50 protein-coding genes and 2 riboswitches (1 of these 52 running past the window's edge) are annotated in these 57,671 nt (G+C 36.3%); of the genes, 16 read left to right on the forward strand and 34 right to left on the reverse strand.

Features of this window, described 5'->3' with window-relative positions; genetic code table 11:
- Positions 1–122 precede the first annotated feature (122 nt).
- The 5 genes from M3600_RS16135 to M3600_RS16155 form a co-directional block, all read right to left on the reverse strand.
- Complete coding sequence (locus M3600_RS16135; protein ID WP_251646691.1) at positions 123–452, reverse strand: hypothetical protein; 330 nt, start codon at positions 450–452, stop codon at positions 123–125.
- A gap of 111 nt (positions 453–563) precedes the next feature.
- The gene (locus tag M3600_RS16140) at positions 564–713 is read right to left on the reverse strand and encodes a hypothetical protein (protein WP_251646693.1); all 150 of its coding nucleotides are present in this window, start codon (positions 711–713) and stop codon (positions 564–566) included.
- 103 nt (positions 714–816) lie between these two features.
- Positions 817–1,800 (reverse strand): NAD(P)-dependent alcohol dehydrogenase, encoded by a 984-nt coding sequence (locus M3600_RS16145; RefSeq protein WP_233314918.1) that lies wholly within the window; start codon positions 1,798–1,800, stop codon positions 817–819.
- Positions 1,801–2,574: 774 nt separating this feature from the next.
- Complete coding sequence (locus M3600_RS16150) at positions 2,575–3,036, reverse strand: YrhA family protein (RefSeq protein ID WP_233314917.1); 462 nt, start codon at positions 3,034–3,036, stop codon at positions 2,575–2,577.
- 412 nt (positions 3,037–3,448) lie between these two features.
- Positions 3,449–4,216: an SDR family NAD(P)-dependent oxidoreductase gene (locus M3600_RS16155; RefSeq protein ID WP_251646695.1), complete on the reverse strand. Its 768-nt coding sequence runs from the start codon at positions 4,214–4,216 to the stop codon at positions 3,449–3,451.
- Positions 4,217–5,150: 934 nt separating this feature from the next.
- On the opposite strand from M3600_RS16155, the gene M3600_RS16160 reads away from it, so the two are divergent.
- Positions 5,151–7,805 carry a YhgE/Pip domain-containing protein gene (locus M3600_RS16160; protein WP_251646697.1) on the forward strand — a complete coding sequence of 885 codons (2,655 nt, stop codon included), beginning with the start codon at positions 5,151–5,153 and terminating at the stop codon, positions 7,803–7,805.
- 523 nt (positions 7,806–8,328) lie between these two features.
- On the opposite strand, the gene M3600_RS16165 is transcribed toward M3600_RS16160, so the two are convergent.
- The 7 genes from M3600_RS16165 to purB form a co-directional block, all read right to left on the reverse strand.
- Positions 8,329–9,657, reverse strand: a complete 1,329-nt coding sequence (locus M3600_RS16165; protein ID WP_251646699.1) for an LLM class flavin-dependent oxidoreductase — start codon at positions 9,655–9,657, stop codon at positions 8,329–8,331.
- A gap of 180 nt (positions 9,658–9,837) precedes the next feature.
- Positions 9,838–10,977 (reverse strand): amidohydrolase, encoded by a 1,140-nt coding sequence (locus M3600_RS16170; protein ID WP_396953820.1) that lies wholly within the window; start codon positions 10,975–10,977, stop codon positions 9,838–9,840.
- A 5-nt stretch (positions 10,978–10,982) separates the two neighbouring features.
- Positions 10,983–11,723, reverse strand: a complete 741-nt coding sequence (locus M3600_RS16175; protein ID WP_233314912.1) for an amino acid ABC transporter ATP-binding protein — start codon at positions 11,721–11,723, stop codon at positions 10,983–10,985.
- A 12-nt stretch (positions 11,724–11,735) separates the two neighbouring features.
- A complete protein-coding gene (locus M3600_RS16180) occupies positions 11,736–12,413 on the reverse strand; it encodes an amino acid ABC transporter permease (protein WP_233314911.1) in 678 nt (225 codons plus the stop codon).
- A 14-nt stretch (positions 12,414–12,427) separates the two neighbouring features.
- Complete coding sequence (locus M3600_RS16185) at positions 12,428–13,213, reverse strand: transporter substrate-binding domain-containing protein (RefSeq protein WP_233315618.1); 786 nt, start codon at positions 13,211–13,213, stop codon at positions 12,428–12,430.
- A gap of 5 nt (positions 13,214–13,218) precedes the next feature.
- Positions 13,219–13,731 (reverse strand): GNAT family N-acetyltransferase, encoded by a 513-nt coding sequence (locus M3600_RS16190; RefSeq protein WP_285854802.1) that lies wholly within the window; start codon positions 13,729–13,731, stop codon positions 13,219–13,221.
- Positions 13,724–15,088 carry an adenylosuccinate lyase gene (gene purB, locus M3600_RS16195; protein WP_233314910.1) on the reverse strand — a complete coding sequence of 455 codons (1,365 nt, stop codon included), beginning with the start codon at positions 15,086–15,088 and terminating at the stop codon, positions 13,724–13,726. The genes M3600_RS16190 and purB overlap by 8 nt, the downstream gene beginning before the upstream one ends.
- Before the next feature lie 575 nt (positions 15,089–15,663).
- On the opposite strand from purB, the gene M3600_RS16200 reads away from it, so the two are divergent.
- The 6 genes from M3600_RS16200 to M3600_RS16225 all read left to right on the forward strand — a co-directional run bounded on the left by M3600_RS16200 (position 15,664) and on the right by M3600_RS16225 (position 20,712).
- Positions 15,664–16,224: a cysteine hydrolase family protein gene (locus tag M3600_RS16200; RefSeq protein ID WP_251646701.1), complete on the forward strand. Its 561-nt coding sequence runs from the start codon at positions 15,664–15,666 to the stop codon at positions 16,222–16,224.
- Positions 16,225–16,287: 63 nt separating this feature from the next.
- Positions 16,288–16,470: a DUF1272 domain-containing protein gene (locus tag M3600_RS16205; RefSeq protein WP_233314908.1), complete on the forward strand. Its 183-nt coding sequence runs from the start codon at positions 16,288–16,290 to the stop codon at positions 16,468–16,470.
- Between the two features lie 303 nt (positions 16,471–16,773).
- The gene (locus M3600_RS16210) at positions 16,774–17,448 is read left to right on the forward strand and encodes a VOC family protein (RefSeq protein WP_251646703.1); all 675 of its coding nucleotides are present in this window, start codon (positions 16,774–16,776) and stop codon (positions 17,446–17,448) included.
- A 130-nt stretch (positions 17,449–17,578) separates the two neighbouring features.
- Entirely contained in the window at positions 17,579–17,923 is a 345-nt protein-coding gene (locus M3600_RS16215; protein WP_233314906.1) for a hypothetical protein, read from the forward strand.
- Between the two features lie 332 nt (positions 17,924–18,255).
- Positions 18,256–18,342: riboswitch (cyclic di-GMP riboswitch) on the forward strand.
- Positions 18,343–18,560: 218 nt separating this feature from the next.
- Complete coding sequence (locus M3600_RS16220; RefSeq protein ID WP_251646705.1) at positions 18,561–19,325, forward strand: MSCRAMM family adhesin SdrC; 765 nt, start codon at positions 18,561–18,563, stop codon at positions 19,323–19,325.
- A 196-nt stretch (positions 19,326–19,521) separates the two neighbouring features.
- Entirely contained in the window at positions 19,522–20,712 is a 1,191-nt protein-coding gene (locus M3600_RS16225) for a chromate transporter (protein WP_251646707.1), read from the forward strand.
- Positions 20,713–20,778: 66 nt separating this feature from the next.
- Here the strand turns inward: M3600_RS16225 and M3600_RS16230 are convergent, their stop codons facing one another.
- The 4 genes from M3600_RS16230 to M3600_RS16245 all read right to left on the reverse strand — a co-directional run bounded on the left by M3600_RS16230 (position 20,779) and on the right by M3600_RS16245 (position 25,691).
- Entirely contained in the window at positions 20,779–22,218 is a 1,440-nt protein-coding gene (locus M3600_RS16230) for a glycoside hydrolase family 5 protein (protein WP_251646709.1), read from the reverse strand.
- Positions 22,219–22,722: 504 nt separating this feature from the next.
- Positions 22,723–23,532: a methyltransferase domain-containing protein gene (locus M3600_RS16235; RefSeq protein WP_237943149.1), complete on the reverse strand. Its 810-nt coding sequence runs from the start codon at positions 23,530–23,532 to the stop codon at positions 22,723–22,725.
- Between the two features lie 859 nt (positions 23,533–24,391).
- The gene (locus M3600_RS16240) at positions 24,392–24,697 is read right to left on the reverse strand and encodes a hypothetical protein (RefSeq protein ID WP_233314902.1); all 306 of its coding nucleotides are present in this window, start codon (positions 24,695–24,697) and stop codon (positions 24,392–24,394) included.
- A gap of 778 nt (positions 24,698–25,475) precedes the next feature.
- A complete protein-coding gene (locus M3600_RS16245; RefSeq protein WP_237943152.1) occupies positions 25,476–25,691 on the reverse strand; it encodes a hypothetical protein in 216 nt (71 codons plus the stop codon).
- 658 nt (positions 25,692–26,349) lie between these two features.
- On the opposite strand from M3600_RS16245, the gene M3600_RS16250 reads away from it, so the two are divergent.
- On the forward strand, positions 26,350–26,652 hold the full coding sequence (locus tag M3600_RS16250) for a hypothetical protein (RefSeq protein WP_251646711.1): 303 nt from the start codon (positions 26,350–26,352) through the stop codon (positions 26,650–26,652).
- A 210-nt stretch (positions 26,653–26,862) separates the two neighbouring features.
- On the opposite strand, the gene cydC is transcribed toward M3600_RS16250, so the two are convergent.
- From cydC to M3600_RS16270, 4 genes are read right to left on the reverse strand one after another with little or no spacing between them, the layout of a single operon-like run.
- The gene (cydC, locus tag M3600_RS16255; protein ID WP_251646713.1) at positions 26,863–28,581 is read right to left on the reverse strand and encodes a thiol reductant ABC exporter subunit CydC; all 1,719 of its coding nucleotides are present in this window, start codon (positions 28,579–28,581) and stop codon (positions 26,863–26,865) included.
- Positions 28,578–30,311 carry a thiol reductant ABC exporter subunit CydD gene (gene cydD / locus M3600_RS16260; protein ID WP_251646715.1) on the reverse strand — a complete coding sequence of 578 codons (1,734 nt, stop codon included), beginning with the start codon at positions 30,309–30,311 and terminating at the stop codon, positions 28,578–28,580. Before cydD ends, cydC begins: the two co-directional genes overlap by 4 nt.
- A 28-nt stretch (positions 30,312–30,339) precedes the next feature.
- Positions 30,340–31,353: a cytochrome d ubiquinol oxidase subunit II gene (locus tag M3600_RS16265; RefSeq protein ID WP_127739823.1), complete on the reverse strand. Its 1,014-nt coding sequence runs from the start codon at positions 31,351–31,353 to the stop codon at positions 30,340–30,342.
- Positions 31,350–32,702 carry a cytochrome ubiquinol oxidase subunit I gene (locus tag M3600_RS16270; RefSeq protein WP_233314897.1) on the reverse strand — a complete coding sequence of 451 codons (1,353 nt, stop codon included), beginning with the start codon at positions 32,700–32,702 and terminating at the stop codon, positions 31,350–31,352. Before M3600_RS16270 ends, M3600_RS16265 begins: the two co-directional genes overlap by 4 nt.
- Positions 32,703–33,139: 437 nt before the next feature.
- Between M3600_RS16270 and M3600_RS16275 the strand changes: the two genes are divergently transcribed.
- Entirely contained in the window at positions 33,140–33,598 is a 459-nt protein-coding gene (locus tag M3600_RS16275; protein ID WP_251646717.1) for a DUF2262 domain-containing protein, read from the forward strand.
- Positions 33,599–33,766: 168 nt separating this feature from the next.
- On the opposite strand, the gene M3600_RS16280 is transcribed toward M3600_RS16275, so the two are convergent.
- From M3600_RS16280 to M3600_RS16310, 7 genes are all read right to left on the reverse strand, one after another.
- Complete coding sequence (locus M3600_RS16280; RefSeq protein WP_233314895.1) at positions 33,767–35,206, reverse strand: glycoside hydrolase family 1 protein; 1,440 nt, start codon at positions 35,204–35,206, stop codon at positions 33,767–33,769.
- Between the two features lie 63 nt (positions 35,207–35,269).
- Positions 35,270–37,135 (reverse strand): beta-glucoside-specific PTS transporter subunit IIABC, encoded by a 1,866-nt coding sequence (locus tag M3600_RS16285; protein ID WP_251646719.1) that lies wholly within the window; start codon positions 37,133–37,135, stop codon positions 35,270–35,272.
- 126 nt (positions 37,136–37,261) lie between these two features.
- Entirely contained in the window at positions 37,262–38,104 is an 843-nt protein-coding gene (licT, locus tag M3600_RS16290) for a BglG family transcription antiterminator LicT (protein ID WP_237943160.1), read from the reverse strand.
- Positions 38,105–38,285: 181 nt separating this feature from the next.
- A complete protein-coding gene (locus M3600_RS16295; RefSeq protein WP_251646720.1) occupies positions 38,286–39,131 on the reverse strand; it encodes a hypothetical protein in 846 nt (281 codons plus the stop codon).
- Between the two features lie 68 nt (positions 39,132–39,199).
- The gene (locus M3600_RS16300) at positions 39,200–39,664 is read right to left on the reverse strand and encodes a hypothetical protein (RefSeq protein ID WP_251646722.1); all 465 of its coding nucleotides are present in this window, start codon (positions 39,662–39,664) and stop codon (positions 39,200–39,202) included.
- A gap of 224 nt (positions 39,665–39,888) precedes the next feature.
- Positions 39,889–40,878, reverse strand: coding sequence for an aromatic ring-hydroxylating dioxygenase subunit alpha (locus tag M3600_RS16305; protein ID WP_233314890.1), 990 nt, complete (start codon positions 40,876–40,878; stop codon positions 39,889–39,891).
- Between the two features lie 22 nt (positions 40,879–40,900).
- A complete protein-coding gene (locus M3600_RS16310) occupies positions 40,901–42,244 on the reverse strand; it encodes a nucleobase:cation symporter-2 family protein (protein ID WP_233314889.1) in 1,344 nt (447 codons plus the stop codon).
- 154 nt (positions 42,245–42,398) lie between these two features.
- A riboswitch (purine riboswitch) is annotated at positions 42,399–42,500 on the reverse strand.
- 168 nt (positions 42,501–42,668) lie between these two features.
- Between M3600_RS16310 and guaD the strand changes: the two genes are divergently transcribed.
- A complete protein-coding gene (guaD, locus tag M3600_RS16315; protein WP_233315616.1) occupies positions 42,669–44,033 on the forward strand; it encodes a guanine deaminase in 1,365 nt (454 codons plus the stop codon).
- A 168-nt stretch (positions 44,034–44,201) separates the two neighbouring features.
- Here guaD and M3600_RS16320 read toward each other — a convergent pair whose 3' ends face one another.
- From M3600_RS16320 to M3600_RS16330, 3 genes are read right to left on the reverse strand one after another with little or no spacing between them, the layout of a single operon-like run.
- Positions 44,202–45,389 (reverse strand): amidohydrolase, encoded by a 1,188-nt coding sequence (locus M3600_RS16320; protein WP_251646724.1) that lies wholly within the window; start codon positions 45,387–45,389, stop codon positions 44,202–44,204.
- Between the two features lie 30 nt (positions 45,390–45,419).
- Positions 45,420–45,752 (reverse strand): hypothetical protein, encoded by a 333-nt coding sequence (locus M3600_RS16325; protein ID WP_233314887.1) that lies wholly within the window; start codon positions 45,750–45,752, stop codon positions 45,420–45,422.
- Between the two features lie 25 nt (positions 45,753–45,777).
- Entirely contained in the window at positions 45,778–47,112 is a 1,335-nt protein-coding gene (locus M3600_RS16330) for an LLM class flavin-dependent oxidoreductase (RefSeq protein ID WP_233315615.1), read from the reverse strand.
- A gap of 291 nt (positions 47,113–47,403) precedes the next feature.
- On the opposite strand from M3600_RS16330, the gene M3600_RS16335 reads away from it, so the two are divergent.
- The 6 genes from M3600_RS16335 (at position 47,404) to M3600_RS16360 (ending at position 53,988) form a co-directional block, all read left to right on the forward strand.
- A complete protein-coding gene (locus tag M3600_RS16335; RefSeq protein ID WP_251646726.1) occupies positions 47,404–48,954 on the forward strand; it encodes an ABC transporter substrate-binding protein in 1,551 nt (516 codons plus the stop codon).
- A gap of 84 nt (positions 48,955–49,038) precedes the next feature.
- Complete coding sequence (locus tag M3600_RS16340; RefSeq protein ID WP_233314885.1) at positions 49,039–49,992, forward strand: ABC transporter permease; 954 nt, start codon at positions 49,039–49,041, stop codon at positions 49,990–49,992.
- Positions 49,993–50,006: 14 nt separating this feature from the next.
- Entirely contained in the window at positions 50,007–50,909 is a 903-nt protein-coding gene (locus M3600_RS16345; protein ID WP_251646728.1) for an ABC transporter permease, read from the forward strand.
- A complete protein-coding gene (locus M3600_RS16350; protein ID WP_251646730.1) occupies positions 50,906–51,913 on the forward strand; it encodes an ABC transporter ATP-binding protein in 1,008 nt (335 codons plus the stop codon). Before M3600_RS16345 ends, M3600_RS16350 begins: the two co-directional genes overlap by 4 nt.
- Positions 51,903–52,895 carry an ABC transporter ATP-binding protein gene (locus tag M3600_RS16355; protein ID WP_251646732.1) on the forward strand — a complete coding sequence of 331 codons (993 nt, stop codon included), beginning with the start codon at positions 51,903–51,905 and terminating at the stop codon, positions 52,893–52,895. Before M3600_RS16350 ends, M3600_RS16355 begins: the two co-directional genes overlap by 11 nt.
- A gap of 202 nt (positions 52,896–53,097) precedes the next feature.
- Positions 53,098–53,988 carry a sulfite exporter TauE/SafE family protein gene (locus M3600_RS16360; protein WP_233314881.1) on the forward strand — a complete coding sequence of 297 codons (891 nt, stop codon included), beginning with the start codon at positions 53,098–53,100 and terminating at the stop codon, positions 53,986–53,988.
- A 161-nt stretch (positions 53,989–54,149) separates the two neighbouring features.
- Here the strand turns inward: M3600_RS16360 and M3600_RS16365 are convergent, their stop codons facing one another.
- The 4 genes from M3600_RS16365 to M3600_RS16380 all read right to left on the reverse strand — a co-directional run.
- Complete coding sequence (locus M3600_RS16365) at positions 54,150–54,908, reverse strand: NAD-dependent epimerase/dehydratase family protein (protein WP_233314880.1); 759 nt, start codon at positions 54,906–54,908, stop codon at positions 54,150–54,152.
- A 146-nt stretch (positions 54,909–55,054) separates the two neighbouring features.
- The gene (locus M3600_RS16370) at positions 55,055–56,620 is read right to left on the reverse strand and encodes a glycoside hydrolase family 43 protein (protein ID WP_251646734.1); all 1,566 of its coding nucleotides are present in this window, start codon (positions 56,618–56,620) and stop codon (positions 55,055–55,057) included.
- Positions 56,577–57,038 carry a hypothetical protein gene (locus M3600_RS16375; RefSeq protein ID WP_233314878.1) on the reverse strand — a complete coding sequence of 154 codons (462 nt, stop codon included), beginning with the start codon at positions 57,036–57,038 and terminating at the stop codon, positions 56,577–56,579. Before M3600_RS16375 ends, M3600_RS16370 begins: the two co-directional genes overlap by 44 nt.
- Before the next feature lie 14 nt (positions 57,039–57,052).
- On the reverse strand, positions 57,053–57,671 hold the 3' portion of the coding sequence (locus M3600_RS16380) for a pectinesterase family protein (protein WP_251646736.1). Its footprint extends 305 nt past the window's final position; 619 of the gene's 924 nt are visible here — the last part of the coding sequence; its start codon lies beyond the right edge, outside the window; its stop codon occupies positions 57,053–57,055.

The following is a 57,671-nucleotide window of genomic DNA, read 5'->3' on the forward strand; positions in this document are numbered from 1 at the left end:
ACATCGAGTAGAGATTATTCATTTAAATGAAGACAGTTGGAGAATGAAACATCGAAAAACGATATTTGGTGAGAAAAGTGTTTCAAATTAGTCAGCAGAAATTGTGTCATTCTACTTGACGGTCACATTTCTATATCTATCTCTTTAGAAAATAGCTTAACAAAGTCATTTGTATTTAAATAATGGTTAGAAAAAAAAGAAATTAAACATATATCATACCCTTTTACTCCAAAGGTAGATGTATCATCCATATGAAAAGTAATACTATCCTCTTTATAAAAGCAGGGTCCAAATCTTATGTTATCTTGGTTTGAAACAATAAAATGATGGTAAGGGATGAGATATTCATTAACTAGATGTTTAAACTGCTTTGAATCTGTAACCTTAACAGTAAAAAATAATATATCAAAATAAACCTCTGTAAAATCCTTGAGGCCTTCATCATAAGTCATCCTACGAGCACGTTGTTGAGGGATAAATATATGGGAATATTCTAAACCCAATCTGTCGCACTAGAATAATCATCATCATAACATTCAAATGTTACGTACAAAGGAAATTGGTTAAGCTGAGTGAAAACTAAAATGAATAACTCTTTTTATATCCTCGTTTGAGTATGAAAGCTGCCATACATTTTTAGGTTTTGGGTTTACAATAAATTCTTCTATGTCCACATAATAAGGTTTGATTCCAAAATACATTTGTTTGTTCATATTAACTCTCCCAGAAACAAATTAACGTCATACTCCTGCTTATCTTTAAAGTATAAACTAAATCTCTATATAAAAAAACGTTCATCTGATAGGATGAACGTTTTCAGGTTTGAATATTATCTACCACACTAACAATTATCTTTCCCTTTGCATGTCCTTCACCAAGGTAGCGTATAGCTTCTTTCACTTGATTTAGATTATACCGTCTATCAATTACAGGTAGTAAATTACCTTCCATATAAAGTTTTGTTAAAGCATCTTGATCCTTCTTATTTGGTTTATGTACAAGAACTTTCAGCGTCTTATTTTCTGTTTTTGCAAACAAAGGCCCTAGACATAATAATTGGATGATTAGTGATAACGACCCTCCAACCATAACATATGTACCATTAGGATTTAATACTCGCTTGCAATTAAATATGGACCGCGTACCAACAACATCGAGAATTAAATCATACGACTTATCCAATTGGGTAAAGTCTTCTTTCTTATAATCAATGACATAATTTGCCCCTAATGACTTTAGCATATTAAGCTTTTGGGTGCTATCCACACAGGTTACCTCAGCACCATGTAATTTTGCCAGCTGCAAGGCGAACGTGCCCACTCCCCCACCGGCACCATTAATTAAAACAGTTTGCCTTTTTGTATTCTGGCGGCCAATACGTAATCCTTGCAAGGCGAGCACAGCTGCTTGCGGAATGGCGGCCGCTTGATCAAATGTCATACTAGCTGGTTTTATGGACATTGCATCTTCATGTACACACACATACTCTGCGAAACCGCCCCAGCCACACCAAGATATGTCCCCAAATACTTCATCTCCTGCTACAAGGTGCTTTACATGACTGCCAACCGCTTCGACCCTGCCAGATATGTCCGCTCCCAGTATCCTGTGTTTCGGTTTTATCATTCCCCCCAAACGGGTTAAAAACGGTTTACCTCTTAATAGATCCCAGTCCCACGAATTTACGGATACAGCATGAACTTTAACCAGTACTTCATTATTCTGAGGATACGGAATGTCTATTTCATTGAGTTCAAGCTCATCTGTCGTTCCATATTTTTCATATATTATCGCCTTCATGAAGAAATCTCCTTTTAAGAATTTATTCGTACAAAACAATTCTTTATATGCCATTAGAGAGTTTATGAACATGAAGTATAAAATATATGTCTTGTTGAAATAAAAGGGATTTCAACATCTATTGCATTAACACAAGAAAAAATTTTCTTTATTTAATACCCGAATGCTACCACTATAGTACCTTAATAAAATGGCGCTGTTTCAGTTAATTGTTTATAAAACGATGAACAGTGGCAGGGGGGGAACTTGTTTTTTCTTTTTCTGTTCTAATAACACAGTAACAGGTATTAGTTATGACCAATGTATATGAACTTTTTCAAACTACACATGCTATGAAATGTACTCGAGGCCATACCTTAACTTTCCCCTCATTTTCGCCAATACATGAAGGATTATAATTGATTTTGTATTTTTTGTTGGAGTGGTTAAATATACAAGGCTTTACCTCCTACGATTTTCTTTTAGTATCCTTCTTCCTTAAACTACCGAGTTAGCATAATAGTTAGTTTCACGCTAATCTTTTGTTTCAAATACCAAACCACATCACCTGCTTCCTTTTTACTTTTTTGATACTTAATATTGATTTCCCTTGCAATGGAAAAATTACTTCTTGCTCTTTCCAGATAGCTGGTGAGTTTAATTCGAAAATTATATTAAAAATCACTTGTTGCAAAAAATGCAATCAAGTGATTTTTTCCTTTCTATTTGTAATATTATAGGGTTTGGTACTATATGTTGATGCGGAAGTTTATCCTTATAAATCTAAAATTCTCATCACAATAGAGTGGTTTCAAGAGCATTACTTAACATAGTATCAAAACTTTCAAATGACTCCATTAAAGTTCCTGAAGGCTTATCAAGTTCAACATATAAACCTTCTTTTTGATCATAACAATACCATGCTGTATCAGAATCACCAAAAAATATATACTGTTTTTGCCAATCATTTTCATGCCAAAGCTCATTAGTTTCAATAAACCCATGGATGTCTTCTTTTACTTCTCTATCAAGTAAGTTTTCATCAACACCATATATTACTAAACCATTAAAATCTAATCCGTTTATGTTCTTTAGAAATTCAATATACGAGCTAGGTAATACAACATCGCCTAATTCATCCTTAATTTTATGATTCATTTTAATAATTTCAGCATCTGCTACTGGACTTCTAAGTGAAGAACCATACTTTTCTTCTATTTTTCTAATATCGTCCAAAAATTTCGTCCATTGGAACATATCTACTCTTCCCTTCTTTCAAAAGGTTTTGGCGGGTGTATCTCATCTTTATACATAGGTCAATTTATTGTAATACTTTGTTTTGGTGATAAGCCTTTATTCAAAGAGTTTTGTTCATTAGTAACCGATTTATGAAAAGTATCATTATTTATCAGTACTAAGTTAGCAAAATCATTTGTTCCTCCATCATCTAAAGGTAAATTGTGATGTACTTGCCAATCCTTTATATAACAGTGCCTGTTACGTAGTTTTCTAACTAACATTCTGTCACTATCCAGTCCGACTGTTCCATAAGAAATGGTCTTGCATATATTACAGGAATGCTGCCATATTTGTGACATAAGAAAGTAATACAAAATAAGGAGTAGAAATACATCTACTCCTTTTGCTTGCTTTTTCAATATTTATTATTTTAAACGTTATATAAACCACCATCAATAGTATAGGAAGATGAAGTAACGTAAGAAGATTCATCTGATAGTAAAAATGCAATTACATTTGCCACTTCTTCAGGTTCACCATATCGTTTCATCGGAACAGCATCATTATATGCATGTTTTGCAGCTTCAGCATCTTCTGAAACATTGGATTCAATATTACGCATCATTTGAGTATTAATGACACCTGGGTTAACAGTATTCACACGGACATTATAGGTTGCTGCTTCTAGGGCTGCTACTTTATTAATACCCACTACAGCATGTTTGGATGAATTATATAATACCATACTTGGTGCTCCAGTAAACCCAGCTACAGATGATGTATTAACAATAGAGCCAGCATTCTGTTGTTTCATCACAGGCAAAACATGTTTAAGACCAAATAACACACCTTTAACATTAATACCATAGACAAAATCAAAATCTTTTTCTGTTATTTCTTCAATTAGTTTAGCTGGTCCTTCAACTCCTGCATTATTAACAAAACCATCAATTCGACCAAATTTAGCAATTGTTTGGTCTACATAATTTTTAACATTCTCTTCATTCGATACGTCAGTTTGTACAACTAAACTATTATTTTCCGTTAATTGAAGCTCTGCTTGTACCGATTCAATTGCTTCATTGTTTAAATCAACTAGTACTACCTTTGCCCCACCATTCGCTACTTTTTTCACTACTTCTTTCCCTATACCGCCTGCTGCTCCTGTTACAATAATAACTTTGTCTTTAAAATTCATGTTTAAATCCCCTTTTTATATATTTTGAATTGCGATATCTCAAATTAATAATAACATAGGTTATTTTAAATAACCAATAATTCAACTCAGATATTTATCATTATCAAAATTCATAATGTTAATTATTGATGTTTGTGTTTTCTTTTTCGAGTTAATGTGTTGAATCTACATAAAGATTTTTATTACCTTTGAATATTAAAAGATCCAAGAAATAAAAAACTAGGATTGTTACATAAGAAAAGGAGCTGCCGCAGCAGCTCCTTTTAAATATCACCAATATTTCCTTTTTTCACAGGTCTTATAAAAACTCCTAATTTGACTATAAGTTTAAACATCCAATAAAAGATAAATAAAAGCCCAAACGAGATAACTGAAAACAGCATTCCACCATGATAAACTGGAATATCTGCAGGAAAACCAAAATAATAATCTCCAAAGCTATTTTCAAATCGATAACCTAGGCTGGGACTACAGCAAAAATTATAGTTGATATAAAACTAACTATTGATAATTTTACTTTTTTAGCATTAAATTTATTTTAAATTAAAAATGCTACTATTGCTAAACCGTTTATTAACAATCCAATAATCAAATCAATCACGCTAAAATCTCCTCGTTTTTTGCCACCAATTTATACTTTCTAAATTATTATAGAAAAAATACCCATTATTAACATAATTTTATATTAAACTATATTCCTACCATTTTCTATTTAATACAAGTCTTCCCCCCCCTCTTATTACAGGTAAAATTTCTTGAATTAACCCACTAAATGCAGTCTTATTATATGGTTTCTAATACATATGTACTGGTCCTATTTTATTATTATTTCAAAAAATTGATTGACATCATATAAAATTTAACAAAGAATGAAATGGTAGAGTAATCCATATAATAAATATTCATGCATAATGAACAAAGGGTGATTAAGCCATTGAGAAACATATTTACTATTTACAAAAATGATTGGATACGAATTTTCCAAGCTCCTGTTGCTTTATTTTTAATCATTGCATTAATGATATTGCCTTCCCTCTATGCTTGGTTTAACTTGAAGGCTTCTTGGGATCCATATTCCAACACAAGCGGAATTAAGATTGCTATAACCAATGAGGATGAAGGGGCTGTTATTCGTGATAAGGAAGTTCATATTGGGGATGAGATTGTTGCAACCTTAAAAGCGAATGATAAGCTTGGCTGGACATTTGTCAGCAAAAAAGAAGCTGATGAAGGGGTCAAAAAAGGTACTTATTACGCAAGTCTCTATATACCGGAAGACTTTTCTGAGAAAATAGGTACGGTGTTAGAGGATAAACAAATAAAACCTGAAATTGAATATACGGTCAACGAGAAATTGAATGCCATTGCTCCAAAAATGACTTCCAGCGGTGCTTCCACTATTGTACAGTCTGTAAAGGAAAGCTTCGTGGAAACAGTCAGCGAATCTGTTCTGACTATCTTTAATGATGCGGGAATTAAATTAGAAGAAGAACTACCTACTATTCGTAATATCGAAAGTAAAATCTTCACACTAGAGGGTGATATTCCTCAAATGGATGCTTTATCTGAGAAGATTTTAAATCTAGAGGAAAAAATACCTGAAATAGATGAACAAGCGCAAAAACTTTTAGCGTTAGAATCAGCTATTCCACAATTAAATGAAGCATCTGAAAATATTTTGTTATTAGAAGAAAAACTACCAGAACTTGAAAAAGTAGGCGAAGGTATTCTTCTGCTTCAGGAAAAAGCTCCTGAAATCGAAAAAGTTGCAGGAAAAGTAACTGAATTAGAAACTCATTTTTCCGAAATTAGTGATACTGTTTCAAAAGCTGTCACTAATGTCGAAAAGATGCAAGAATTTATTACAACTGCAAGTGGCTCTTTAGAAGAAATAGAACAAGGCATTACTAATGGGCAACAAATAGCAGAAGTTCTTCCTGATTTTATGGAAGAAAATCAGGAAGCTTTTAATACAATAGGACCTGTATATAAACAAAACCTGCTCTTATATCAAAAAACAGCGGATGCTGTACATCAGTATGCAACTTTAGTTAAAAGTGGTTCACTATCTGATCAAGAAATAACAGAAAAAGCGTCCCTATTAAAGGCACAAGTACAAACAAGTATAGACAGCCTAAATCGTTCCATTGTTTTATTTACGACATTAAACACTGCTACTACAAATGGGCAGTCAACACTACAACAAGAAATAACGGACTTGCAATCTTTGCAAACAAATTTTAATAAAGAAAAAGAATTACTTGGTACTATCCAAGAAAATAAAGAAGCAACAGAGTTGTTAACATTATCTCAAGAAGCTATTAATCTGAGCACTACAATGCTTAATCGTTATGATACGCAAACAGCACCTAGCATTAATAATGCCCTAGATGCACTGAAAGAAGCGACACAAAATGCTGGGGAAGATTTAAAAAGTGCTCAAGAGAACTTACCGAAACTTAAAGAAATTTTAGTTACTACAAAAGATTCACTCACTCTTGCACAGGAAAATTTATCAAAACTTCAAAACAATCTACCTGCAATTGAAAAAGAGGTTAAAGAAGTTTCTAGCATCATTCAAGATAATATTGATGATGTTTTAGAAGGAATAGATAAAGCGGCAGACTTCTATACAGACACATTTCCATCCTTAGAAGAGAAAGTGCATGTAGCAGCGGACTTTGTGCGTAATGACCTTCCTGAAGCAGAAAAACAACTTTCTAAGGTTGCGTCCATCATTAGAAATGATTTGCCGGGATTGGAAGATTCTGTTCATAAGGTTGCAAATCTAGTTCGAGAGGAATTACCAGGCCTAAAGGACACCCTTACTAATACAGCAGATTCTATTCGGGATTTTGAAGATAATTATGATCTTGGTGAAATTATCTCTCTGTTAAAAAATGATATTAATGAAGAAAGTGATTTTATGGCAAACCCAGTTGTTTTAGATGAACATTCTCTATTTCCAATACCTAACTACGGGTCTGCCAATTCACCATTCTACACAACACTAAGTTTATGGGTTGGAGGATTATTACTGATTTCCTTGCTGCGTGTGGATGTCAGAGATCCAGAAGGAATTTATACTTCTAATCAAATCTATTTTGGTAGAGGTTTAACTTTTCTAACGATTGGATTATTTCAAAGTCTGATTGTTACATTAGGAGATATATTCATCTTAAAAGCCTATGTAGCCAATCCAACCGCTTTTGTATTGTCCAGTATTCTTATCAGCATGGTTTTCATGACTATTGTGTATACATTAGTTTCGGTTTTCGGTAATATCGGAAAAGGAATCGCCATCATCTTCCTTGTATTACAACTATCAGGTGCAGGTGGAACATTCCCGATTCAAGTTGCTCCACCATTCTTCCAAGCCATAAATCCTTTCTTGCCATTTACGTATGCAATTAACTTATTACGTGAAACAGTTGGTGGAATGGTAAATGAAACAGTTTTTCATACTGTAAGCATGTTGCTCCTGTTTGGTGTGGTTGCAATAATAATTGCCGTTTTCCTGAAAAAACCACTTGCTAATGCTACGAAAAAAACGGCAGAAAAAGCTAGATCAAGCGAAATTATTCACTAATGGAAAAGTGATGTTTAGAAAAAGAATGAAGGCTGTATTTTAAACCTGTAGTCGAAACACTTTAAATTTGTGTTTCATCTACAGGTTTTTTCAGCTTATATAGGATAATATACGCAGTTTTGCGCCCCCTTATGGTATAGTTGGTTCGGGATACCTACCATCTTTGACTTTCCTGCAAATTATAAGTGTGGGAAATAGCCAAAAGTATAGCTCTCTTTTTTAAGTATTATGATTAAATAATTTCACTCTTTTTAGTTTCTATATACACTAATTCCTTAAATACACAGTTACACGCAAATAAATAAATGAGCTTACACTTAAGAACAAGCGTTAATCACTCTTAGAATGAATTTAAATATTATAAAAACAGACTAATCCCTCTTTCAATAAAAATTAAACCCACACCAAGTAACCTGGCATGAGTTTCAATAAACTACTATCATATATATTCAATTTCTTAACAGTCACCCTAGAATCCTCTTAATCCTTATCTCAATAATTACTTGAAGTATTCGATAATAACTTATTCTGAGTATGAATTTACCGGCAGCCCTAATCCTAAATTCCCTCGTAATGTATTACTTTCATACGCCGTTCGATAGATTCCTCTAGCTTGCAGTTCAGGAATGACATAGGTAACAAAGTCTGTTAGTGAATCTGGCAAAAGCGCAGGCATGATATTGAATCCATCAGCAGCACCGTCTCTAACCCATTCTTCCATCTTATCAGCAATTTGAGTTGGGGTTCCAATGGCTATATGATGTCCCCGCGAACCTGCTACCCACTGATAAGTCTGACGTAATGTCCAGTTTTCTTCTTTTGCTTTCTTTAGTATCATTTCATGCTTGCTTTGGATAGCATTAACAGTCTCTGGAAGTTTGATATCTGTAAATTCTGTATCGAGCGGAATGCCTGCAAAGTCTATGTCGCCGAAGTATCTGCCTAAAATAGCAAGTCCAGCTTTAGGTATGATCAACTCTTGCAATGCTTCATATTTTTCTTGGGCTTCTGCTTCCGTCGCTCCTACTATAGGCATTAATCCTGGCATAATACTTACATCGCTTTTCTTTCGGTTGAAAATCTCCATTTGACCTTTTAGGTCATTGTAAAAGGTAATTGCATCCTCTTTATTTGCTTGAGCAGTAAAGACAATCTCCGCATATTTAGCTGCGAATCGCTGACCATCACCTGATGACCCCGCTTGTACAATGACTGGATGACCTTGAGGCGATCTTGATACATTTAGCGGCCCTCTAACAGAGAAGAATTCACCTTGATGGTTGATTTGATGAAACTTGCTTGTATCAATAAACTGTCCTGACTCTTTATCAATCACTAATGTGTCTTCTTCCCACGAATCCCATAGCTTCTTGGATACTTCCATAAACTCTGTTGCTCTTCTATAGCGGGCACTGTGTTCTAAATGCTCTGTCTTATTGAAGTTTTCTGCAGTGGAAGCTAGTGATGTCGTAACAACATTCCAACCTGCACGTCCTGCGCTTATATGATCCAATGATGCAAACTTTCGAGCAACATGAAAAGGTTCTTCATATGTAGTGGATGCTGTTGCAACTAAGCCTATACGGTTAGTTACGGACGCTAAATAGGCTAACAACGTCATTGGCTCAAATCTAGTTAGAATGTTTGGATGTGAATTTTCATCAACAGACAAGCTATCTGCTAAAAATAATAGGTCAAATAACCCTTTTTCTGCAGTCTGTGCGATATCTTTAAAATATGTTAGATTCATAGATGCATTCGGTACAGCATGTGGATGTCTCCATGAAGCAACATGGTGACCTGTTCCAGCTAGAAACAAACCCAATTTCACCTTTTTTGGTTGTTCGTTCATGTTGATTTTCCTCCTTTGCTTTTTAACCCTTTTGACAAAAATAAAATCCTTCTTCTATCTGCAGAAGAAAGATCATAACTAGAAGAACAGTACTTCGCAAACATAAATTCGTCGTTTACGCTTGCGAAGCATTTACTTTTATTCAAAAACCGTCCTGTTCAAAACAGTTAGCCGACATCATTATTTCTTATTCAATACATTTACTGCTAGATTAGCAAAATACTCAGACGCAACTTTAATCGCGTCTTCCTTTAAATCAAATTGTGGATGATGCCATTCCTGCGGTCCATCTACACCCATCCAAACAAAAAAGCCTGGAATGTATGTTTGATAAAACGCAAAGTCCTCTCCACCGGCACTAGGCACAGCATCGACAACATTATAGCCAGCTTCGACAGCAGTAGCGCGAACAATTCCCTCCAAGTTGGCATGATTATTAACTACTGGTAAATAATCATCCCAAATAAACTCAACAGAACCGCCATTTCCTTGAGCAATCGATTCTGCTAAGTTTTTCATTAGACCAGGAATCGCTGCTCGTGCTTCAGGCTGGAATGTCCGAACTGTCCCTTCAAGCATTACAACGTCAGGAATGACATTCCATGTGTTTCCTCCATGGATACTTGTAATACTAATGACCGCATTATCAAACAAATTCAGTCTTCTAGCAATAATAGTTTGGACAGAGGTTACATATTGACTAGCAATAACAATAGGATCAATCGCGTTATGAGGAATACCCGCATGCCCGCCTACACCATGGAAATTAATCTTAAATTTATCGACACTTGCCATTAATCCCCCTGATTTTACACCAATAGTACCTACTGGCAAATCCGGTTTATTATGCATTCCGAAAATAGAAGAAACTCCTTCTAATGCTCCTTTTTCGACAGCAAGCTTCGCGCCTTGGGCAACTTCCTCTGCTGCTTGGAAAATAAATCTCACTGTTCCGTGCAGGTTATCCTTCTGCTCATTTAAAAGAATCGCCGCTCCTAATATGGAAACAGTATGGAAATCATGACCACATGCATGCATTTTTCCGTCTGTTTTCGATTTAAACGGTACCTTTGTTTCTTCTTTAATTGGCAAGGCATCAATGTCTGAGCGGATTGCAATAGTCGGTCCAGCAAACGCACCCTTAACTTCCGCCACAACACCTGTTTCTAAATCAAGAGGTAGAATGGATATATTGTGTTCTTGTAACCACTTTTTAATATGAGCAGTTGTATTAAATTCTTCAAAAGCAAGCTCTGGATTTTCATGTAAATATCTTCTTTTTCCAATTAAGTCTTCTAATAGTTCATGAGACATTTTCATGATTATTATTCATCTCTTTCCAGTGTTTTTAAAAATTGTTTCGTTCGTGGATTTTTTGGATTATGGAATAATTCCTTTGGATCATTCTCCTCGACAATATTTCCGTCTGCCATGAAGATGACACGGTTTGCTACTTCTTCAGCAAATTTCATTTCATGTGTAACAATAATCATTGTCGTGTTTTGTTTAGCAATATTTTTAATAACTTGAAGTACTTCAGAAACCCATTCAGGGTCAAGGGCAGATGTTGGTTCATCAAACAGAATGGCATTCGGGTTTACAGCAAGCGCACGGGCAATCCCGACACGCTGCTGCTGACCGCCAGATAATGTAGACGGATATTGATGGAATTTATCCTCAAGCCCTACCTTTATTAACAGCTCTTTACCAATTTTCTCTGCCTCTTGCTTATCCATTTTCTTGGCAACAATTAGTGCTTCCGTTACATTTTGCAAAGCTGTTTTATTTTTAAACAAATTATAGTTTTGGAAAACCATCGCTGTTTCCTGTCGCAAATTATGGACGTCTTTTCGTCCCATTTTAGCTACATCTACATTTGTTTCTCCAATATGGATAGTGCCTTCATCTGGTACTTCTAATAAATTTAAGCAGCGGAGTAATGTTGATTTCCCTGATCCAGACGGTCCAATAATGGCCAATACATCGCCACGATCGACGTGTAAATCAACACCATTTAAAACGGTATTTTTACCGAAACTCTTTTTCAAGTTTTTTACAGATATCATAGTAAGACTCCTTTAACTGATATACGGTTTTTCCATTCGCTTTTCGATTACTTGTTGGATTAAAGTAACTATTATAATTAGAATCCAATAAAGCAATGCCAATGCTAAGTATGTTTCAAAGAATTTTAAGGAGCTTGCTGCTAATATCTTTCCTTGTGCAAATAATTCAACGATACCTAATGTAAAAGCTAGGGAAGTCTCTTTAATTAGACCAATAAAAACGTTGCTGCTCGCTGGAATCGCATTACGAGTTGCTTGTGGTAATACGACCCTGCGCAAAGCTTGTGCCCTCGTCATTCCAACAGATAAACAAGCCTCTACTTGCCCTTTATCGACAGAGTTTAATGCTGCTCGGAAAATTTCCGCTAAAAACGCCGATTGCTTTAAGCTGAGTCCCAAAATAGCTGCTGTAACTGCGGTCATTCCAGTTAGAGCTGGGAAGATTTGCGGCAATCCGTAATAGATTAAAAACAGCTGTACTAATGTTGGAATTGCACGGAAAAATGAAATATAAATGGTTGCAAGCTGCTTTAAAACAGGTATATTCGACCTAGTAATCAAAGCAAGTATTAAGCCGCCAATAACAGAAAAGAACATGGATATGACAGCAAGAAATAAGGTGAATGGTATTAATTTCAATAGCGCCGGAAAAATTTCTATAAAGTAACCAAAATCAAGTTCAAGATTCATTTTGTTCCTCCAAATTATTCCTTAACTGTGATGTCTTCACCGGCAAAGTATTTTTTAGATAGTTCTGCTAATGTTCCATCCTCACGTAATTTCTTAATTTCTGCATTAAATGCTTCTGCTAATTTCTCACCATCTTCTGTTTTTGCGAATGGGAAAGAAACATCTTCGTACACAAATGGGTCACCAACAAACTTCAATGGTAGATCGCCTTTATCAATCTCAGCAATTAAAGATGATTTTGAGTTAACATAGCCATCGACACGATTGTTGATTGCGTCATTCATTGCGCCATCGCGTGTTTCATAAGTTTTTGCGATAATTTCAGGATCAAAATTTTCTAGATTTACAACATTATTAGAGCCTAAAACGCCAGAAACTGTTTTCCCTTTTAAATCATCTAAACTATCAAAATCATTGTCCTTGTTTGTAACAATTGTAGCCCCAGCATAAGCATATGGCTCAGAGAAATTATATTTTGCTTTTCTTTCTTCCGTTACAGCAACGAAGTTTGCAACAGTATCAATTTTCCCTGTTTCTAATTGTCCCATTAAACCTGCGAAGTCCGTTTTAACCCACTCCACATCATAGCCTAAGTTTGCAGCAATCTTTTCAAATACTTCTACGTCAAATCCAATTAATTTACCATCTTCTTCATAGCCGTTCGGATAACTTTGTGCCGTTGATCCTGCACGAAGAACTTTCTTTTTGCTATCCCCTGATTCTTCATTTCCACTTCCGCAAGCTGCTAATAACAACATAACTGCCATAGTAATAACTACAAGTAATTTCTTTTTCATGATGTCTCCTACCTTTTCTTATATGTTTTTGCTAATAATAGTTTTTCTAAATAGATTGTTACATGTCCTTTACCTAAATCGGACTCTCCAACCTTTTCATAGCCACGCTTTAGATACATGTCTGCAAGCCAAGGATGCTCCTTTGCTGTGCCTAATGAAACAGAAGGACAATGAAGCGTGTCTCGCAAGTAATCATTTTCAATGAAATCTAAGAGTTTTGATGCATAACCCTTGCGTTTAAACTCAGGAGCAACAGCAACCCACCAAATATGCGGTATTTCATATGGCCCATGATGGCTGCTCCATGGCATACGGATAGAAGCAGTCGCTACCATCTCGTCGCCATCCTTCATATAAAAACATATATTTTCATTGACATTTTTTTCTACTAGCTGCTCATCAGCAGTGGCTGCTGCAAAATTAATGCCAAGCTCACGGATGGAAGTATAACCGCGTAGTGATAAATCTAGTAATGCTTTGATATCCTTATTAGTAGCTTGATGAAAGGTCAAATTACTCAACTAATAACCCTCCATTCTTAATAGATTGAATAACCTCATCTACCTTTTGGCTTGCAAGACCAGTATACTGACTTGGATCTAGCAGCTGATTAATCTGTTCTTTCGACAGCACCGAGCCTACTTTCTCATTTGCTGACAGAAGTTCTTTAAATGGGACTTTTTGTTCGACTGACTCCATAGAGATTTGATACACAAGGTGATGAGCAGTTTGCTTCCCAACCTTTTCAGATAATGCAAACATGACACGTTCTGACAGGACAAGACCACCTTGCATTTCCAAGTTTCTCATCATATTTTCAGGTTTTACTACTAATCCTTCAAGAACAGTGATTGTGCTTTTCAACTGAGAAGAAAGATATAAGCAAATTTCAGGTAAAGCAATCCATTCACTTCTCCAGCTCATTGCATCTCGCTCATGCTCCATCACTAATGATTCATGGAGCAATGCAACACTATGCAAAATAGGTTTCGTTAAGCTTGCGATACCTTCAAAAATAGCCGGGTTGCGTTTATGAGGCATTGTAGTTGAGCCAACATTTCCTGTTTTAAATGGCTCCTCTACCTCATCAATTTCTGTACGCATTAAATTATAAAATTCATTCCCTAACTTCCCTAGAGATCCACTTATCAAACCAAGTACAGAACCATATTCAGAAACTCTATCACGAGAGGAATGCCAACAAATATCTGGGGTATCCAATTCTAGAATTTCTAATGCTCTTGCTTCTACTTTAGGACCAATACTGCCTAATGCTGCGTAGGTTCCGACCCCTCCTGCTAGCACACCAGTAAAGACTCTCGTTTCAACAGCCTGTAATCTTTCTAAATGACGTTCAAACTCACTTAATACTACTGCCATCTTAAAGCCGAACGTTGTTGGTAATCCTTGCATTCCGTGTGTTCTTCCAGGCATTGGCGTATCTTTATAGGTAGAAGCTAATCCAATTAAAAGCTCCGCTACTTTCTTAATATCTCGTTTAAGTATGTGATTTGCTTCTTTCAACTGAAGTATCATACCTGTGTCCGTTACATCCTGAGTAGTTACTCCATAATGAACAAATTCACCATACTCACCAGAAAGTGATTGCAAGTGATTAACAGTTGCCATTAATGAATGTTTTAGCTTCGCAGCCTCTGCTGCTATTTTGTCAATTTCGAAGTTTTCTATTTTTGCAGCATCTTTTATCACACTTCCCGCTTTTTCGGGAATAACTCCTAGTTCACTTTCCGCCAACGCTAATCCAGCTTCAACATCAAGAATTTTCTGTAATCTATTTTCATCATTCCATACAGCACGCATTTCCTCTGTACTAAAGTTATTTTGCAACATTTTTAAGTCTAAAACATGTGAACCCATTTTTGTTAACACTCCCATGTTGAAATCCAGAATATACTAGTTAGTCCTTTAACTCATAAAATATATAATTCCTATGTTTATAGTGTGAATTATAACATAGTGTTTTTAACTTGCAACAATTTATTTAAAATTGAAAATGTACATATAAATTGGAAACGATTTAAAATGGAAACAGCTTCTAATTAACTACTAGAAACTGCCAATCTGTTAGTTTATAACCTAAAACAAGCAAGTTGCTAAAGCCGTTACCAACCCAAGCATAGTTGCCTATTAGTTAATTCTATAGGTTATAATATCTTGCTTTATCAAATCATCTATTAAAATCTTTTTATATTTTTCCAAGCTTCTATTATAAAAGGAAAAATTCATTATTTATCTTCTACAACTTAGCCTATCATGAAAATAATTATGTTACAATTTAAACATCTGATAATTCAGATACTTTTGATAAAAAAATGTAGGAGGTAGGTATTATGACTAATAAAAAAAATATTTACGTAAAAATCTATCGAGGGATTACGATTAAGTAATCTAACTACTTAGCGTTTTCCCAAATTCTGAAAGGGGAAAATAATTTGAACCAAACATTGCTAATCATCGATGCCCAGCAAGAAATAATTGATGGCAATCAAGAAGAAGGAGTAGTTTTTAATAAAGAACAACTGATTAAAAATATAAATTTATTAATCAAAAAGGCGGCAGAAGCAAATGTCTCCGTATTATTTGTAAGAGATTCAGAAGTTGCAGGAGGTGTAGGGAGCGGATTTCAAGTTCACAATGAAATTAATGTGCCTTCTGATCCAATCTTCTTTGATAAGACTGCAACGAATCCCTTTCATGGGACAAATCTTTTGAAGCATCTGAAATCACAAAACATAAAACATATCGTTATTGCTGGTTGTAAAACACAGCATTGCATAGATACAGCCGTTAGAACAGCCACTGTCAATGGCTTTGACGTTACATTAGTAGGCGACGCCCATTCAACAACAGACAATGATTTTTTACGTGCAGAACAAATTATAAATCACCATAATGATACTCTTCATGGCCATTACAATGTTGATCACTTTTCAATTGTCAGGAATTCAGTGGAAGACTTGTATACACCATCACATGATTCTTACAGAGAATAGTAAAACGAGTTTAAGTGCAGAAGCATGTTTATCTAAAACAATTGAAAAGCGAGGAATATAATAATGGCTTTGGAAATGAGAAAAGAATGTGAACGCTGTACTTCTTTATTAGCGGAAAGCTCAATTGCTTATATTTGTGTTCACGAATGTACATTTTGCGAACCTTGTACAGAAAATATGAAACAAATTTGCCCAAACTGTGGCGGAGAACTAGTTAGAAGACCTAGAAAACAATTAAATAGATAATCATCTTTCCTGGATAAGCAGAGATTTTTCTCTGCTTATTTTTTTGAACATAAACTGATTCTTATTTTTTATTAGTCGTGTATATGGGAGCCTTTCTAGCTTTTGGTACATTGTACTCCTCTCCCCTCTTTGAACCATGTTGCACTAATAACATACACGGCTACACCTTTTTAGATTACCCTCGCTTGATTAAGTTCATTTCTATCCTCCTTTTCAATAACTAAAACTTTCAAGTTCTTAAAATTCTAAATTATTCCAGTATGTGGTATCTTTATTTTAAATAATTAGAGAAAGGAAAAAACAATGGAAATCAAATCATTAACTTTACACTCAAATAATTTAGTAGAAACAAAGATGTTCTATACTAAAACGCTTGGTTTTACTTTAGTTGATGAGGATGACAATAATTTTCAAATAATGGTAGGCTCAAGCAAATTAACGTTTACTAATCAGAGTGCTTCGAATAACCCATTTTATCATTTTGCATTTAATATTCCCGCTAATAAATTTAGCGAAGCGAAACAATGGACTAAGGAGAGATTAAATTTATTAACTGAAAATGGAGAAGATGAAGTTGATTTCTCTCATCTACCTGCCCATGTTTATTTCTATGATCCTTCTGGTAATATAGTTGAATTTATTGCAAGATATGGGATAAACTCCAATAGTAACCTTCCATTTACTCCAGAAAGTATCCTTAATATTTCTGAAATTGGTCTTGTCGTTGAAGATGTAATGCAAACTGGCCAAAAAATGATTAATAACGGGATTTTTGAACGAGATAATAATTCAATTAGTGATAAATATTTAAACTTTATGGGGAAAAAACATAAAGGGATATTTGTTATATTAGCTCAACCAGATAGAAAATGGCTTTTTTCAGAAAAATATTCGGCTATTTTCCCACTGGAAATAGTATTAGATAATAATAAAATATTAATAGTTAATACAAAGAATGAATTTCTAATAAAAGAATAACGCTTCATATTAATACGATATTAAGGAAGTAGTTTGTTGCATTAAAATGGTCTTCTAAATCTAACTTGAGTTAGCTAAAAACCCCCATAAATATTAGAGATTAAATTGTTAATAATACGGGAGGGACAGAATGAAAAAACCACCTCTTTTTATTGCAGCTACTATCGTATTGTTTTTAATTGGCTGCAGTAAAACTAATCATTCCAATGCTGATTTTCAAGGAGTCATTCTTGCAGTAGGTGATCAAAGTATCATTGTAGGAGAAGAAGATGTTAATCCTGAAGCTTCCTATGAATCGTATGAGGTTTTACTCGATGATAATACAGTATTTAATGGTGATATTTCTAGTATGAAGCAGTTAAAGGATGAATTTGTAGAAGATAAAAAATTTGATGTTTGTTTATGGGTAAAAGAAAAAGTCGAAAATAATCATATCAATAATAAAGTAGTAACCAAATTAAGGATAAATAAATAATGCACAAATAAATTGGAAACAATCAGCGCAAACAGCCTGATTGTTTTTTCTGCTTAAATATATCTTCTTGACGTGCGTTTCTATTATCCAATTCTTTCATCATGCCTTAGCCATTTTTTTTATTCTCAAAGGATTTTTGGAACAGCGATTTAAGGATAGCAGTTAATAGCCACCCTCTTTTAATTTAAGAAAATATACTTTCACTAATCATATAGGAACCGATTCCTATATAAAAATTTGTACTAACAAAAACCAAAAAACTGCTCCTTTAACAAGGTAATATATTTCGGAAAAATAAATAATGACAAAATTCGACACCCTTTGTATACTCACATTAAACGGGGCAAACCTAATGAAAATTAGGGGCGCAAAGCTATAGGGACTAAGGTGATGCCAAGCTATGTCAGCCAGCTGCCGTTCACAATAAATAAGGAGTGAATGAGAAATGAAAAAGTTAGCAATTGGTGTTTTGGCAACGTCCTTGATTTTTTCTCAAGGGTTACAAACTGAGGCATAGAAAAGTACAGTTGTCGATAAAGATAAAAACGGGATAGCAGATGACTGGCAAAAGAAATACAAGCTTGGGAATGGAAAAGCTGCAGCTAAAAAAGATCCTGATAAAGATGGATTATCTAACGTGCTCGAATACCAGCTTAACTCAAATCCAATTAAAAAGGATACTGATGGGGATAAGATTTCTGACAGCAACGAAGATAAGGATAAAGATGGACTTATAAACGGTCTAGAAGTTAAATGGAAGCTCAATCCGTTAAAAGCAGATACAGATAATGATGGAATCATTGATTCACAAGAAGATGAAGATGGTGACAATCTCACAAACAAAGAGGAAATCTACGTGGGTACTAGCTTAACATTAGTAGATACAGACAAAGATGGACTTAATGACGGAAATGAAGATACAGATAAGGATAAATTAACTAATAGCATTGAATTTGACCTTGGATATAATCCTAAAGATAAAGACAGTGACAATGACGGAATCAAAGATGCTGATGAAGACTTAGATAAAGATGGTATACGCAACAGTTATGAATTGGACGAGCTAAAAGTTGTGTTATTGAATGAAAACGACAAAGAGTTTAAGATTCAATTCAAGCTTGGCAAAAAATCTAAGTTAATGGTAAAGGATAATATCGGCATTCCAAATGCAAATACTTTCTTCTCACAATTTACGACTGGTTTGACACATACTGCAACTGATGAAGAACTTATTAATAAAATTAAAGAAATTACAGGATTACAATCCTTTATTAAAATCAGTATTAAAGCAAAATTTGCAAACGGACAAGAACTGAAGGTAGAGCAAGAATATGCAGCGGTTGACACTAGCGGTGATGCTTCTACAGACAGCTCAATCGATGAGACAGAGGATTTAGATTAATAATAAAAAAGGCATATGCTGATATCCAGTATATGCCTTTTTGTTTATAGCAAGTGAGTATCCTGTAATACTAGTCTAAGGCTGATAAATTAAATTCAAAAGTTAAGATATTGTTAATTTACTTTGTATACTATTGTATAAAATTCCTAAACTGTTACACTTTTGCTTATAAATTCAGATTGAAAAGAGAGAGCAAATGAAGAATAGCAAACATTATAAGGGATTTAAATCTCTTTTAGAAATCCTATTGGTTTCTAGTAAACTTGGATTTACTTCTTTTGGGGGACCTATTGCTCACCTTGGCTACTTTCATAATGAATATATCCGTAAAAGAAAATGGATGGATGAAAAAAGTTATGCTGACTTAGTAGCTTTATGTCAGTTCTTACCCGGACCAGCTAGCAGTCAAGTTGGAATTGGCATTGGTGTTTTACGGGGAGGCATTCTTGGAGGTATTGTTTCGTTTATTGGTTTTACACTTCCCTCTGTTTTAGCATTAATAATTTTTGCTTTACTTCTCCGAGGAAGGTTTGTGGGTGAAGCTGACTGGATACATGGTCTAAAAATTGTCGCAGTCGCAGTTGTTGCTCAAGCTATATTAGGAATGGCAAAAAGTTTAACCCCAGATTTAAAGAGAAAAACAATTGCTTTACTTTCATTAGTTGGAACACTAATCTGGCAATCTGTATTTACTCAAATAGGCGTTATACTCCTATCAGCGATTATCGGCTTTCTTTTATATAGAAGCCATCCAGATAACAACTATAATACAAAACTACAGTTTCCCATTTCTAAATGGCTCTCCATTTGTTGTTTGATTGTTTTTTTTAGTTTACTGTTTCTTTTAGCTTTGTTAAGAGAAATAACATCATCGAATTGGATAGCCATATTTGATAGTTTTTACCGTTCAGGATCATTAGTCTTTGGTGGTGGACATGTTGTTTTGCCATTACTTCAAAATGAACTTATCCCTGCTGGTTGGTTAAATAAAGGTGAATTTTCAGCAGGATATGGTGCTGCCCAAGCTGTTCCTGGTCCATTATTTACTTTTGCTGCATATCTCGGGACTGTTATATATGGATGGCAAGGTGGTTTATTCGCTACATTTGCAATTTTCCTGCCGGGTTTCTTGCTCATAGTGGGGTTCTTACCATTTTGGGATTTATTACGGCGTAATCCAAAAATAAACGGCGCCCTAATGGGTGTAAATGCCGCAGTTGTGGGGATTTTAATTGCAGCCTTTTATGATCCAATATGGACTAGCTCCATACTTTCTCCCCGTGATTTTGCTTTGGCAGCAATACTGTTTAGTCTGCTAGTATATTGGAAAGTTCCTCCATGGGTAATAGTTATTACTGGGGCAATCGGCGGCTCTCTTATTGTATAACTATTGCTCACTAAGTGCTGCTATAAAAAGCTAATCCTTCACTGTTGTAAGGATTAGCTCTAACATTTATTGAGTTGTTACATTGTCTAGATAAAGCGATGTTTGACCACTAATGTTAGCTGAACTTGTAAACTGAACACCCACCTCCTTAATGTCATTGATATTAGAGATAGTAGTTAAATCAAGTGTTAGAGACGTATCAGAAGATATTTTTGTTGCTCCACTATCGAACCATTTCCAGTCTCCACCCGTTTTAACATATAGTTTTGCACTTATTCCATTGCCGACATTTCCCCAGTTTGCATGTTTAACAGTAGCTTTCAACTTAGATTTCCCACTAAAGTTCAAACTTTGGGATAGGGATAAATAATGGATGGAATTTGAAGATAGTTGGACATCAGCTTTTAATGACTGTTTGCCTCCTGCTGCCCATTCTGTTGTAGGCCAAGGTCCACCCGCGATATTTGATCCAGTCCAGTTTTGATTACCGCTTTCAAAATCATACAATATATTATTTGTTCCTGCTGAGCTACCGAATACTCCGCTTAGTTTTGAAGTGGCTTTTAACCCATTTTCCCCATTAACAACCGTATTACCCCAATCAGTTAAACTGTTACCAGACCAATCGTTGCTTAAATCCAGATAGCTCCAATCAGTGCTATTTCCTTTCCAAGACCATGCAAGCCAACCGACATTTTTTTGCTGTGAATAACTCATGATGGTTGTTTCATCTACATCTCCATTTGTATGTTTTTGTCCGAACTCTCCTATTATTAAAGCTAATCCTTGGTTTAAGACACCATCAATATTTGACTTAACAGTTGCTGCATCCCCACCAGCGTACTCATACATATGTATGGAGAACATTGTATTCTTCAATGGATCCGCATTAAATACCTCTTTTCCATAATTATGAATGGAAGCTGGGTATTGTCCCCATCCAGCAGAATCAATTATTAGAGTATGATTTAAGCCTGCATTCCGTAACTTTGGAATAGCTTGTTTATAACCAGCTGCCCATGCCGCACCATCCCAAGTACCATACCATTCATTCGCAATGTTTATTATCACTTTATCTTCTTTGCCTATCAATGTGTCTTTTAAGCTGATCCAATAATCGACTGCACGATTTAAAGATTCCACATCGTCTTTTCCTGTTGCGTCATGAACTTCCAGAATTGCAATCAGTTTATTTTTTTCTGCCAATGACAAAAGGCTTTTAACAGTATTAATATCATCTTTGGTGTATTGTCCACCATCAGATAAAACAATTCTTACTGTGTTTGCTCCAGTTGCTGCTATTGCTGGAATAGCAGCTGCTGAATCTTCTTTAAACCAAGAATGAGCATGATTTACACCTCTCATAATAAACGGTTTACCCGTAGCATCATATAAAGTGGTACCGCTTACATAAAATCCCGAAGCAGCACTTGCTTTTGAATCAGTAATAAACAAAGCAGAAGTAACTAACAGTAAAATTAGAATAAAACTTGATAATTTTTTCACAACCAATCCCCCAATATTTTAAAATTTTTATTTTAACTCTTTCTTTTTTTACATATACCTCCTTTCTATAAAAAAGTAAGAGTTAAAAGCATAAGAGTAAAGCAATTTATTCTAATTATTAATTTATCGATTAAGTAATTATAAAGTAATAATAACATTAATTCATAATTAAACAATTTATTTCCATCAATTTTTCCCAAATGAATAATAAGACCTAAAGAGTCTGAAGGCTATCCATTTAGGCGTTTAGATCTGTGTAATATAAAAATTATATGAATCTTATCACTGGTGTTTTTCTACTATGCAGCTAATCAACTAAATTACTTACTTTGTTAATTAATTTACTTAAACCAGCCTGTCATTTAATCTCATAAAAAAATCATTCCCCATCATTAAAGGAATGCTCTACTTTTTTTATCCGATATTACAAGAATGCTGCCATTTTCCTGATAAAAAGAACTGCAAATAAATGCAGCTCTTTTAAAGATTCAGAATGAGGTTAATTTATTTGAGCCGCTTCCCTTCAACAGCTAACATATACATCATTAATGATTCAGCATCCCTAACCATCCATTCTCGATATTCATTTTCTGCCCTTAGGTATTCTTTTTCCGTTATGAAACCGTCTCTTACCATTTGAACTCCTCTACTTGCAGCAGTATCTGCCCAAATTCCAATGCGAGTTTGGAATTCAGGATGAGGTTTCGTTGTTAGCTCGTGTTGGGGAGTTATGGTAATTTCTCCAATTCCTATTTTCTGAAACATATTGGGGAGATTATCGGCAATCGAATTGTCCATACCTGCTTCCGAACGCCATTTCAAATAGGCAGAGTAGAAGGCAAGCATACTTGAGGGCGGCTGTGGCTGCCAATTAATTTTCTCATGATTGTAATCCACAATGATTAGACGACCTCCTATTTTAGTAGCAGAAGTCAGTTTTTTTAATGCTTTTAATGGTTCCGATAACCAAATTAAAACCCTTGATGCAGTAACGATGTCAAATTCTTGATCATAGGGGAGATTATAGATATCACCTGTTTCAAAGAACAATCCTGGTGTTTCGCCATAAGCTTGACGGGCTTTTTTTATTAGATTCGGATTGCTATCGATCCCTACCACGCGACCATTAGGACCCACTTCTTCTGCAATTCCATATGTTATTGATCCTGTGCCACAGCCCACATCGAGAATTGTCATACCTTCAGTCAGTATTTCCTTAAGCCTTTCGTGAGAGTTTGCTAACGTTCTAGAATCTAGAACATTAGTTAACTTTCCTGATAACACAGCCCTATTTCGCGCCATCTTTGTATCCATATAACTTCCCCTTCCCACCAACTAAATGTTAATTCCACTGCTTTTATTTTATCAATTATTATTAAGTACTCTAATAAATTATAAGTGCCAATTTAATTCCAGAATGGAATGGATGAGGTTTCACAAGAAATTTAAGCTTATTCTTTTAAGTAAAACAGCAGTGCATTTTTTCACAAGTGTCTGTTTTTTACTTTCATCATTAAAGGAATAATCCCTAATTACATAAAAAACAGCCACATAATAGTAGCTGTCTCCATGTAAAATTCATATTGGTTTTAAATTTACTTTTGATAACAACAATGATAAATGAAAATAAATATTTGATGCAATGATTCCTATTATTGAAAATATAATGGCATCTTTAATAAGGAAAGAGTGAGACCCTATAATTAAAAATAGAACACCAGCAAGAATACCAGCTACTGAATACATTCCCAAAACGAGAAAATATCTTACCTTTTTTGATTCTATTACTATGTTTTCCATACCAACATCTATAAGTAGTGATACCGGTATTCCTATAAAGTAATAAAATGGACCAAAAGAAACCAAAATCAGGTGCATAGAAAATACAAGAATATAATACTGCAAATAAAACAACAGATAGTGTGGCTGTTAAGAACCTTTTCATTACTACACTCTCCATGAATCAAAACTATTACAATAAAACAGTTGGTAAAATAAGCACCACTATTGTACCAGACTTATCAATCTATTGTAAGTGGTTGTTATGTTCCTTGTTCTACTATTTTAGATGGCCCTCTTCACTTATTACAGCCAGATAGTTCTATAATAAGGGCAACACCAACACCTTAAGAGATGACAATATGTATATGAATGCACCTTAGCAATACATAAATTACCCCCACCACATTGCACAAACAAATAATGACCACATTGATACAAAGGTTCCTACTGTTCCAAAAACAAAAATGTATAAAAGACTGTATTTTTTTTCAACTTTTTTTAATTTTATCATCCAAAATCCTATTACGGGAGTAACTAAGCATATACTTATGCTAATTACAGTAATTATAGTTAAGTAATAAATGCTATCTGTCGTATTAATTATCCCCTCAAGAAAATAGGCTAGTGATTGTCCATATACTCCTAATGCTGTTGCAGTAATTATTAACAGCCATAAAACTAAGTGACTCTTTTGCATTAAACTTTTCTCCTTGTGTAATTTTTATATAAAAGTATAATATTACACCAATGATAACATAAGTATTAGCGATTAGGGATGTTTTATATATATTTTTTACTCAATCTCATTTATAACATGAAAAAACCACCAAATAAGGTGGTTAGTGAATTTTTTTACTTAACTAAAAAACGAAAATAAAGTGCTAATACGTAATTACCTAAAATAAATATCGCATATATTTTAAACGTAAATGCAAAGAACCCTTTTTTCTTAAAATTTAATAACAGATAAAGAATTGATATTATTAATACAAGTATGTATGTAGGTGCTAAAACTAACTTTGAATATAGATCCGGAGTAGTCATTTTTTTCTCTTCATCCTAATATTTGAGTAAATTCCCTTTTGTTTGTATGTGTGTTTATTATATCTCTAAACTGCTTCGTTTAGATACTTAAATTTATTGACATTCTTATTGCACTAATCTCCCTCAATTATAAACACCTTAACTCTTAAAACTTAGGCCTCATGGGAAATCCTCTTCTTCTTCACAAAAATAAAATAGGTGTACCAGGATCATGGAACACCTTTAAGAAGGTCTGTTAATGAAGGCTTCACCTAATATAGGATATTATCCCTTTTTCATTATGGATACGCCACTTATCCAATTCTTGCTGATTTTTTGTTGTGAAGAATTACGCTTACGCTAACCATTCATTTGCAGCTTCAGAAAAGACATAAAAATCAAGGCATTAATCCTTCTTGGATTAGTGCCCCGCTACCTTAAAAAATCAACTTTTATTTTATAGGCATAGTGTATGACACAGAAATATCATTGCTTTCTTGTATTTTCGTAAATATCTCATGAAGAATTTCTAATGCTCTTTCATTAGATTCATACTTCCCTAAAGCTTTATTCCATTCATTTGAACTGCCTACTATTTTTTTTCCTTCTACAGTAACCTCTTTTACACTTATCAAACTTTGTTTATCCTGAGAAAAAATCCATAACATAGTAAAACCATCCCTTTCATTTACACAGCATTTGCTGTATTTTTAAATACGTATGAGAATTTTTAAAGTTTCACTATTAAACTATCCTACACAGATTGTTTCACAAGGACAGGCCCCTGCCTTTTCAAAAGCATAGTCACTCTTTTATAATCTTCTCTAATCATTATAGGGTTTAGCAATAATCACCTCAGCCTCCTTTTATACCAATTTTTAACATTTAGAATACACCGTTTTATTGGTAAAAATTACAATAATTTGATAAAATTACTCATAGGTGATTAAATGACTGTTCTAAGGAAGGAAAAACAAAATAATTTTGTATGCATTATAATTAGTGCATGCATTTATTGCTGTAATTGTAGTGTTGTATATTTCTAGACATCATCCTAATACATTTAGTTTAGATAAAGTGGTAATTTGCTATTTAATAGTTATTGCCGGAAGCATTGTAGCCTTTATTTTATCTTTTAAAAACAGGATAAACTCTGCCCTGTTTGTTGTTAGCATATTATCAAGTCCTGTTTTAATTGTGATAATGTCAATCATTACATTTCTTTTAGCATTGGCAAATGGAATTTCAGAACCGTAATAGTATTAAAAAGGTGATTAGACTGTACTGTAACCCATTTTTTAGGTATCTAAGGAGGTGTAAAAAAATATGAGTGAACAGACTCAGGAAATTAGAAAAGGTTTTAACCCAATTGCACTTACTGTTATTTTACTTGTTTTAGCATTTATAGTGTTCTCTGTTTTTCGATACTTTCCCAATGTACATATGCTGGTTAGTATAACCCTATATTTTATAATCGACATTGGGTTTATAGTAGCAATGATATTAGGAATAAAAACGAAAGATAAGCCAATCATGGTTTTCAGTATTATTTCTAATTCCATCTTTTTTGTACTGTTATCTTTGTTTACTTTTTTGCTGTTAGTAGCATATGGGATAGGAGGACCATAAAAGTCTCTACTTGGAGGCTTTTTTGTGCTTATTTATGGGTAAATCCTTACAAACAATTTCACTTATAAGTAAGCTCCTTTACCAACAAGAATATAATCCAGCTTATTATAAAAAAATCCAGCTATTCACAGCTGGATTTATTGGAATTGGTATTATTTAAGTACATTTCTTCACAAGGTTCTCTGTATTAATATTAACTTTTATACTTTTTTATAGTAAACTTTCTTCTAATGTTTTCATTTCATAGAAGTATCCTTGTTTGTTCATAAGCTCTTGATAGGAACCGGATTCTATAATATTTCCTTGGTCCATTACAATAATTAGATCCATTCTGTCTAATCCTTGCAGCCTATGACTGATTAGTATTAAAGTATCCTCTTTTGCATATTCGAAAAGTCGCTGATAAATACTTTGTTCTGTCAGTGCATCTAATGATGAAGTGGGCTCATCTAATAACCACAGATGTCCTTTCTTTAGGAAAGCTCTAGCAATGGCTAATCGCTGTTTTTCTCCTCCTGAAAGATTTTCACCGTTTTCTAATACTTGCTGATCTAATGAAAATTGTTCAAGATTTACGTTAGTTAAGGCAGCTTTCAACTGATCATCTGTAAGTTCAGCTCCAGCTAATTTTAGATTTTCTCGGATGGTACCATAAAAGAAATGATTTTCCTGCAACACTACCTTTGCTTGTTCCCAGATTGCTTCGCCTGCAATACTTGCTGTATCTTGTTTATCCCAGAATACTTTACCGTTTTGAACTTGTAGTAACTTTAAGGCAATTTGCAGTAATGTGGATTTTCCAGAACCACTTGCACCTACAATTGCTACTTTCGATTTAGATGGTATCGTTAATGAAAGATTAGGGATTGTTGTCCGCCAATCGCCTTGGTGTGTAAACTGGATTTCTTTAAAGTGTAGTGATGGGGCATTATCCGGTAATTTAAATATAGTCGCCTTAGTCTCATTAACCTGTATGTCTGGGTCTTCTACTACATCATATAAACGCTTGGAAGCATCACTGCTTTCTTGCATATAGATTGGAAAGACGGCCATTGGTGCTGCAGGCTCAAAGACAGTAAGGGAAACCATGACTAGCATTGCCAAAAATATCCCTTCTAATGTACCATTCGTAACTAAATATGCTCCAAAGCCTAAGACAAACCAGCTGACTACAAAGGTAATAAATCCATTAAACGATTGACTGGATATTTTATTTATATTTTCAGCTTTTTGTTGAGCAATATAGGCTTCTGATTGACTTATTAAATGATTTTGTTTTGTTTGTAATTGTTGAAATAACTTTAAATCACGAAAGCCAAACATCATTTCTGTAATATATGTGGATAATTCACCACGTTCATTTCTAACTTTGCCATTAATCTTCACTTGTCTTAAGGTAAATAGCGCTGGAATAAGGACGGTGGTCAATAAAAATCCAATTAAAAGGATTACAGCAATCTCCATTGAATAGAAGCTAGCAAAGAAAATGGTACTAATAAAAACAAGTAATAACACCATTGGTGGGTAAAAAACTCTCAGAAAGAAATTTTGTAAACTTTCTACGTCTCCAACTACACGTGCTAGTAAATCTCCACTTCTATACTTTTGAAAAACATTTGGAACAAGTGGAGTTAATTTTCCAAAAAAAGCCACTCGCAAATTACTTAAAATGGTAAATGTTGCTCTGTGGGAATAAAGACGCTCTCCGTATTTTGCCCCTGCTTTAACTAGACCTAATAATTTTACAGTTGATGTTAATACAATTAATGTATAAAAGGGAGGGGTTAAGGCCGATTTAGAAATAAGATAACCACTTGCTGCAAATAAACCTACACTACTAATTCCAGCAATAAAGCCACAGATAACCGCAATAACGATATCTTTTTTCTCTATTAAAACTAGTTTAATTACTTTTAGCAAAGCGCTCATTGTTTAGCCCCCCCTTTTTGAATGGTAACAATTTTTTTATATGCTGGGATATTCTCAACCAAGTATTCATGCGTACCAGTTGCTTGTAACTGCCCATTCTCTAGATAGAGAATCTGATCTGCATTTTTAATGGTATGCAATCGATGTGCTACCGTTATAACAGTCGCCTTTTCACTTAGCATTTCAATCGATTGCTGCAAGATACTTTCCGTAGCAAGATCAAGTCCTCGTGTTGGCTCATCAAGTAAAACTATATTCGGTTTTTTCAGAAAGGCTCTGGCAATGGATACCCTTTGTTTCTCGCCGCTGGATAATCCCCTGCCTGCTTCCCCTATTTCTGTTTGAAACCCTTTTTCTAAAGATTTTATAAGTGGTAAAAGCCCAGCCAATCTTGCAGCCTCTTCTATAGCTGTTTCGTCTACCTTATCTGTAATCCCCATTGATATATTTTCAGCTATCGTACCAGAAAAAATATAAGGGTGTTGTGAAATGTAAGAGATCTGATTTAACCAGGAAGCTTCTGTATAGTTAGTCAGCTCTCTACTATTAATTTTAACTGACCCATGATCTGGAGTTATCATTCCTGCCAATATGTTAAGTAAAGTAGATTTCCCTGTTCCACTTGCACCAACTATGGCAATCTTTTGTTTTGGCAAGAACGTAGCAGTGACCGGCTTTAATTGAAAGTCCCCAACAGGATAGGTATATCCTACTTGATCAAGGAATATAGTTGGAGGAACATCCTGCTTTGGCAGCTCTTCTTTTCCCCATAACAACAAGTTTTCTTGTTCCTCAAATTCTTCTAATACTTTTTTCGTCGCTCCCATACTTGCTCTGCCATTATGGAATGTTGTTCCTAGTTCTTTTAATGAAGTAAAAAACTCAGGAACTAATATAAGAATTAAAAAGGCCGTGAAGAATGACATGTTTTCATAAATAATCATCTGTATAGCCAATTCCAGTGCAACAATTCCTATACTTAGCATAGAGATAAGTTCCAGTGCAAAGGATTGTGTAAAAGCTATCTTTAATATATCAAGAGTTGTATCACGAAAACTTAAGCTACTCTTTTCTAATTCGTCTTTTTGACGCTTTGTTTGGTCGAATAACTTTAACGTAACAAGCCCTTTTAATGCATCTAAAAAGTTACCAGAAAAAGAAGCTAGTTTTTCTAACTTCTCTTCTGATTTTTTTTGCGTTTTAATTCCGATGATAATCATATAGATCGGAATAAAAGGAGCGGAAACTAATAGTATTAAACCTGAATTGATATGTTGTGTAAAAATGATTATTAGCACTAAAATCGGTACAAAGGTGCTCTGCATCACTTGCGGAATAAATTGACTATAAAAGCTATCCATCTCATCCACACCATCAAGCAGCATACTAACCTTTTTACCTGTTTGCCCTTTTTCTGCTAACTGAATAGAGCTACCAGCATATTTCGTTAATAATTCTTTACGCGTAGCATTCTTTACATCGCTCGCAATGGAAACACCGATACGTTTACTTAGATAATCAGAACTAGATCTAATCAATAGTATGAATAATAATAGGATAAACCATGGTATAACTGCTGAAAAGGTTTGACGATTCAAGAAGACACCATCCACTATATTCGTCATTGCGAAAGCCTGTGTAATAACGGCTATACCAAGTATTAATGTTAATCCCATTAAAAGAAAAATTCTTTTTTTATATAACCAGATGGTCTGCTTTAATTTTTGCATAATCAATTCAGCCCTTTGTTCAATCTCATTATTTTTTACCCTTCGCGTAATCTGCATCAAATAAGAACAGACGCATTAACAAAATCAGGGAAGGAACTAATAATAGCAGTCCAGCTATAAATGCAACTATAAGTGCAATTCCCATCGAAGGATTTGTAACACTATTTTCTATACTGATTTGCGGATATAGTAAATATGGAAACTTGGCCATGCCGTATCCAAAAAAGGCAAAAAGAAATTGCAGCATAATCGCTATAAAAGCAACACCATAATACTTGCCAATATACAATAGACTAATCGCAATTAAGAAAAATGCCATCGATAGACCAAAAACCCACCATAAATCAATCATATTTTCGTAATTTTGCTGATTGCGCTGACTTAAAGCTATCATGGTTGTAAGTGCCATAATAATGGTTGGTGTTGCCCAAAAAAGTGCCCATTTTCTTACTAAATGAAGTGCCGGTATATCATTTGCTCTTGATGCATAGTACGTTATAAAGCTCGCACTAATAAACAGGACAGAGACAATAGCCAAACCAACAATGCTCCAAGCCAATGGACTAGTAAATAACTCAAAGTATTTTAATGATACGTGTCCATTTTGTTCTGTAATGAATCCGCCCTCAGAAATCGTTAAGGCAACCGATAGAGAGGCTGGGATAAATAGCCCTGTTGCACCATATAGAAACATATAAATATTACTTTGTTTTGACCCATAATTTTCAAAAGCATAAAAGGAACCGCGAATAGCTATCAAAATGATGGCAAAACTTGCGGGTACAAGTAATGCTGATCCATAGTAATAGGCTGTTGATGGAAAGAATCCAACAATACCAACAAAAAAGAATACTAAAAATACATTTGTTACCTCCCAAACTGGAGATAAATAACGTGAAATAATTTTATTGATAATGTGATCTTGTTTCGTAACTTTTGCATAGTAAGCGAAAAAGCCTGCACCGAAATCTATGGATGCCACTATTAGATATCCATATAAAAATATCCATAATACACTAATCCCAATTACTTCATAGCTCATTTTTTATCCCCCTTATTAAGTTCAGGGTAGTATTTCTCTAATTCGAGTTCCACAGGCTTATCTTTAAATAATTTCCTTAAAGTAAGGACAAATAGGGTTCCAAGCACTAAGTATAGTGCTAAAAATAAGAAAAACATGTGAACAATATAGGGAGATTTAGTTGCTGCCTCTTCCACTGTCATATATCCTCTTAAAATCCATGGCTGTCTGCCCAGCTCTGCAAATACCCAGCCAAATTCGACTGCTAACATCGCAAGTGGGCCTCCTAAAGCGAGTAACCATAATACAAACTTGTTATGGACATCCCATCGTTTAAATCTACTTAACACTAGATATAGGAATGAAATTCCTAATAAGAAAAAGCCAATCATAACCATCAAATCAAACAAATAGTGAATGATTAATGGTGGTCGCTCACCTTCTGGGGTTTCCTCAAGACCTAGTACCTCACTCGTAAAATCACCATGAGCTAAAAAGCTTAGAAAACCTGGGACTCGAATAGCTCCAACGACTTCATTGTCTTCATTTAACCATCCAAACAGAACTAGATCGGCATTTCCCTCTGTTTCAAAGTGCCACTCTGCAGCTGCTAATTTTTCTGACTGGTGCTTAGCTAGATACTTTGCTGATAAATCTCCACCTAATGCAGTTAGCATAGAGAACACAAACATAGAAATAACAGTCATTTTTAATGCTTTCTTATGATATTCTGCAGCACCTTTCTTTTTTAATAGTGCAAACGCAGCAATGGTAGCTAAAATTGCAGCAACTGTTAAATATGAACCTCCTAAGACGTGAAAAACTCTTGTTGGAGTTGACGGGTTTAACATTGCTTGCAATGGATTTACAGCAGTAAACTCACCATTCACCATTGTAAATCCGTCTGGTGAATTCATAAATGAATTCACTGTACTAATGAATACTGCGGACATACCTGCACCGATGATGACAGGTAAAGATAATAACCAGTGTGTATATTTCCCTTTAAATCGGTCCCAAGTATATAAATAAATCCCCAGGAAAATTGCTTCAAAGAAAAATGCAAAGACTTCCATAAACAGCGGCAATGCAATTACATTACCTGCAAGCTCCATAAAGTTAGGCCATACTAAAGATAGCTGTAAGGCTATAGCCGTCCCTGTAACCACACCTATAGCTACAGATATTACAAAACCACGGGACCAGCGTTTAGCTAATAATTCATAATGTTTGTCTTTCTTTTTAATTCCAATAAATTCAGCTAAAGAAATAAATAATGGTACTCCTACACCTAATGTAGCAAAAACAATATGAAAAATTAGAGTCATAGCAGTAATTAATCTGCTTACCGTAACTGTATCAAACTCCATTTTCACCCTCCTCAAAATGTAATTTTATGTGAAATAATGAACAAGTTATTGCATACTTTGTTACTCTTTGCACAATAAAATGTATCATTCCTTCATTTTCATTTAAAAAACCACATATCCACCTTTTTAATTCATCGTAGTATATGTATTTCTTTTTCTATTTCCACTATATTTATAATGTTAACATGGATTTCTATAAAAATTTATGTCCATTTTTCGAAGGATTTTTTTCCCAAATGACAATATTTAAATAACATATTATTTCGAATTATTAATTTAAAGTTCTGATAGAGAATAATGTTGATGTTCCTTTTTTAACTATCGGGGTAGTTAGTGGAAGAAGGGTTAATTAATTTCTATAATGAATTAGAGATAAAAAAGCAAGAAAATAGTGATGTAATCAATAGAGGATTATGTTAATAGAAAGGTGCCAGGAGATGAAAAAATCAATACAAAGTAGATTCATTGGAGTGTTTACATATAATGACGATTTAAAAGTATATGAGGCAAATGAAGGGAAAATACATTGGAAATTAGATATAAGAAATGAATTGGTTGATGTAGATGAGATGTTGAAAAAAGCAGAAAAACTTTTTTCATGTATAGAAGAATTTGATAAAAATGCAAAAGTATCCATAGCAGAGAAATTGATTGATTATAAAAATGATTTTTGGCCCGAGTATGATGAGGATGATGAAAATTTAAATTGGGATGCTGTAGATGCAGGGGAATATGATATAACAAAAGAAAATTTTCAGGAAGCAATTACCCTTTATGACATCGAAATTAGAGCAAATGAAATTTACTGTGAATATGATGATGGAGATTTATTTGTTGGGCATAGAATACATGCTTACTTTGATAATAATTATGTGTTATTAAGGGCTGATGTATAGAAATAATTTTATTTTTTAAATTTTTTTGTGACAAACACTAAAGTCTTGGTCTTTTCTATTAAAATAAACATCAAAAATGACCTTTATCAGAGCCAATTTAATAGATTTTACCAATAATCCTTTTAAACAAACAAAAAGCATGAGAACAAGTCTCATGCTTCCTTAATTTTATAGCTCTTCCCCATTTGTTGCAATTACATTTTTGTACCAGTCAAATGATTTTTTCTTGCTGCGTTCTAATGTTCCGCTGCCGTCGTCATGCTTGTCAACGTAAATAAAACCGTAGCGTTTAGACATTTCGCCTGTTGATGCACTTACTAGGTCGATACAGCCCCATGGTGTATAACCCATTAGCTCTACTCCATCTTGAACTGCCTCTCCCATTGCTTTTATATGTTCACGCAAGTAGTCAATGCGGTAATCATCGTTAATCGTTCCGTCTGCTTCTACTTTATCATAAGCACCTAAACCATTTTCGACAACGAATAGAGGTTTTTCATAACGATCATATAGTTGGTTTAGAGAAATTCTTAATCCAGTTGGATCAATTTCCCAGCCCCAATCACTTGCTTTCAAGAAGGAATTTTTTATTCCGCCTAGGATGTTACCTTGGCCCACTTCTTCTGGTTTCTTGTCTTTCTTTTCTGTACGAGACATATAGTAGCTGAGTGCAACATAGTCAACTGTATGCTCCTTAATTAGCTCTAAGTCGCCTTCTTTAATATCTAGTTCAATTCCATGTTCTTTAAAATAGCGCTTAATGAATGCTGGATAATGACCTCGCACTTGCACATCTCCACAGAAGTAGTTGAAGATTTGTTCTTCTTGCAATGCGAAAAGAACGTTCTCTGGGTTTGAATCTACAGAGTAAGTTGGCAGGTAAACAAGCATGCAGCCAATTTGTGCACCTGGAATGATTTCATGACAAAGCTGAACCGCTCTTGCACTTGCTACAAATTGATGGTGATATGCTTGGAATGTTGGCTGGTAGCGGTCTTCTTCACTTTGAATCGCAAATCCTAAACCAAGGATTGGCATATGTAGACTGCTGTTAATTTCATTGAATGTCATCCAGTATTTTACTTTATCTTTGTAACGGTTGAATAGTACTGTTACATATCTCTCAAAGAATGTTACTAACTCACGGCTTCTCCAACCACCGTATTCTTTTACTAGATGAATTGGCAATTCATAGTGAGAAATTGTCACAACTGGCTCAATATTGTATTTTAATAGCTCATCAAACACTCGATCATAGAATGCTAAGCCTTCTTCGTTTGGCGTAAGTTCATTGCCATTAGGAAAGATTCTGGACCAAGCGATGGACATACGGAAAGTTTTGAATCCCATTTCAGCGAAAAGGGCAATATCCTCTTTGTAACGGTGGTAAAAGTCAATTGCTTCATGGTTTGGGTACGTATATTTCTCTGTGTCTAGTTCAAAATCAAAGCCTGGATCTGAAAGCACTTTTAATCGAACTTTCCCGCCTGGAAGCACGTCTGGTGTGTTTAAGCCTTTTCCACCTTCATTTGAGGCACCTTCTAATTGGTTTGCTGCAGTTGCTCCTCCCCAAAGAAATCCTTCTGGGAACTTAAATGTTGATGTCATGTTTATTTCCTCCTTTATATGAAGGAGAGAATAGTGTATCACTCTCTCCTTATTCACATTGCTTTAAACGATAACCGTTAATAGTTTTTCGGATTGGACAATATTTTCTTCACTTGTTCCAACGACTTCTACATACTCACTTGTATTAGTGACAATCACTGGCGTTGTTACTGGATAACCAGCTTCTTTAATTTTCTCAATATCAAACTCTACTAACAGATCGCCTTGCTTTACTACATCATCTTGCTTAACATGCGGTGTATAGTATTGACCATTCAATTGAACAGTATTGATGCCTATATGAATTAATATTTCTGCTCCATCTGTTGAAGTAATACCTATCGCATGACCTGTCGGGAAAACGGTCGTAATCGTTCCATTTACTGGTGAAACAGCTTTTCCAACTGTTGGCTCAATCGCTATTCCTTTCCCCATTGCTTCTGAAGCAAATACAACATCGTCTACTTCTGATAATGGCAGTACCGTTCCTGTTAATGGGCTAGAAATTACTTCTTGTTTTATAAGTGGTTGTGCTTTTTCTTCTATTTTTTCTGCTTCTTTTTCAACTGGTTCATTCGATGCTTCTTCGTTCTTCTTTTTATCTTCAAAACCAAGCACTAGTACTAATACTAAAGCAATCACAAATGCAATGATCATTGGAATAATAAATGACACAATTGGTGTGTAAGCTGGAATTGTTAAGAAAGCTGGAAACGCAAAGGACATAGCTTTATTACCAAGAGCGCCACTTATTCCTCCTCCGATTGCACCAGCAATGGCAACGAAAGGAATTGTTCGTTTATTACGCAGCAGCAGTCCATAGATAATTGGCTCTGTTACACCTGCTAATGCTGCTGGTAAAAAAGTAGAACCAGCAACAGTTTTTACCTTCTTGTCTTTTGACTTTAAGAATATCCCCACTGCTAATCCCATTTGGGCAAACACAGCGGCGGAAAGCATAGCCATTAATGGATCATATCCTTCTGCTAAATTCTGCAGGATAAGCGGCACAAGGCCCCAGTGTAGTCCAAGTATTGTTAAGAAAGTCCAGCCTGCACCCATAACGGCACCTGCTAACCAACCACTCTTCGAACTTAAGAAGCTGATACCATCACCAATCCAGTTTCCTACATACACCCCAAATGGACCGAATGCCAGCACAGTTAATGGCACAATAATCATTAATGAAAGCATCGGCACCAAGAATAGCTGCAAGTCTTTATGAATAATTTTCTTTAAGAATTTATCTAGTAGTGCATAAATACATATAGCAATAAACACAGGGAATACAGTAGACGAATAATCCATTAGTACAACTGGAATTCCAAGGAAACTAGAAACATTACTTGTCTCTGTCATTAACCCCGTAAAGTTAGGCTCAAGTAATGCAGCCCCAATTGTTCCACCAACATAAGGATTTGCGCCAAGCTTAGTAGAAATTGTAATCCCTAAAAGAATCGGAAGGAAATAGAATACTGCATTTCCAGCCGCAGACAGAATAAAGTATGTCCCGCTTGTCTCTGATAATAACCCAGTCATTGTTAAGACTGTTAAGATTGCTTTTAACATACCTGCACCGGCAAGCGCTCCGATTAATGGGGAGAAACTTCGTGATATTACTTCAAAAATTTGCGCCCCAATGCCTTGTTTCGGTGCATTTTCAGATGTTTGCTCCGAACTGCCAATATTAGCGATCTTGTTTATTTCTTTATATACTTCTGGAACATGACTTCCAACAACCACTTGAAACTGTCCGCCACTTTCTACAACACTAAGCACCCCGTCTAAGTTTTGCAGTGCTTCTTTATTCGCCTTGCTGCTATCGTTTAATTTAAAACGTAAGCGTGTTGCACAGTGAACAAGGCTTGAGATATTTTCTTCTTTTCCGACTAAATCAACTATGTCGTTAGCAAGTTTATTGTAGCTCATTTTCTTTTCTCCTTTTTATTTAATACACTTATATTCATTTCCCTGTTGACGTGAAATTTTCCAACAAAAAAAACCTAAATCAAAACATCTCTGTTTGATTTAGGTTTTGCCCGCAAGGTTACAACCCTATTTGTCATTATTGCTTTTGACAACTCGTTCTATATGGATCGTTAAATAGATCATTTCTTCATCTGTTAACACATAAGTATACATGCTTTCGATAAATTTCTTTATTTTCAGCGCACATTTATGTGCTTCCGGGTATTTCATCTGAATTACTTGATATAAATCATCATCTGTAGAGCTGTTATAGTGATTTCCTTTCACTAAACGCTGCGCAAAAAACTTGAGATGGGTAATAAATCGATAGAAATGCAGGGAATTCTCATTGAAATCAATTTTAAAGTGATACCTGACAAGTGTTAAAATTTCCTGCATAATCTTTGTCATATCATGAACAACTGGCATCTCTTCATTCAATTCAGCGTTGATGAAGTGAAGTGCCAAGAAGCCTGCTTCATCTTCTGGCAATATTACACCAAATTGATCACAAATCATATTCAATGCTTCTAATCCTACCTCATACTCATCTCTATACAGCTGTCTGATTTCCCATAGTAATCCGTTTTTTATAGGAAGGTGGTTCTTAAATCGATCCACTGCATAATAAATATGGTCCGTTAAATGAATATAAATGCTTTCGTTTAATTTCTTACCAAGCTTCATCTTCGCATATGCAATAATCTTCTCCGATAATTGCATATATTCAATCGGCATATCAGCAATCAAGGTTTTGAATTTCGTCATTATATCTTCGTTTTCTAAAGTGAAAATCTTATCGATTTGTTCTTCATCTATAAGATCACCAGCCCGCTTTTGAAAAGCTATTCCACGACCAATGATGATAATTTCTTGATTATCTTTTACAGAGATAACTGCATTATTGTTTAATATTTTCTCGATGTTCACTTTATTACCCTCCGATATATAGAGAAAAAGGCAAAACCCACCCTTTAAAAATAAGGTAATCGGTTTTGCCTGATTTAACAGTTACAATCCGTTCTGTATACGCTTCCTACATCTTATCAAACAATAATAAAAATAGCAAGTTAATTTTTATCAAGGGTACTTTAGCTCATTATTTTCCATATTAAAGAATGACTTTCCTAGCCTGTAAGAAGGCTTGGTTATTCTGAATCGTAACGTCTACATCGTAGTAACCACTTTCAAAAGAAGAGCATTTATAATCACCTGAACATCCTGTTACAAAGAATGGAGTATTAGGAAAATTGGAATGGATATTGGTTAGCTTGGAATAAAAAACATGGGCGTGATGTGTAAAGATCCCGAGGATTCTATTTCTAACATTGGCAGGAATGGCATTAAAAAAACGGTCCGTTTCTTGTCGGCTCACCACATGATCTGAGCTGACAGTATTATAAATTCCTGGTACATAAAGCGGCCAATGAGTATCGATAATATAGTAATGATTGTTATCCAGATTATTTAGGAGGTCAATGCTGTCTTGACTGAATGTTCCCGTACCATTATCGAGCCAAACATGGTGCACTAACCCTTGAGTCCTTGGAATACTCACTCTGCCTGTTAACGGGTTAAAATATTGCAGAAATAAACTTCTGCTGTCATTCCTGCTAGTATCTTCCCAGTTTCCTATCGACGTTCGGTAATATATATTTTTAGGTCCCAGATTATGGTCAACAATATTTTTAAACTGCTGATAATAACTTCGCGCTTCTGCTGTTGTAAAAGCTCCTAAAGCATGGGCGTTGTCTCCACCAAAAATGACATATCTTTTGTTCCCAGTGCTTAAAACGCGGGGGAGGAAGTTATTAAAAATACTTTGGCTATTTAAATAGCCTACATGACTATCGCCAATAACTGCTATGTTGACATTATATCCGGATGAAGCCTGTAAATTAGACTGTGTTAATGTACTAGGGTTAGAGACAGAATTACCCCTTCTTTTCTTATTCATTTTCATCACACTCTTTTTCATTATCTTCCTATATGATATTCAGTAATTTATAGTGTGCTTGTACACTTTTAAATACCTTCCCACAGCAAAATATATTCTGTGTGATATAAAGAAATATTTTTCAATATAGTTGATAATTTTGAAAGATTACTAATACTTTCATCCTTTGTAAAAGTGTTATCAAAATGATGGAGTGTATATTCGTCTAAATTACGAGCTATAGCTATTAACTGATTCGTTATGTCTGCTAATGTTTTAAAAGAAGTAGCAGTTATTATACAGATTCCTGCTAAAGCAATTCCTTTTTCTGTTGCTATCTTATTATGGAATTTATTTAAAAAATTTAAGTCATTTACAGCTAATTGCTCGAATTCTTTACTATCCGGATAAAATACTGGGATAGTACTGATTAGTTCCGTTTGACGAGGATGAGCCTCTCCTACATAACACAAAAAATCATCGTGAATATAAATAATGTCTATTATTTTATTTTTTGGTGTATGTAAAACTTTGATTTCATGAAAGTCAGTCATAAGCGAAAGCTCCTGTCTTTATTTAATCTTAACAGCATAACAAGGATGAACTATTTTAATGCTAGTCTATAAATCCTTTGCAAAGCTTTCCATGATTATGCCACTAATAACACTTGTTATAAAGTTCTAGGAACAATTCTCCCATTCAAAAAAGCACGGGTTTCCCCGTGCTTAAAAGTGTATTAAGTTTAAAGTACTCCTGCAGCGGAAATCAATATCTCAGGCTACACTCTCACATGAACGGGTGTAGTCCCATTTTCCACACCTAACTGATTCAGCCATCTGCGATAAGCTATCGTTAGGGCATCTGATTTAAGATGCAGTTCTGCTTGTAAATCCAACGGAAGCAGTTCTGGCTTTTGGCTTTGTACAATATCTAAATCTTGATAAAAGATAGTGTCTTGGAACTCAACAAATGGTTCGTCAGGCATATCTAAATCATAGTTTCTTGTTAACAGCATATATGCTTGTGATTGTTCATTATCTACTTGATTAACAATCAGTAAAATAGTTAATGCATCGTCTGAGCCTTCTGATGTCTTCGTAAAACGAGCTGTTGTTGGATTTAAGATTTCGTATACATAATCTGCATAGCCACCCTTTGAACGTCCGTCAGGATTTGGCTGATAAACAGGAATTTTGCTTGTAATATAGCGATTATCGATAAATTCTACTTTATAATCTACTACTTCCGCATGTTCCTCGTCTCCTAGTAAACCTTCATGTACGAACATAAGATGTGAAACATCAAGAAAGTTCTCAATAATTCTTGGTGCATTTGCTCCTACATCATAAGGACCACAGATGACAGTACGATGATTCTCCATGTTGAATTCTGGATAAGAAATAAGCGGTGCTGGATTGTCACCTAAATTAACCCAGATTAGACCAAGATATTCTTCACAATGATATACAGTTGCTTTTGCCTTCTTTGGAATAGCTCTTCCATTTGGAAGGGCTGGAATCTTTACACAGGCTCCAACACAATCATATTCCCACGCATGGTAAGCGCACACTAAATTTCCGTTTTTCACCTTTCCAAGCGAAAGGGCAGCGCCGCGGTGGATACATAAATCCTTAAAGGCATGAACTCCCTTTTCATTGCGGAAAATAGCGACTCTTTCTCCAAGTACAAATACTTGTTTTGGATCTTCTAATAATTCCTCTGCTTTACATACTGGATGCCATTCATTCCATAATCTATCTTGTTGCATTGTGTAAGACTCTCCTCTTTTTCTAGTTTACGTTCATGGAAACATCATTAACTTTTACTTTATCGTCTTTTTTCTGTGGAAGCACTAGGTTCAGAACTAATGCAGCAATCGCTCCGATAGCTGTTCCAGATGATACAAAATAAGTAACGATTTCTGGCAATCCAGCTAACACATCTGCAGGCATTAATACAGCGAATAATGCAAGCATAATCGGCACACCGATAACAAGCATATTTCTTTCTGTAAATGCTTCATCTTTAATAACTTTAAAACCATTCATCATGATAACAACACATAAAATCGCAAACACACCATTAATTACTACACTTGGGATACAGGCAATTAAGCTTGTAAGCTTTGGCATCATGCCAAGCAGCACTAAGATTACTCCACCAACAATAATTGGTTTACGGCTTTTCACCCCAGTTATCGCGATAATACCTGCATTAGAAGAATAACCTGTTACAGGTGTCCCCCCAAAGAAGGAACCAACGAAACAGCCTAACCCTTCCCCAAGAGCGCCGCCATTTAATCGCTTTTCATCTAGCTCTTCTCCAGTTACTTTACTGACAGTAAACCATGTTCCAGTAGTTTCAATAGTGACAATAAAGTAAACAACGACCATTACTAGAATGGCATGCAGATTAAACTCTGGCATACCGAAAGAAAATAGACCTGGCATTTGGAACCATGCTGCTTGCTTTAACGAATCAAAATGAACTAATCCAAAGAATGACGCAACAATAGAGCCAATAATAAGTGCTAAAACAACTGATACAATTTTAATATATCTCCATTTGGATTTAGCTTTTTCTCCGACATACATACAGAAGATAAGAACAGCCGCAGTAATGGTAGCTACTAGAATATTCTCTCCAAAGCTGCCTTCTGCTGTATAAATGGAGTTGATGGCACTCGGCATTAACGAAAGGCCAACAACCACTATAACCGTTCCTGCAACGATTGGCGGTATGATTTTTCTGACAACCTTGCTATAAACCTTGAGCGGATAACCTAATAAAGCAACAATTAATGCACCAGGAATTAAACTGCCAATCATGGCACCGATACCTGACGTTGTGCCAATCGCTGCTAATGCACTTAATGGGACAAAAGACGGCCCTTGCATAACTGGAAGCCTCATGGCAAATCCTGCTTGAATAATCGTGGCAATTCCGCATGCGATAAACGTCATTTGAATCAATAAGGCACTATCTGATACGGAAAAAGAAAGTAACCCGGCCAAAATAATTGGCGGAATAAATAAATCCATTGCTAATACTTGCTGTAAACCTAGAAAAATCGACTTGCCAACGGAAATTTTTTCTTTTTGTTCCGTGATAGTCTCCTTCATCTCTTTTTCCATTTCCCCATTCCCCCTATAGGTTATTAGACATTCATATAATCAAAAGTTTCTACCAGCAAAAAAGCTCGAAATACATACTTTTCCAGACAACAGAAAAGCATGTACTTCGAGCTTCATAGTTCAAAGTATCAAAAGAATAGACCTATATTCATAAGCCATTCTTTTAGCTTTTCATAGTCAGTTTATTTACGGTAAACAGGTAGAAACTTGTAGGCCATATCCCCACGATTATATGAAAAACACTATTTAATTTTGGTTTGTTACTACAATACCACGAAATTTATTAAGTTCAAGATATTTTTCAAAAATAATTTTTCTTGTTTCTTTAAATCTAGCAAAGCGATATGATTTTCTGTAGACTAGCTACTAATCATCCATTACAATGTTTATATTAACATAAAACACGAACAATAGGAAGGTGTTTATTATTAATTATACGTATATTTTTCACGGCACTGCATTCACTAGTTATTCTCCTGAAAAAGTAAATATCTTGAAAAACCATCTCTTCTTTGTAAATGCTGAAGGCTTAATCGAAAAGATTGTTAGCCCTGAAGAAGAGGATTATGCTTCCCTTTTAACTGCACACAAAGAAGATGCCAACTTTCGGCAATTAGATGAAGGCCAATATTTTTTACCTGGTTTTGTCGACTTACATGTTCACGCTCCGCAGTGGGCACAATCAGGGACTGCCCTTGATCTCCCGCTATATGATTGGCTGCATACGTATACTTTCCCCCTTGAAGCAAAATATGCAGATTTATCATTTGCTGAGACAGTATATGAAGATTTAGTTAGCACCTTACTCGCCAATGGAACTACAACTGTGCTTTATTTCGCGACAGTTCACAAAGAAGCAAGCTTATTATTAGCAGAGATTTGTGCAAAAAAAGGACAACGAGGCCTTGTAGGAAAAGTAGTGATGGATGATCCAGAACAAAATCCTCTCTATTACCGTGATGCTGATACAGAAACAGCTCTTAAAGATACAGAGGAGTTTATCCTTGCCGTACAGGAATTAGCCAAAGATGTGAAGCAAGGCGTCTACCCTGTTGTTACACCTCGCTTTATACCAAGCTGTTCAGACGAAGCGTTGAAAGGACTAGGTGATTTGGCTGCTAAATATGACACTCATATACAGTCCCATTGCAGTGAAAGTGATTGGGCACACCAATATGTAAAAGATAGATTGCAAAAAAATGACGCTTTTGCACTTAATGATTTTGGATTGCTAGGCGAAAAATCAGTTATGGCTCACTGCAATTTCCTTGATGACAACGATGCTGCATTGTTTGCAAGCACCGGCACTGCCATTAGTCATTGTCCATTATCGAACGCATATTTCGCCAACAGTGTCTTACCTTTAAAACGATTTCAAGCAATGGGAATTGATATTGGCCTTGGAACCGATATTTCAGCAGGCGCAACGCCAAGTATTTATGACAATGCAAAGCAAGCAGTCGTCTCGTCTCGCATGCTAGAAGATGGTGTCAGCACTGCACTTTCTGCAGAAGAGCGCGGTGTGCCAGATTCTCGCATTTCCATTCATGAAGCCTTTTATTTAGCTACGGCTGGCGGTGGTGAAAGCTTAAGTCTGCCTATTGGAAAAATAGCAGAAAACTATTCGTGGGACGTTCAAATTATTGATACAAAAGCGCCCGCAGCTAAGCTTCCTATTTTTAATTCAGAGGAAGAATTAGATGATATTTTCCAAAAAATACTATACCTTGTTCGTCCAGAAAACATTAAAGAAGTGTGGGTCCAAGGAGAGAAGGTTCATTCACGTTAGTAATAGAATTAGCAAAACACGAACATTCATTATCACTTGCCTGTGTTATGGGATGAGACTTCACCCCGTAAAAATAAAAAAAGAAGACAACTCTTTAATAATAGAGAGTTTGTCTTCCGTTTGAAAGGACTCTTCATAGGGTCCTTTTAAGCTTATAATCTACTTCCATCAGCTAGATTTTTTTGCAAAATTTTCTGCATAAATCTTATTTAACGCCTGTTCTGCAAGATCTGCAAAGTAATAAGCCGCCGGCAATATCGCTTCTTCATTCAGTGTATATTTTGGATGATGGAGACCATATTCACCAGATACGCCGATATTAACAAAAGCACCACGAATTAATTGCTGGTAAAAGGAAAAATCCTCTCCTCCTGATGTTGGTTCAACTTCGACTACTTTATAGCCATTTGTTTTTGCAATATGGCTCGCAAAGTTGGTCCATTCTGGATCATTATTAACAGATGGCGGGCCAGCATGCCAGATTAGTTCCCCTTTTGCGCCATATGTTTCTGTTATTCCTTTAATGACTCGCTCGATTTTTTTTCGTATCGTTTCGCGAATATCTTCCTTAAATGTCCTTACAGTGCCTTCTAAGTAAACTGTCTCAGGAATTACATTCCAAGTGTTGCCGCCGCGGATTTGTGTGACGCTGATAACGGCTGTTTCACTCGGCTTCGTTTCTCTGCTTATAACTGCTTGTAATCTTGAAATAATTTCTGAGGCAATTACGATAGGATCAATACCTTCATGTGGTCTTGCAGCATGACTGCCTTTTCCCTTTATGTTAATTTCGAACCGGTCAACTCCCGCTGTTAACACGCCTTCCTTTACACCAAGGACACCGACCTCACTAAGCGGGTCATTGTGTAGGCCAAATATTGCCTCCACTGCGTTCAAACCGCCTGAATTTATAATAGATTTGGCACCATGGCCAGTTTCTTCAGCCGGCTGGAAGATAATTCTGACTGTTCCCCGCAATCTGTCCTGCCTGTTTTTCAGCAAATAAGCGGCTCCAATTATAACAGCTGTATGGAAATCATGGCCGCATGCATGCATTACACCAGGAATAGTAGATTGGAATGAGCTGACAGCTTCCTCATTAATTGGCAAAGCATCAATATCAGCCCTGATAGCAACAACCGGCCCATCAGACTGTCCTTTAACTTCGCCAATGATACCTGTTTGCAATGGTACATCCAGCACGGAAATCCCTGCGTTTTCCAGCCATTTCTTTATCTTCTTGGAAGTTTCTATTTCTTGGTTAGAAAGTTCAGGTTCAGCATGAAGATTCCTGCGAACATCAATTAAATGACTTTCCAGTTCATTCTTATTATCGCTCACTATATTTAATCCCAATTTTCATCCTCCCTTTCCGATAAGCTGCTTTTAAGATTCCTCCAGAAATTGCTTAAGTGATTTAACTAACCCGCCGCTCCCAAATTTGACATACTTGCTGTCTGTTTGGAATTGCTCTTGTTCCCACAAATACTCTAAGTAAGCAATAACATGAATCCGTCTGCTGATGATATTATGAATTCCGTGTGAATAAAACCATTCATCAATTGTATGGTAAATCCCTTTATTTATTTTGTATTTTTCATTGCACCATTGAAAGAACCGAACTTCGGGAAAATGAAGATATTCACAATGAGCAAATGCTTCCCTTTTCTTGATTCGAAATACTTTTTTTGAGACGACAAGCCCATAATCCAGCAGCATGTGAATTCCTTCCTCCCCTGTAAGTTTATTTTTGATTAATTGGCTGTTTTTCGTATTGGCTATGCTTGTATGCTAAACCTAAATTCTCGCGGAGCGTTGTACCAGTATACTCCTTATTGTAATAGCCCTTGCTTTCCAAAATTGGCAGGATGTGTTCAATCCAATCAGACAAACCGCTGCCAAGCACTGGGGCACCGTATATGAAGCCATCTGCAGCACCACCGTCAATCCAAGCAATCAGCTGGTCTGCCACTTGCTCATATGTTCCAAAAAAAGCGCTTTTCGGGGTTGTTACTTGCAGGGCAACCTCTCTTAATGATAGGCCATTTTCCTTCGCCAGTTTTTTGATGCCGTCTGTTGTAGAACGGAAGCTGTTTGCACCGACATCCCCAATTTCAGGAAAAGGCTCATCAAGAGGAAAGGCACTGAAATCGAAATGGTCAAAGAATCTTCCTAAGTAATTTAATGCTTCTTCTATGGATACAAGATTTTGAATAGCTGCATATTTTTCTTCCGCCTCTTCAATAGTTCTGCCTGCAATCGGGTGGATGCCAGGGAAGATTTTGATGTCATCCTTGCTTCTGCCAAGCTGCTCTGCCCGATTTTTGACGTCATCATAAAAAGCCTTAGCTTGTTCAAATGAATTCGAATTAGTAAAAACAGCATCAGCGTCCTTTGCAGCAAGGTATTTCCCTGCTTCAGATGAGCCAGCTTGAAAAATAACCGGCTGACCTTGCTTTGAACGTTCGATATTTAATGGACCTTTGACAGAGAAATGCTTGCCGGTATGATTTAAGGTATGCAATTTTTCTGGATCGAAAAACTGTCCCGTTGAGCGGTCTCTTACAAATGCGTCATCGTCCCACGAATCCCACAAGCCTTTGGCCACTTGCAAGTACTCTTCGGCAATTTCGTATCTTAACGCATGGTGAGGATGATCTGCTTTACTGTAATTTTCTGCTGATCCTTCTAATGGAGAAGTAACAACATTCCAGCCTGCTCTGCCGCCGCTCAGCTTATCTAACGAAGCAAACTGGCGAGCAATCGTGAATGGTTCACTATAAGAAGTAGATACTGTCCCGACTAAACCGATATTTTTAGTAATGGTGGCAAGCGCAGATAAAATCGTCAACGGCTCAAATCGGTTCAAGAAATGAGGAATCGATTTTTCATTAATATAAAGACCATCAGCAACAAAAGCGAACGTGAACCCAGCTTCTTCTGCCTGCTTAATGATAGATTGATAATATTCGATATTTACACTAGCGTCTGCAGGAACAGATTCATCTTTCCATGCGTTCATATGTCCTCCAGGGCCGTGCAGCATAACACCAAATTGAATTTGTTTTTTCTTTGTCATCATTCTCATCCTCCATTAGCTTTTTTAAATACCAACAAATCTTGTAGGAATAGTTTTGATTATCATAAACCAAAAATTTGAAAATGTATAATTAGTATTTTTAAAGTCATGCTTTAATTTTATTAATACAGGTAACTAGACGGTTCTCAATTCCAAAAATTAGTATTTTTAAAGTCATTTATTAGTTTTTTTAATTTAACAAATCTTCTGTCAGATGTTAGCATAAGCACTAATCCTACAATACAAAGTTAAATAGTAGGAATTAAACTACACGCTACAGGGGGTATTACTTTGAAAAAAACAAAGTACAAATGGCTGTCATTATTACTTGTTGTATTCGTAATGGCTGGTTGCAGCAACAATACTGGCACAACAAGCAGTTCTGACAAAACGGACAATGAAGTTCAAGATGGAGGAACGTTGAATATCGCTTTTCAAAGTGAGCCTACCACACTTGATCCGCAAATCACCGGTAACTCTTCCGTAAAGGATGCAACAAGGAGTATCTATGAAAAGCTCGTTATTCTTGATGACAGCGGCAATGTTGTACCAGATTTAGCCGAAAAAATTGATGTAAGTGAAAATAAGAAAGTATATACATTCCAGTTGCGTAAAGGCGTAAAGTTTCATAATGACCAAGAAATGTCGGCAGATGATGTAGAAGCGTCTATTAATAGATGGATTAAGCTTTCTTCTCTCGGCAAAACAAACTTTATTGGAGCAATCGTTAAAAAAACAGGCGATTATACAGTGGAGCTCCATTTAAAAACACCTAATGTAAATACGCTTGCACTGCTCGCCGATCCAATTCCCGCAGCCGTTATTATGCCTAAAGAAATTATTGAAAATGCGCCAGATGAAGGGGCAACAGAATATATAGGAACAGGACCATACAAAGTGAAGGAATGGAAACAAAATCAATATTTAGTTTTAGAAAAATTTGCTGACTACTCTTCAGATGGCAGAGAACTAAAAAAAGAACCACATCTAGATGAAATTAAAATCAGTTTTATTACCGATGAATCTACAAGAATCTCTGGATTGACGACTGGACAATTTGATATTGCATTAGGAATATCCAGTGATAATGCACAGCAAGTCGAAGGGGCACAGACTGCTACCCTTGAATCAGCGCCTGGCGGTTTCTTAGGTCTTTTTTATAATTCACAAGAAGGATTTTTCAAAGACTTAAACGCAAGAAAAGCAGTCAATGCGGTCATAAATGCTGAAGACATCCTGTCCAGCTCTTATGGAAGTTCTGATTTCTATGAGTTAACTTCTTCTATTGTTAATAAGCAATTCCCGAACTATTACAGTGAAGCTGGCAGTTCAGCATATAATCAGCATGATCAAGATAAAGCAAAGCAATATTTGAAAGAAGCTGGCTATAAAGGCGAAGAAATCAAGATTTTGACTTCCCGTGACTATCAGGACCAATATAATACCGCTGTGGTTGTCCAACAGGAATTAGAGGATATTGGTGTCAATGTAAAACTGGAAGTATATGATTGGGCAACATTCGGTGAAAAATTAACGGATACAAGTAGCTGGGATCTTTACCCTGTTGATTGGGCTGCACGCTCCACGATTTTCCAAGGCTTTTGGACTTCATATGGTGCGCCTGTTGAAGAATCAACTAAATATTTAGAAGCTATTAAGGCTGCTGACAATGTGGAGGACGCCAGACCTGCGATTGATGCTGCCCAAAAGTATGTGTGGGATACACTGCCATTTACTTTAATTGGACATAAAGTTGCCTTAAATGCTGTTACCAATAAAGTAGACGGCTATGAGTTCAATCTTGGACCTGTCTTTTATAATATCAGTCTAAAAAACAATTAATACAACTTAAGAAGCAAGACTTGTGCTTACTTACTCCTGTCTTGCTTCTTCTATTTTAATTATCAATTTTGAAAGGAAGATTTCATGGGCGGATATATTATAAGACGGCTTTTGTCACTCATTCCCGTACTGTTAGTCGTTGCTGTCGTTGTTTTTCTAATCATCCATATAACGCCAGGTAACCCTGCCATGATTATTTTAGGAGAAGGTGCAACTCCTGAGCAAATAGCAGAACTTAATCAAAAACTCGGTCTTGATAAACCGTTGTTGGCTCAATTTTTCATTTGGCTCACTAATATCGCACAAGGTGATCTTGGCACTTCTTATTTTCTCGGAAAGCCAGTTCTTACAGCATTTTTGGAAAATGCCGGTCCGACGCTTTCTCTCGCTGTTCTTTCCCAACTTATCGGTGTCAGCATCGCCCTTTTATTTGGGATAACTGCAGCTAAAAACCAAGGACGGGTTAAAGATGATTTGATTTCCGGAACTAGTTTAATCGGAATTTCGATACCTAGCTTTCTATTAGGCTCATTTCTGATTATGATTTTTGCGGTTCAGCTGAAAATCCTGCCAGTATCAGGCTATGCTCCTTTAAGTCAAGGAATCTGGGAGCATCTAAAGTATCTTATTTTGCCTTCGATAACTCTTGGAACGATTCAAGCCGCACTTATTACGAGAATGACAAGGTCCTCCCTTCTTGATACTTTATCGGAAAATTTCATCAAGACAGCAAAGGCGAAAGGTGTCAGTGAAAAGGCCATTTTGTTAAAGCATACTCTGAGGGTCGCCTTTCTCCCGATTTTAACTGTGATTGGCGAATCCTTCGCAGGGCTTGTCACTGGAGCTGCTGTTACCGAATCACTATTTAATATTCCCGGTCTTGGCCAGCTGATTGTCTCGTCCATTAATCGCCGTGATTATGCAGTCATACAAGGAGCTGTGTTGATGATAACAGTTGTCTATGTACTGATGAACCTGCTCGTTGATTTGTTATATGCCGTAATTGATCCACGGGTTCGGAATTCTTATCAAGTCTAAGAAAGGAGTAAAACATGTCAGAAAGCACGAAAGTACTAGGTAATAAGCCATTAACCAGCAGAAAAACAGTCAAAAAAAAGAGCCGGTTTTTTTCCAACAGATTGCTGCTTACGGGAAGTATTCTGCTAACTATAACTACTCTAATAGGAGTGTTCGCCTCTTTTGTTTCTCCGTACGAGATTTTAGAAATCGACCCAAAAAACCGCTTAGCTGCACCGTCTAATGCCCATTGGTTTGGGACCGATAATTTTGGAAGAGATGTGTTCAGCAGGACGATGTACGGTGTTCGAATCTCCTTAATGATTGGAGTAACTGTAACCTTAATCGCTTCTGGTATTGGTCTGACTGTCGGGCTGCTAGCTTCCTATTACAAGCTGCTCGATCATATTTTTATGCGGATATGTGACGGGTTGTTTGCTTTTCCGTCTATTCTGCTGGCGATTGCGATTATGTCTGCCCTTGGACCAAAATCAATTAATGTTATCATCGCCCTTGTTCTTGTCTTCATCCCTTCTATAGCAAGGATTGTCAGGGCCGCTGCCTTAGTTGTGAAGGAAAAGGTTTTTATTGAGGCATTACAAGCACAAGGAGCGAGTTCATTGCGAATTCTCTTTTTGCATATTGCTCCAAATATCCTTGCTCCGCTCATTGTACAAGTGACATTTGTCTTTGCTGTCACTATTTTAACGGAAGCATCACTCAGCTTTCTTGGTGCTGGTATTCCTGCTCCCCTGCCAAGCCTCGGCAATATGCTTTATGATGGGAAGCTTGCTATATACAATGCTTGGTGGATGACCGTATTTCCCGGCCTGTTCATCATACTAATCGTGCTTGGACTCAACCTGTTCGGCGATGGCTTAAGAGATCATCTTGATCCAAAAAGCAAACAAACTGTGAGGAGGAGGAAAAGAAAATGAGCCAGGTGCTGCCATTGCTTAAAATCGAGGACTTGCAAGTGGACTTTGCCACACATCAAGGAGAGGTCTCGGCTATTGACGGTGTTTCATTCGAACTGGAGGAAGGTGAAATATTAGGTGTTGTCGGGGAATCCGGCTGCGGAAAAAGCGTGACAGCAGAAGCCATACTCCAGCTGCTCGATGAAGACAGCACCTTTTATAATGGAAAGATTATGTTTAACGGGGAAAACCTTTTGGAGTATGACAAGAAAAAGATGGAGAAGCTGCGCGGCAATGATATTGCGATGATTTTTCAAGATCCCATGTCCTCACTGAATCCTGTAATGCCTATCGGCAAGCAAATCGCAGAATCAATTCGGATTCATCAATCTGCCACAAAAAAAGAGGCATACCAAAAAGCTGTCGAACTGCTGAAGCTCACTGGAATCCCTTCCCCTGAACAAAGGGCAAAGGAATACCCTCATGAACTTTCCGGCGGGATGCGGCAGCGGGTTATGATTGCCATGGCGTTATCATGCCAGCCTAAGCTGTTGATTGCTGATGAGCCGACAACTGCATTGGATGTAACTATTCAGGCACAAATTCTCGAATTAATTACTTCTTTTCAGAAACAGCTGAATATGGGGATTATCCTCATAACCCACGACTTTGGTGTGATTGCCAATATTTGTACAAAAGTCGCTGTGATGTATTTAGGGCAGGTAATTGAAGAAACAGATGTGCAGACTCTTTTCAAACAGCCCTTTCATCCTTATACAATTGGTTTAATGAAGTCTGTGCCTCAAATTGAGGGTGAACGAGTTGATTATTTACACAGCATTGCGGGCACTGTTCCTTCCCTGTTTCAAATTCCAAAAGGCTGCCGGTTCGCACCGCGATGCAAGTATGCAACAAGCAGATGCGAAAGTAAAATGCCTCTTTTAGAAACAGTCGCAAAAAACCACCGTGTCCGCTGCTGGCATTATGATGAGGTAAAGAAAGGAGACACACTGTATGCAGACTGAGCAAACCTTAAACAGAGGAAAACCGATCCTTCAAGTGAAAAATTTGCAGAAATATTATCCTGTGAGAACTTCGTTAGGAAAAACAAAAGCCTTTATTAAAGCAGTCGAAGACCTTTCTTTTGACATTTACGAGGGTGAAACGTTCGGATTAGTAGGTGAGTCAGGCTGTGGAAAAAGCACTGCAGGAAGAACGCTCTTAAAGCTTGTCGAGCCGACAAATGGCGAGGTGCTTTATCGGAATAAAGATATTTTCAAGCTGAAAAAATCCGCTTTAAAATATGTGCGCAAAGAGCTGCAAATGATTTTTCAGGATCCTCACACCTCATTGGATCCACGAAAAAAAGTCGGCTATTCTATTGAGGAATCACTGGCGATTCATAAGATAGGAGCAAAGCAGGAACGAAAGAACCTAGCATTAGAGATATTAAAAAAGGTGGGATTTAGTGAAGAACATTACAGTCGGTATCCACATGAATTCTCCGGCGGCCAAAGACAGCGTATTGGTATTGCCCGGTCGCTAGTCCTTGAGCCAAAGTTAATCATTTGTGATGAGCCAGTTTCCGCCTTAGATGTTTCTATCCAGGCACAAATTGTTAATCTGTTAAAAAGCCTGCAAAAAGAGCTGAACTTGTCCTATTTATTTATCTCTCATGATCTTAGTGTTGTCAGACATATCGCAGATAAAGTTGGAGTTATGTACTTAGGCAACCTTGTCGAACAAGCTCCTACAGAGGAATTATTTACAGACCCATTGCACCCATATACTAAATCATTAATTTCAGCAGTCCCACTGTTAAATCCAGAGAGCAAACGAGAAAAAATGGTGATAAAGGGAGAGATCCCCTCCCCTCTTAATCCGCCGTCAGGCTGTGTATTTCACACTAGATGCCCAGTCGCCTTCGATCGCTGCAAAACAGAAGTACCGAAAAATATACAGGTACAAACGGAACGGACTGTGAAATGTCATTTGTACGAAGGATAAATAATGAAGTTAATATGGATATAATATTTTAAATATAAGTTGACAGGTAGGAATTGTGTGTTTTATAATCATCTTAATTTAGAAAATTAAAAATTCGGCAAGCTGATCGGAACACCGAAGGCGTAACCCTTTATTGCAATTACTGCATATATAGGATTACGCCCTTTTTTTATACTTTCAATAATATTAAGGGGTATTGAACATGAAAAAATTGATTATTTTTGCATTTATCGGCCTGTTGGCACAATTGATTGATGGATCATTAGGAATGGCTTACGGAGTTACATCGTCGTCGCTCTTGCTTACTTTCGGAATCGCACCTGCTGTTGCTTCTGCATCTGTTCACTTAGCGGAAGTCGTCACTACAGCTGCTTCTGGGGCATCGCATATTAAGTTTGGCAATGTCGATAAGCAAACAGTCTATCGTTTGATTATTCCAGGCTCAATCGGGGCTTTCTTAGGGGCAACTTTTTTAAGCAATCTGCCAGGTGACTTAGCAAAACCTTATATCTCCTTGTTCCTATTATTACTAGGACTATATGTGTTAGTACGTTTCTTATTTAACTTCCGTCCCTCTGAAGAAAAGAAGAGCTTATCACTAAGCCGCAAGCAATCCATTCCGCTAGGACTAATCGCTGGGTTTGCAGATGCGACAGGCGGCGGCGGCTGGGGTCCGATAGCAACACCAGTTTTGCTATCAAAAAAGGGAATCAGCCCGCGTAAAGTGGTTGGAACTGTTGATACAAGTGAGTTCGCCATTGCAGTATCTGCAACATTAGGATTTTTCATTTCCTTAGGCTGGGAACAGGTTAACTGGCTGTGGGTAGGTGCCTTGATGATCGGCGGCATAATCGCCGCACCAATCGCAGCATGGCTTGTCCGCAAGCTGCATGCCCAGCTGATGGGTGTTCTGGTTGGTGGATTTATCATATTGGTGAATGCTCGCACACTCTTGACTTCATGGATTACTAATGAAGCTGCCTATCCATATATATATGCTGCCATTATTGTAGTGTGGGTAATATCTATCATTTATGCTGTAAACAAAGTTAAAGCTTATAAGAAACAAAGCAATACTAATATTTCTGCATAAAAAGGAAACAGCCATCCCTTGTATCGTCATATGATTCAAGGGATGTTATTTTATTGTCATGCGCTATTCAAAAAATGATAAATCAACCTATTCGTTTAGCACTTCACTCCTTATAAAGCAGAATTATGTTAACGTTAACATTTTTGACATGAAAAATAGTCTTAGTTTCTTTTTAAAATATCTGCTGCATTGGACTGTGAAAGAAATCCAAGCTGTTTCCATGCGTTTTCTGTTGACCATGGTTTATGAGGATTTTCTGAAACACCATAGTAGGTACCATATCTTACTGTTGACTCAAGGGCCAAGTCAAAAAGCTGGACCGCATCTTCATGGGTTAGCAAGGTTCTGTGCAAACGATCATTTTCTTCTACAGCTTGAATTTCGTCTGGATGTACACTTCCAATTCGTAAATTAATTACCGAAAGATTATTTTCAGGCTGATGTGTAAGAATATGGCCAATATTTTCGGAAGCAAGCTTTAGAACGCCGTATAGTCCATTCGAGTAAGGATAATCCGCTGTTGTAATTTCCCTTCCTAACCTTGAAAAACCATCTTTCTCATAATAATCTGTCGTATGATTGCTGCTCGCATAGACTACCTTAGGAATTCCTAACGTAATTGCAGCATGCATAACATAAAACGAAGCCATAAAGTGAATTTTCGTCATATCATTAAACTTATCTACATTCTTTAAGTCATTATGAGATTTAATCGTTAGTAAATTAATCAATGCATCTGAATCTTTGGGAATGCTGTGAAGGAGCGATTCGTAATCTGTTGCATTTACCTCTACGAAATCAACTGCCTGTTCAGGTGCCTTTTTATCAAGTATGACAATCTTGTATTTGCTGCGCAGACCTTGATATAAAATCGACCCAATTGTCCCAGCACCGCCAATAATGGTAACTTTCTTTTTCATTATTCTCCTCCATTAAATTAAGCCTAGTAATATTTACTGCTTCTATATAAAAAGATATCCATCAGGCAGAATAATAAACATTGTGAATACAAAAAAGAGAAGTAATTTGCTAGTGCAATCACTTCTCTCTTACTCCTCTAAAACTATTAGCTATCCAATCCAACATACTCAAAGTAAGCAAAATCTGCATAAGAGCTCGCTTTTCGGTCCATATCATGGACAGCAATCCCGACAAAGTTCCCGGTAAATCCTCCAGATAGGAACATCACATCTTGGGCTGCTCCGATTTCCTGCCAAGCAGAGATATGTTCCATACGATAATAAAAATTAGCAACAGGTCCATTCACTTCCACCTTAAGCTCTACCTCTCCTTGTTCAAGCTTTACAATCACTGGATTTAAAGTAAATTCGCCATCTGCGCATTTCATTAAGCGAATGACGAGGCCGTGTGTTTCATCAAATGTTAAGTAGGCATACAAATAATTAGTATCGTTGAGATACAAGAGTAAACCTGCCATTTGGTTATATGTTTTTGGAGTGTAGTCTAACTTTGTTTCAGCGCTAAAATGAAAATCCTTTTGGCGGACGGCGAGTATATGATGCTCAAATAAGGATTGAATCGAGTCACCAGAGGACATTCGTAAATACCCATTACGGCTCTTTACATCGCACCATGTTTCATCTGCCAAAATCCGCAGTGTATTCCATTCTTTATCGAGATTACCGTTAAAATCATCTTTAAAATCGGTATTTTTTCTTTGTTCTACTTCATTTACAGTAACGATTTCTGTTTCTAACAACGGACCATTGCCGCCGTCTGCTAATCGCAGCCAGCCGTCTTTTGTCCAATAAACCTCCTGGATGGCAGTTTCGCGTCCCAATATAGCGGCATTTCCTTGCAGGGGCCGCGTACATAAATAGATCATATACCATTCTCCTGTTGGCGTTTGAACGATGCTGCCATGACCTGAACACTGCAAGGGGGAGTCTGGTTTATCCCTTGCTGTCAGCATCGGATAATGAGGATCCACCTCATATGGACCTGTAATTTCCTTCGATCTGCATACTGTCACAGCATGGCCTGACCCTGTACCCCCTTCTGCGGTAATTAAATAGTAATAATCACCATGATGGTAAAGATGAGGCGCTTCTGTTTTAGCCAATTCTGTGCCATCAAAAATTTTATAAACAGGTCCTATTAATGCTTGATTCTCACTATCATATTCTTGCATCACAATTCCTGCTGATTTATTTCCGGTTGTCATGCGATAATCCCAAATTTCATTTAACAACCACTTCCGTCCATCTGCATCATGGTATAAGGATGGATCAAAACCGCTGCTGTTTAAATATACTGGCTTCGACCAAGGCCCTTCAATACTTGGGGCAGTAATTAAATAATTGTGAGAATCTTTAAATGGCCGTTTCGTACTTTTCACATCTGTATAGAGGAGATAAAATAATCCCTTATCATAACTAATTTGCGGAGCCCAGATACTTCCGTTTTGGGGGTTTCCCCGTAAATCGACTTGATAGGTTAAAATATCTGTCTTATGCTCCCAATTGACTAAATCCTTTGATTGATAGATACGTACTCCCGGCAGCCATTCAAATGAAGAAACAGCAATATAATAAGTATCCTCGACCTTCAGGACATTAGGGTCTGGATTAAACCCGGGCAATATTGGATTTTTGACTTTTGATCGATACATAATCTGCTCCTTCCCCATTCTTTATTTTTCTAAATAAACATAAGCTTGCAGCTATAAAAAAGAGAAAAGCTAATGGGAAAGCAATAAATTGGGTTCCAATTAAAGTTGTCAGACCGGCTGCCAAATAAAGAAAAGCTGCCCACTTAGGATACCTGTTTTTCCAGATGCATACTGTCGCTGGTAAAGTTAAACTAAGCACAATCAATAAGGTTACGCCAAACCATACAGCCAGTGCTTTCACTGCTGTGAAACTCTCAGACAGATAGTTCGTTGAAACATCCTCCTGCAGAATCGGAAAGACTGTGTCTGCAAAAGTTTTTTCCTCCATGGTCGTAATGGTTAAGGAAAAACCGCCCAAAAGAATGACACAAAGAATAACACCTGCCAAGCCAATGATTACTTCCCATTTTCGCTTCATTCTTCAAACCCTTTCTATTCCATAAAATTAATCCAATCCAACATGACTAACTCTTTTTTAGAATAATAGATATTTTTATATTCTTTAAACATAACCGTTTTTCGGTTGTGATGATTATCCCAATCATCCCATCTCGTTGGATGAATATGTGCGCCGATACGACAATTGGCAAAAGTAGTTTTTGCAAACGAACGCCACGGTCTTCCTAAAAACACATTTGCAACGTCTTCTTCCCCTGTTAAATAACAGTGTTCAAAATGGAACCCCTTCTTGCCTTCAGGAGTGGAGGCTGCCGTTATAAAGCCTTCGGCGTTATTCGGCCTTCTTAGTGATTTAATTTCACAGCTTTGAAATACCGCTGCACCACCGCCAAAGATAAAATCGACTGTACCCTCGATATAACAATCGCTAAAATGACAGCTGTGCTCATCTAAAGATGTTTTGATTTCAGGAGTGGAGAATAATTGTCCGTTCTTTTGCAGGGGCGGCAATGGCCCGAGACAAATCGTGTCCTGATAACCTTTAAAAGAACAACTCTTGAACATAACATTAGTTCCTTCATTATAGAGAGCTACCGCCTGCCCCACCTTCTCTCCTGGTCCTGCATTATTAATCATGTCAATATTTTCGATT

The organism is Niallia sp. MER 6 (genome assembly GCF_023714395.1).
In the GTDB taxonomy this organism is placed as follows: Bacteria; Bacillota; Bacilli; order Bacillales; family Cytobacillaceae; genus Niallia.

Bases quoted from the DNA above. Each gene is read 5' to 3' on its own strand.
- M3600_RS16135 (WP_251646691.1), bottom strand. From the start codon at position 452: ATGACTTATGATGAAGGCCTCAAGGATTTTACAGAGGTTTATTTTGAT.
- M3600_RS16140 (WP_251646693.1), bottom strand. From the start codon at position 713: ATGAACAAACAAATGTATTTTGGAATCAAACCTTATTATGTGGACATA.
- M3600_RS16145 (WP_233314918.1), bottom strand. From the start codon at position 1,800: ATGAAGGCGATAATATATGAAAAATATGGAACGACAGATGAGCTTGAA.
- M3600_RS16150 (WP_233314917.1), bottom strand. From the start codon at position 3,036: ATGTTCCAATGGACGAAATTTTTGGACGATATTAGAAAAATAGAAGAA.
- M3600_RS16155 (WP_251646695.1), bottom strand. From the start codon at position 4,216: ATGAATTTTAAAGACAAAGTTATTATTGTAACAGGAGCAGCAGGCGGT.
- M3600_RS16165 (WP_251646699.1), bottom strand. From the start codon at position 9,657: ATGAACGAACAACCAAAAAAGGTGAAATTGGGTTTGTTTCTAGCTGGA.
- M3600_RS16170 (WP_396953820.1), bottom strand. From the start codon at position 10,977: ATGAAAATGTCTCATGAACTATTAGAAGACTTAATTGGAAAAAGAAGA.
- M3600_RS16175 (WP_233314912.1), bottom strand. From the start codon at position 11,723: ATGATATCTGTAAAAAACTTGAAAAAGAGTTTCGGTAAAAATACCGTT.
- M3600_RS16180 (WP_233314911.1), bottom strand. From the start codon at position 12,413: ATGAATCTTGAACTTGATTTTGGTTACTTTATAGAAATTTTTCCGGCG.
- purB (WP_233314910.1), bottom strand. From the start codon at position 15,088: ATGGGTTCACATGTTTTAGACTTAAAAATGTTGCAAAATAACTTTAGT.
- M3600_RS16205 (WP_233314908.1), top strand. From the start codon at position 16,288: ATGGCTTTGGAAATGAGAAAAGAATGTGAACGCTGTACTTCTTTATTA.
- M3600_RS16210 (WP_251646703.1), top strand. From the start codon at position 16,774: ATGGAAATCAAATCATTAACTTTACACTCAAATAATTTAGTAGAAACA.
- M3600_RS16215 (WP_233314906.1), top strand. From the start codon at position 17,579: ATGAAAAAACCACCTCTTTTTATTGCAGCTACTATCGTATTGTTTTTA.
- M3600_RS16225 (WP_251646707.1), top strand. From the start codon at position 19,522: ATGAAGAATAGCAAACATTATAAGGGATTTAAATCTCTTTTAGAAATC.
- M3600_RS16235 (WP_237943149.1), bottom strand. From the start codon at position 23,532: ATGGATACAAAGATGGCGCGAAATAGGGCTGTGTTATCAGGAAAGTTA.
- M3600_RS16240 (WP_233314902.1), bottom strand. From the start codon at position 24,697: ATGCAAAAGAGTCACTTAGTTTTATGGCTGTTAATAATTACTGCAACA.
- M3600_RS16245 (WP_237943152.1), bottom strand. From the start codon at position 25,691: ATGTTATGGATTTTTTCTCAGGATAAACAAAGTTTGATAAGTGTAAAA.
- M3600_RS16250 (WP_251646711.1), top strand. From the start codon at position 26,350: ATGAGTGAACAGACTCAGGAAATTAGAAAAGGTTTTAACCCAATTGCA.
- cydC (WP_251646713.1), bottom strand. From the start codon at position 28,581: ATGAGCGCTTTGCTAAAAGTAATTAAACTAGTTTTAATAGAGAAAAAA.
- cydD (WP_251646715.1), bottom strand. From the start codon at position 30,311: ATGCAAAAATTAAAGCAGACCATCTGGTTATATAAAAAAAGAATTTTT.
- M3600_RS16265 (WP_127739823.1), bottom strand. From the start codon at position 31,353: ATGAGCTATGAAGTAATTGGGATTAGTGTATTATGGATATTTTTATAT.
- M3600_RS16270 (WP_233314897.1), bottom strand. From the start codon at position 32,702: ATGGAGTTTGATACAGTTACGGTAAGCAGATTAATTACTGCTATGACT.
- M3600_RS16275 (WP_251646717.1), top strand. From the start codon at position 33,140: ATGAAAAAATCAATACAAAGTAGATTCATTGGAGTGTTTACATATAAT.
- M3600_RS16280 (WP_233314895.1), bottom strand. From the start codon at position 35,206: ATGACATCAACATTTAAGTTCCCAGAAGGATTTCTTTGGGGAGGAGCA.
- M3600_RS16285 (WP_251646719.1), bottom strand. From the start codon at position 37,135: ATGAGCTACAATAAACTTGCTAACGACATAGTTGATTTAGTCGGAAAA.
- M3600_RS16295 (WP_251646720.1), bottom strand. From the start codon at position 39,131: ATGAATAAGAAAAGAAGGGGTAATTCTGTCTCTAACCCTAGTACATTA.
- M3600_RS16300 (WP_251646722.1), bottom strand. From the start codon at position 39,664: ATGACTGACTTTCATGAAATCAAAGTTTTACATACACCAAAAAATAAA.
- M3600_RS16305 (WP_233314890.1), bottom strand. From the start codon at position 40,878: ATGCAACAAGATAGATTATGGAATGAATGGCATCCAGTATGTAAAGCA.
- M3600_RS16310 (WP_233314889.1), bottom strand. From the start codon at position 42,244: ATGGAAAAAGAGATGAAGGAGACTATCACGGAACAAAAAGAAAAAATT.
- M3600_RS16325 (WP_233314887.1), bottom strand. From the start codon at position 45,752: ATGCTGCTGGATTATGGGCTTGTCGTCTCAAAAAAAGTATTTCGAATC.
- M3600_RS16330 (WP_233315615.1), bottom strand. From the start codon at position 47,112: ATGACAAAGAAAAAACAAATTCAATTTGGTGTTATGCTGCACGGCCCT.
- M3600_RS16340 (WP_233314885.1), top strand. From the start codon at position 49,039: ATGGGCGGATATATTATAAGACGGCTTTTGTCACTCATTCCCGTACTG.
- M3600_RS16345 (WP_251646728.1), top strand. From the start codon at position 50,007: ATGTCAGAAAGCACGAAAGTACTAGGTAATAAGCCATTAACCAGCAGA.
- M3600_RS16350 (WP_251646730.1), top strand. From the start codon at position 50,906: ATGAGCCAGGTGCTGCCATTGCTTAAAATCGAGGACTTGCAAGTGGAC.
- M3600_RS16355 (WP_251646732.1), top strand. From the start codon at position 51,903: ATGCAGACTGAGCAAACCTTAAACAGAGGAAAACCGATCCTTCAAGTG.
- M3600_RS16360 (WP_233314881.1), top strand. From the start codon at position 53,098: ATGAAAAAATTGATTATTTTTGCATTTATCGGCCTGTTGGCACAATTG.
- M3600_RS16365 (WP_233314880.1), bottom strand. From the start codon at position 54,908: ATGAAAAAGAAAGTTACCATTATTGGCGGTGCTGGGACAATTGGGTCG.
- M3600_RS16370 (WP_251646734.1), bottom strand. From the start codon at position 56,620: ATGTATCGATCAAAAGTCAAAAATCCAATATTGCCCGGGTTTAATCCA.
- M3600_RS16375 (WP_233314878.1), bottom strand. From the start codon at position 57,038: ATGAAGCGAAAATGGGAAGTAATCATTGGCTTGGCAGGTGTTATTCTT.